Source organism: Rhizobium sp. CFBP 8762 (assembly GCF_014841565.1).
Lineage (GTDB): Bacteria > Pseudomonadota > Alphaproteobacteria > Rhizobiales > Rhizobiaceae > CFBP-8762.
The window spans coordinates 1-56427 of record NZ_JACYUD010000011.1 but is presented as its reverse complement, the minus strand read 5'-3'; the positions used below and the strand labels follow the sequence as shown (position 1 = coordinate 56427).

Sequence of the window (56427 nt, the reverse complement as noted above, 5' to 3'; positions counted from 1 at the left end):
TAGGCCGGTTCGACAGTGCTTTGAGCGAAGCGGCGAAAAGCTATGTACTTGAGCGGACATTTGCCGACAGCAAATTTTATGATCGTATCAAAGACCAGCGGATCAGCTTCGAGGAGTTCCACACCGTACTCAAGGAATACGTGGCGTGGGAGGCGGAGACCGGGATGTTCGAAATTCTTCTGGAGAAAATCCGCAATTATGAGCATCCCGACGACAGCGAAGACGACGAGGAAGAGGCAACGGGAGCCATGTGGCATCCGCTCTATGCTGAAAGCAGGCGCTTGTTCCGCAAATACGGATTGATCCTGCCTGCAAGCGTCTTTTTCGTGGCTAGCGCGTTGCGCCTCGCTGGCCAAAGTCCGGACGATATTCCGGCGGTAATGGAGGCGGCAAAATTAAAGAGAAGTACTGTTTTCATTAAGGGCATCACGCCATGAGCGAAAATTTATTGATCATAGATACGGCTGCAATCATCAATCTGTACGCACAGCGCGGGCAGGCTGGCTGGGATGCTCTTTTCAAGACCAACAAGCGCGTCATGGTTCTCGACCCTCATAACATGCTTTGCCAGGCGAAAGCATTTGCCGTGGAGACGGCAGCGCCCTCGTCTTAAACGCCTTAACATGAGCCTATCATCACTGTGTGCGGTGACGCGTAGGCGCACTCTTTTCCGCATTTGTGAGCCATTGCCAAACTGTGGTAGGAAGCCGCATGTCATCTGCGCCACTCAACAACCCTGTCTATAACCCGCCGCTGGAGCCGTATATCTCCATCATCCATCAGGATGCGGATATTTTGGTTCTGGATAAGCCCAGCGGGCTTTTGTCCGTGCCGGGACGGGATCCCGCTTTGTCGGACAGTCTGGCAAGCAGGGTACAACGGCGGTTTCCGACAGCCTTGATGATCCACAGGTTGGATAAGGATACATCCGGGGTTGTTGTCATGTCTCTCAACCGGAAGGCCCATGCGACCGTTGCATCGCAGTTCGAGCAACGGCTTACTGAGAAATCCTATGTAGCTGTCGTGTCCGGGCAACTTGTCGGGGATAGCGGACAAATCGATCTGCCGCTGGCCATTGATACCAATAACAAACCGCGCCACCGCGTCGATCACGACAATGGCCGCCCGGCGCAAACGGAATGGCGCGTGTTGGCGCGCGAAGAGGACCGGACGCGGGTGAAATTATCACCCTTGACGGGCCGCACCCATCAGCTTCGCGTGCATATGAAGGCCATCGGCCACCCCATTTTGGGTGATGCGTTCTATGCGGATGAGGCTGCGCTCGCGGCTGCGGACCGGCTTTTGCTGCATGCTGAAACACTGCGGTTTCGTCATCCCGATGGGCGGGATGTGACCTTTACCGTTCCATGCCCGTTTTGAGAATGACATGAGCGTGAGCGACACACAGCATTTGGTGGATTTTGTCGGCGGTGCCGTGGGCCATCGCCTTCGCGCCGGTGAAGGGCGAGGGCAGGCGCTGCCCAAGGCAGCAGGGTTTGCGCGCGGCTTCACACCCAAAATTGTGGACTCCACAGCAGGGTTGGGGCGAGACGCTTTTCTATTGGCTTCGTTGGGAGCAGAGGTGACGCTGATTGAGCGGTCCCCGGACATGTTTGAGGCGTTGCGGGCAGGGCTGGAGCGCGCAAAGACCGAAGGCGGGCGCTACGCGGAGATCGTTAGCCGGATGACACTTCTTCATGGCGATTCCATTGCGCTGTTGCCGGAGCTGTCGCCGGAGGTTGTTGTGGTCGACCCCATGCATCCGCCACGCCATAACAGCGCATTGGTGAAGAAGGAAATGCGCGTTCTGCGCGAACTTGTCGGGGCCGATCCCGACTCTCGCGAGTTGATGACGATAGCGTTGCGTTGCGCGCAAAAGCGTGTGGTATTGAAATGGCCGCTCCGGGCCGCGCCCATGGACGGAATCGTTAAGCCCTCGCACCAGATACTGGGCAAGAGCACCCGTTACGATGTGTTCGTTATTCCCCATCCTGCAGGCTAAGAAGCGCCCGTGCGGCGGCCTCGTCCGTTACCAGCGTATGGCACCCGGTGCGCAGAATTGTTGCCCGGATAGCAGGAGCCCGTACCTTTCCGCCGGACGCAAGAACGATATGGCGAGCGTTTGATACTGCTTCCAGCCCCACGGACATGACCCGGTCGTGAATGGGATGGTGCACTGTCCGGCCCTCAGCATCGAGAAAATGAAACAGCGTATCGCAAATCGCCCCCGCTGCCAGAAGGGCGGCATGATCATCGGGATTGAGAAAGCCACGCGAGAGCGAGGTTCCCTGCGGGCTCATATCCCCACAGCTGATGACGGCAATATCAAGGTTGGCAGCCTTGTTGAACAGTTTTTCCAACCCGCAGCGCTCGATCAGGCGGGTCTTGGTTTCCGCAGAATCGACGACAAGTGGGGCGAGCAGCAGCAGACAATCGGCGCCCAGATGGCTTGCAACCCGCCAGGAATATTCCACCGGATTGATCGTGCTGGCCTCCAGCAGACCGCCCAGAAGAGAAACAACCTTAACCGCTTCCCGCCGCGGCGGGCGAAAGGTCTGGAGTGACGCATTCAGCGTTCGGCCCCAACCAACGCCAAGCGTCATATGATCGGTGATGACCTCGCTCAGGAATGTGCCAAGGGCCGCGCCTACATCACGCGCAGTACTCTCTGGCGTGCCTTCGCCGGGAACCACGATGGCTTCTTCCAGACCAAATGCCTGCTCCAGTTCCAGCGCCAGAGCCGTACATTCGGCAGGGGCCTGGTTGATCCAGATTTGCACCTCCGCTCGTTTACGGGCTTCGTCCAGCATGCGAATGACCGTTGAGCGGCTGACGCCCAGATTCTCGGCGATGTCTTTTTGCGTCAGGCCTCGGTTGTAATACAGCCATGCTGCCCGCAGACGCAGGGACTCCGTCTCAAGAAGGGCCGTTTGACCATTGCGTGTCAGCTTTGCCACGTTTTACTCCACAGTAAGATGGTCACTATCACCAAAATCTTTGAGGATAGCAATACATTTGACGATACCAATTGACAAAAGCGCCACGCGCTCCTATTTTTCGTCTGCGCACTAGGGCGGGTCTTAAGGACTTTACGTGAGGAACTGATATGACATCCAAGCTTGACCAACTTCGCGAAATGACCACGGTTGTTGCCGACACCGGCGATATCGAGGCTGTTGCGCGCCTTAAGCCTGTTGATTGCACCACCAACCCGACAATCGTCTACAAAGCGCTTGGCGAGCCCATGTTTGCCGATGCGATCAAAGAAGCGGTAGCCTGGGGTTCCAAGCAGGGCGGTATCGCAGAAACCGTTGTTCAAACCGTCGCTGACCGCCTGTCTATTTCCGTTGGTGCGGAACTGGTTAAGCTGGTGCCCGGCCGCGTTTCAACCGAAGTCGATGCTGACCTGTCATTCGACACGGAAGGTTCGATTGACAAAGGCCGTAAGATTATCGCTGCATACGAAGAGCGCGGCGTTACCCGTGACCGTATTCTGGTCAAGCTCGCGTCCACATGGGAAGGTATCCGCGCTGCCGAAGTCTTGCAGAAAGAAGGCATCGATTGCAACCTGACCCTGCTGTTCAGCAAGGCGCAGGCCATTGCATGTGCCGACGCTGGCGCATTCCTGATTTCGCCCTTCGTCGGCCGTATCCTCGACTGGCACAAAAAGGCTTCCGGCAAGGACTTCACGGCGGAAGAAGATCCAGGTGTTCTGTCGGTTCGCGAAATCTACAATTACTACAAAGCGCACGATATCAAGACCATCGTCATGGGCGCATCGTTCCGCAATGCCGGTGAAATTGAAGCGCTAGCCGGTTGCGATCGCCTGACCATCAGCCCGGCCCTTCTGGATGAGCTGTCCAAGGACGACGGGAAGCTGGAACGCAAGCTTTCGCCCGATACGGTCACCAACGTCGAAAAGCTGACGGTGGACGAGAAGACATTCCGCTGGATGATGAACGAAGATGCGATGGCGACAGAAAAGCTTGCAGAAGGCATCCGCTCTTTTGCCAAGGATCTGATTTCGCTGCGAACCATGGTTCGCAAGGAACTGGAACAGGCAGCGTAAGCTGATCGAAGTTAGAGCGCCGATCTGATTGAATCAGATCGGCGCTCTGATTCCTTTGACTGAAAGCATAATCTTGTCGATCCTCGTTTCACTCCGGTCGGATTATGCTCTAAAAAGGCCCGGAGTGATCCGGGCCTTTTCTGTGTTCGTCGTTTATTCGAGTTCGTCTTCCGGGCCCGCCGAAAACGACTCGATGCCGTCCGCTTCGAGCGTTGCGAGGAACTCGTCGTAGGCCTCCTGTTCGCTGGCGAATGGCTCATCCCAAACGGTCATGACGTCATCCTGATCGATAACCTGCAATGTCCAGCCACCTGTGCTGCCCGCCGGGCGAAAGATATCCACCAGCACGGTCACGCCATCGCGCGTAAATTCCTCAGATAAGTCAGAATGCTCGAGATTAGGTTCGTTGTCGTTCATACCGGGTCCTCGGACGTGTGTGTTTAGTTGTTCTTAGCGTATTGTTGATAGGTGCAAAACGTTGTTTCAATTTCTTTAACGTTAATCACGGCCGAGGCTGGAGTTCATTAGATAGATTCGTTTCGTCAGGCTGTTTTTAAGATTGTGCTAAAGTTACTCAAAAGTAAACGCGATTTTCTGCGCACGTTGACACGATCGTCACCGGTATATCGCGGGTAGTGGTTTGGAACTGTTTTTTATGCTCGCGGTGTTTTGCTGGCGAAGTTGGACGGCAGGAGGTCGTCAATTTTGACGTCGGTAGCGCGTTGCGGCAACTCATGGAGCACGTGACGCAGCCAGGCGAGCGGGTCGACGCCACAAGCGCGGCAAGTCAACATGAGACTGTAGATCACGGCGCTGGCCTTGGCACCCTCGACGCTGTCGCTGAACAGCCACGATTTTCTTCCGGTCGCAAATACTCTGATATCGCGTTCAAGAATGTTGTTGTCGATCGGCATTGTGCCGTCACTGGTATAGCGCGTCAGATACTCCCACTGGTTTAGAGTGTAGGACACGGCGTCACCCAGCTTGGTGTCCGGCAAGACCTTTGGCGCAATGGTGTCGAGCCAAATCTTTAGGGCGTTTAGGACGGGCAAGCTGTGCTGTTGGCGGAAACCGCGTATGCAGTCGACCTTCGTCTCCCCGGCATCCGGGATATTGTCTCTTGCCTGCTTTTCGATCCGGTAGAGCTGCTCGAAGAACCGGAGTGCCTGTTCCGGCGGTCCGCCTCCATTCTTGCGGGTCTTGAGGGCCTCGACAAAGCGCCGCCTGGAATGAGCCATGCATCCGACATGGGTTGCGCCATTGATGGTGCGCCACGCGGTGTAGCCGTCGGTCACCAATATGCCGCGATAATCACCGAGGAAGGTCTGCGGGTAGATCTGACCCCGGCCGGGCTGGTAGTCGAGAAGTACGATTGGCTCGTCACTGTCCTCACCGCTGCGGTATGCCCACATGTACGACGTGCTGGTGGCTTCCTTGTTCTTTTCCTTCAGGACCTGAACGGTCGTTTCGTCACCATGGATGAGAGGATGCGAGCCAAGCCGCAGCTTCAGGGCCTCATAGATGCGATGCAGATGCTTCTCGCTCGAGGCGATCACCCAGTGAGCAAGTGCTCCACGGCTGATCGGTACGCCGGCCCGCTCGAAGGTCTGGGCAACGCGGTAGAGCGGTGTGCCATCGACGTATTTGTGAACAAGCGCGAAGGCCAGCGTTGAAGCCGTAGCAATGCTGCCCGGCAAGGGTTGTGTCGGCATAGGCGCGATTACGACGGGCGTGTTGATCCCGGTGCGGTCGCAATGGCGGCAAGCGTACTTGAACCGAACATTCTGCAGGACCTTTGCTTTGACTTCGATATGGAGCTGCTCGGTAACGGCCTCGCCCATACGATGCATTTGACTTTTGCAGCATGGACAAGCCTTCTGATCATCGGCAAGGTCGTATTCAACACGCTCGCGCGGCAGATCTTCCGGCAGAGGTCTGCGACCCCGCTTTTTCCCCGCGGTCCTGTCGACCGCTGGCAGGCCTGTATCAGGGAGATCGATGGCAGCATCGCCGTCGTCACTGCCATCTTCGTCCGCAGCAATTTCGGCTTCGTTGAACAGGCGATCAATGTGCTTTTCGCTGCGTGGTGCAAAACGATGCAGCTTTGCGAGTGCCAGTTCCTCTTCGAGCTTGACGACGCGGCGCGAGAGCGCTTCCTTCTCGGCTTTCAGCGCAGCAATTTCGGCGGCATTTGCCGCCAACTGCGCCATCAGCACTGCAACATCAGGTTCACTGGCTCTGTTCATCACAGTTTTGAATCTGAACCGCCCGGCCGCGTCAACTGCTTAGATCGTCCCTTCAGCCGACAATCTCATATTGCCGCAAGGGATGGCGGACCATCGCGTCGATATCGATGCCGTCGAGAACCCAATGAAGCTGTTCTGTCGTCAGCGTCACCACCGGCACCTCGCGGCGCGGCCATCGGAACTTATCTTCGGTCAACCGTTTCAAAACCAGCACAAAACCGGATCGATCAAAAAACAGGAGCTTCATCCGGTCACGCCGGCGATTGCAAAATGCAAAGACAGCAGGAGCGAACGGATCGAGCGCCATTGTCTCCTGAACCAGCACCGCAAGGCTATTGATCCCCGCCCTGAAGTCGATCGGTTCACGATGCAGGTAAACCTGGATATCAGCGTTTAGCTTGAACATGAGCCAGCGTTCCGATGATCGTTGTCAAAGCGTCCACGTCATCGCATTCAAGCGACAGCATCACGCCATTTGGCAATGACGCACTCACCTTCGACGGGGAGCAGGTCCCGTGCGCTCTGCGTGCCGGCTCTTCGTTCCCTGCATTTGGCATCTCAATATCGAACTTGCCGATTGCCGCCGTGATCTGAACCGGTACGAACGCAGATGTCGACGACACAGATACGTGCCGGGCATTCTGGATCCATTTTCTCACAAGGTTTGCGTTGACCCCGTGCTGAAGCGCTAGCCGTGATACTGAAACCCCCGGCTCTGAACACGCCTCGACCAGCCGCTGCTTCCATGCGGGATCATAGCGGCGCCGGCGGTCGCGATCTTGTTTTGAAGAGGGGAATTTAAGAGTGTCTTTGTCCATCAAGGTGTCCACCTATGTTAAGTGGAAATCTCCATGCCTGACAGCATTTAAGACAGGAAGGCGTATAGAAACTCGCGCTTACACTCAAAACACTACTAATAAGTGGAGTAATAGTTAAGAAAAGCAGATGAAGCGCTAGGCTCAGGACCTATTAAATAACTTGCGCGGCTTTCTCCTTTTTGATTCCTTTGGATCGAAACGGAGGCCTTACGATGAGTGATTTGATGCTGCTATCGGAAGCGCAGATGCGCCGGATCGAGCCGTATTTTCCGCTGTCGCACGGCGTTCCGCGCGTTGATGATCGGCTGATTTTGAGTGGAATCATCTTCGTTCTGCGCAATGGGTTGCGATGGCGCGACGCACCGAAGGAATATGGGCCGCATAAGACGATCTACAACCGCTTCATCCGCTGGAGCAGGCTCGGCGTGTTCAATCGCATCCTGGCAGAACTGACTGCAAAGCGTGGTAGTCCCGAGCAATTGATGATCGATGCGACCCATTTGAAAGCCCACCGCACCGCAGCCAGTCTGCTAAAAAAGGGGATGTTCCCCGACGTATCGGACGCACCAAAGGCGGGCTGAACTCCAAGCTGCATGCTGTCTGCGATGGCCATGGTCGGCCGCTGATCCTGCTTTTGAGCGAAGGGCAGATGAGCGACTACAAAGGGGCCGCGCAGATGTTGCACGCCTTCCCAAAGGCAAAGACGCTGCTGGCTGACAAGGGCTATGACGCTGATTGGTTTCGAAATGCTCTGGCCGAGCGCAAGATAACCGCCTGCATTCCATCGCGGGCAAACCGCAAGGTGCATATCCCGCACGACCAGACGCTCTACAAAAAGCGACACAAGATCGAAAACAGGTTTGGCAGGCTAAAGGACTGGAGGCGAATTCACACCAGATACGATCGCTACGCCCACACCTTCTTCTCAAGCATATGCATCGCAGCAGCCGTAATTTTCTGGCTGTAATTTAACGAGTCCTGAGCCTAAGGCTCAACGCCCCTGTAACAATGGCGGAGAGGGTGGGATTTGAACCCACGATACCCTTGCAGGTATGCCGCATTTCGAGTGCGGTGCATTCGACCTCTCTGCCACCTCTCCGCATCAGGTCGGCGCGATTTGCACGCGCCGTCTGATAGCAATGAACGGATGAGCTGGCAAATTGGGTTTACGGCATTGGCGGTGTGGCCGCAGCGTGCCTTAATCTCTGACAATCTGCAGGAGCGGTTCGAAGCTGTAGAGCGCTGGCCGACGCCCAGCAGCAGGTTCCAGGGTTCGGATCAGTTCCTTTTCGACCAGAATCCGCGTGAACCGGTGCGCTGTCGTCTCGGGAATACCAGATCGGCTCGTGAAAATATTGTTGCGGAACACCGGGCGTGAAAACAGGAAGTCAAGCGCTGCCGTCGCCCACTGAGAACTTAAAAGTTGCGGAAACTCCTTCTTCAGCTCTTCGTAGAGATCGCGGATCCGTTCAGCTGTTGCCAGGTCCTTCTGGGCTTGCGCTTCCAGTGCTTCCAGAAAGAACACGGTCCATTCGGTCCATTCGCCGGACTTCGAAACCTCCCGCATTCGGTCGATATATTCATCGCGGCGATCTTCGAAATAGCTGCTGATGTAAAAGTGCGGCGCTGAGATTGCACCGGATTTCCAGAGCATAAGTGTGATCAGCATTCGACCGATGCGGCCGTTTCCGTCCTTGAACGGATGCAGTGCCTCAAATTCGAGATGGGCGAGGGCCGTTTTGATGAGGATCTGCCATTCCTCTGACTGAATGAAAGCGAACAAGCGCTCCATCCCGTCATTGAGTTGTTCGGGGCGCATTGGCACAAACAGGACTTTCCGCCTCGTTCTGTCTACCAGGTAATTCTGCTCGCTTTTGAATTCACCTGGCGACAATTGGGCACCGCGGCCTAAGCCAAGAAGCACCTTATGCGCGCTTTTGATGAGAAAGCTCGATAGGGGAGCACCTTGCTCCATAGCGCGCTGGGCGGCGCTTAAGGCTCGACTATAGAGAAAGACTTCAATCGCTTCATTGCGGTAATTGCCGTTGGATATATCCTCATTGTCTTCTTGGTCCGCTTCGTAGCGCAGCACCTCGTCTAGCGTGCTGACTGTGCCTTCCATACGAGATGAACGACGGCTTCCTGAATCCGCAGAGGAGCCAGCAGAATTTCACTGTTGTGCATGCCCTTGAGCATCTGGTCATAGCGAGCTAGGGCTGCAGACGCTGAAGCAATTGGCATTATCAGTTGATTGGCGTCCATCCCGGAAGGTGGGAACTGATCGTAGTGATAGTTCACGGCTTCACTTAGATCTAGACTCGGGCGGTTCATGATGAGGGTCCGTTGCAATGGAAATGCTCAATAGCGGCGGTATCGCATGCAAGCTAATTGGCTGTCAAAATATCTATTTTTTGAAAGTCAAATTAATTTGAGTGAGATGCATGAGACTCAAGGGCATTTGAGCCCCATTTTGGACGACTCGTGACAGTCAAATCCTCTTGTCTTCCACGTGAAAGATTCAAACAGGTTTGTCTTCCGATGAGAGCGGAAAACGGAAGACAACCGAGATCAGCCACTCATCCCCCCTCATACGCTCTTCTAAACAGTGGCTGTGCCTTCTCAAATTCAGCCAAAGAATGCAGTGAGATCTCCAGATCCCCTGTTCCCTGGTGACCGATCTTTCTGACATCGCGCGAAAAGCCCTCTTCAAGCTGAACGTCGGAGGGGTCGAGCCGCACAAAGGCAAGAATGCTGCGGGCCTGAGGGAAAATCAGTAAGCTGGTGAAGTTTTTAATCCGCTTGAAGGCAGTGTATTGCTTCAGCTCCTTAACCTGAACGTCATCGCCGAGACCGATAAGAAACTGCTGCACAGCATCGTAGAGATCTCGCAGCTCAGTGGATGCCTGAGATAGGCGATAGGACTGTCGGTTCATCCAATAGGGATCTGCTTCATCTGCTGAACTTTCCTCCGGTGTGATAACCGTAGCGGCAACTTTGTGCCCCTGACGTGGTGCCATCACACTGATCGTTTTGGGAGCATGCACCAGTTCCAGCATCAAGAGGTCGCCCCCGAAACGACGGTAGCGGATCAGTTCGATGTTGCGGGCGATCTGCTTCACCGCGTGCTCGTCGTAGCGCGTGAAATCGCCAGCGATGCAGAGCAGCCTTGGTGCAGACCAATCAACGGCTTTTGCCGCGTCTGATCCCAGCTTCTCCATCACCAACCATTGGAATTCCTTGCGGTGGTCCATCAGCCAGTCGAGATAGAACAGTCCCTGATTGATGACGTTCTCGTTCACCGCACGCTTGTATTCGATGATCACAGGCGAATTGTCTTCATCCAAACCGAGCGTGTCGATGCGCCCGCCATGGACGGGACCGGTCGAGTGTTCCGTGGCTATGAACCGGATGCCAAGCAGGGCTTCAAGATTACCTTCAAATAGAATTTGTAAGGATTTTTCGACCTGAATTGCTGCGCCGGGAATTTCCACCGCTCCCCGGTCTGCAAACTGAAATAGCTTGATGTCGCTCACTCGGCCACCTTAAATGACTTGCAAATTTGAGTTGAGTTTTTATTGGCTCTTGCGCGTTTGTCCAGATAAATTGCCGCGGCGCGCTCAACTGATTAAGATGGGCGCGAAGCATGACGGGGAATGCATAACGTGACGACTTTGAGCCTTTCGCAGCTGGAAAACCATCTCTGGCGGGCGGCGGATATCCTGCGGGGATCGATCGATTCCGGCGATTACAAGCACTACATTTTCGGTCTTCTGTTTTTCAAGCGCCTCTCGGATGTCTGGGAGGAGGAGTATGAGCGGGCGCTGGCCGTCTACAAAAGCCAGGATATGGCTGCCGATCCGGAGGAGCATCGCTTCGATATACCGAAGGGGCACTCCTGGAAGGATGTGCGCAAGCACACGACCGATATCGGCACGCATCTGAACGCTGCCTTCCGCGCCATTGAAGACGCGAACATGAAGCTGCGCGGCGTTTTTCAGGATGTCGATTTCAACAACAAGGAGCGCTTTCCGGATGCCATGCTGGAAAAGCTGCTGCAGCATTTCGAGACCTACCGGCTGCGCAACGGCGATGTCGAGCCGGATGTGCTGGGTCAGGCCTATGAATATCTGATCGCCCAGTTTGCCGATGATGCCGGGAAGAAGGGCGGCGAATTCTACACGCCGAAGATGGTCGTTCGGCTGATTGTCGAGTGCCTGAAGCCGGAAGAAGGCATGTCCATCTATGACCCCACGTGCGGCTCAGGCGGCATGCTGCTGGAGGCGGTGCATCACCTGGAGAGGCAGGGCAAGAACCCGAAAAGCCTGTCGCTGTTTGGCCAGGAGCGGAACCTTAATACCTGGGCCATCTGCCAGATAAACCTGTTCCTGCATGATATCGATGATGCGCAGGTGGCGCGGGGCGATACGCTGCTGGAGCCGAAGCATCTGACCGGCGACAGCGTGAAGGCCATCCGCACCTTTGGCCGGGTGCTGGCCAATCCGCCTTTTTCGCTGAAAAGCTGGGGCCATGATGTCTGGTCGAAGGGCGATGCCTATGGCCGCGACCGTTATGGCTGCCCGCCGAAATCCTATGGCGATCTCGCCTTCGTGCAGCATATGGTGGCGAGCCTCAAGGAAGATGGCGTGTGCGGCGTGGTGCTGCCGCATGGCGTGCTGTTTCGCGGCGGCGCGGAAGGCAAGATCCGCGAGGGATTGATCCGGGATGATCTGATCGAAGCCGTTATCGGCCTTGCGCCGAACCTGTTTTATGGCGCGGGCATTCCGGCCTGTATCCTCATCATGCGCAAACAGAAGCCGCTCGCGCGCAAGGGCCAGATCCTAATCGTCAACGGTGCCGAACAGGTGGTGGATGGCAAGAACCAGAACCATCTGTCGGAGGGCAATGTCGCGACGCTGGCAAAGGCCTATGGTGATTTTGCCGATGTGGACCGGCTGGCGCGGGTAGTGCCGGCAAGTGAGATCGAGGCGAATGATTTTAACCTCAATATCAGCCGCTATGTGCATCTGGGAGAAGAGGCGGCGGAAGTGGATGTCGCAGTCGAGGTGGAAAAGCTTGTCGAGCTTCAGGCCGAGCGGGATGCAGCGGAAGCGCGGATGATGGGCTTTCTGCGGGAGCTTGGCTATGTCGCGTGAGGTGCCGAGCGGGTGGTCGGAGAGCCAGATTGATGCAGTGGCTGATATGAATCCGGAAAGTCTTCGCTCAAACACCTCGGTCGATTTCCGCCTGAAATACATTGACGTTGCCACAGTTGATGGCCCGTCAAGCATGCTGGAGCCACGGCCCATGAACTTTGGTGAGGCACCTAGCCGTGCGCGCAAGCGAGTGAAGCGCGGAGACATCCTCGTCTCCACTATCCGACCTTATCTGCGCTCTTTTTGCCAAGTGTTAGCGCGTGAGCCGGACCTCGTCGCATCCACTGCTTTTGCGGTGTTACGCCCGAAGCCGCCGGTTGATGGCGATTTCCTGTATCAGCATGTTCTTTCGGAGAAGTTCGTCGAGCACCTGACGCCTAGAATGAAGGGGTCGAATTATCCCGCTGTAACTGCCAGTGACGTGGGTGCCTATCCTTTTTTGCTTCCCCCACTCCACGAACAGCGCCGGATTGCCGAAATTCTATCCAGCGTCGATGAGGCCATTGCGACAACGCGGGCGGTGATCGAGCAGACCAGAAAGGTCAAGCAGGGCGTGCTGGAACGCCTGCTCACCAAAGGCATCGGCCACACGCGCTTTAAGCAGACGGAGATCGGGGAAATTCCGGAGGGGTGGCCGCTCACCAGCGCTGACAATGTCTGCACGCAAGTCAGTGTCGGAATCGTTATCAAGCCATCGCAATATTATGTCGAGAAAGGAGTTCGCTGCTTCCGCTCTGCCAATGTCCGTGAAGGCTTCGTGGAGGATGCGGACTGGGTTTACATCAGTGAAGAGGGCAATCGCGTAAACCAGAAATCAGTCCTTCGGACCGGAGACGTTCTTGTTGTTCGAACGGGCTATCCAGGAACCTCTTGTGTGGTGCCGCCGAGATATGATGGAGCAAACTGTATCGACATCATCTTTGCGCGACCAAAGATCGAGCTGATCGATCCCTACTTCCTTTCGACGTTCATCAATAGTGCAAGTGGAAAGACCCAAGTTTTGAAGGCAGAGGGAGGCTTGGCGCAGAAGCACTTCAATGTGGGTGCAATGAAGCAAATGCAATTCCCGCTGCCGCCGCTGAACGAACAACACGAGATCGTGGCGAATATACAAGAATTTGCAAGCACCGAGGCTGCGCTTGAGCGAACCTTGGAACAGCAGATTAGGTCTAAATCCGCCCTCATGTCCGATCTCCTCACAGGCCGCAAGCGCGTCACTGACGCTCTGCCCATGGCAGCGGAGTAAGCCGCCCATGAGCCACGGTCCCGAATGGTATTTTGCCGAGCGCCCCACCATCGAGTATCTCAAGGCCATGGGCTATGGCTTCGTGGCACCGGCGGACCATGCCAGCTTGCGCGAGGGCGAGAACCAGGTTCTGTTTCGCCCGCAGTTGATTGAGGCACTGATGCGCATCAACGGGATCGCCCGCGCGTCTGCCGAGGCCGCCTATGGCGAGCTTGCGGCGATCAGCGACAACCAGGCCTGGTTGAAGATTCTACGCGGGGACTATGCACGCAAGGTCACCGGCCAGGAAACGCGCCAGACGCTGCGGGTGATCGATTTCCTCAACCCCGGCAACAACCAGTTTTCCGTGACGCATCAGATCAGGGTGAAGGCGGAGAACACGCGCAAGCCGGATGTCGTTGTTTATGTGAACGGCATTCCGCTGGTCGTGATCGAGGCTAAGAGCCCGCTGAATGTGAAGGACAAGACTGGCGAGGCTTTCGAGCAGATCCGGCAATATGAGCGGGACATTCCGCGCCTGTTTTTCTCCAATGTCTTCAACATCGTCACCGACGGTGCGCTGGTTCTCTATGGCGCGACCGGCTCCGGCTCCAAATACTATGCTGAATGGCGCGACCCCTGGCCGAAGGTCGAGGGTGATTTTGCCGATCCGCTCGCCAAGGGTCTCTGGTGCCTGCTGGAGCCGGGCCGGCTGCTCGACCTGATCGCCCATTACGTGGTGTTCGAAAAGACTGAGACCGGCACAATCAAGAAAATCTGCCGCTACCAGCAGTTCCGCGCCGTCAACCGCATCGTCGAGCGCGTGATCGAGGGCAAGCACCGGCAGGGGCTCATCTGGCACACCCAAGGCAGCGGCAAATCGCTGACCATGGTGTTTGCTGCGCTGAAGCTGAAGACGCACCGGACGATAAAGTCCAAGGCACTGACGAACCCGAACATTCTGGTGCTGACCGACCGGGTAGACCTGCACAGCCAGATCAGCGGCACCTTTGTCGCCTGCGGTCTGCCGAACCCGACGGCGATCGAGAGCATCAAGGATTTGCACGCGCTGATCCGCAGCGGCAAGGACGGTCACACGGCGCTTTCCACCATCTTCAAGTTCCAGGGCTCCAAGGAGGCGATTGCCAATTCCGAAAACTGGATCGTGATGGTGGACGAGGCCCATCGCACCCAGGAAAAGGATCTCGGTGCCTATCTGCGCGCCACGCTACCGAACGCCCGCTTCTTCGGCTTTACCGGCACGCCGGTGAAGAAGGACGACAAGGACACCTACCTGAATTTCGGCGTTGTCGGCGAAGGCTATCTCGACAAATACGGCATCGACGACGCCGTGGCCGATGGTGCGACCGTGCCGATCTATTATACAGGCCGCAAGACCGGCTGGCACATCGACGAGGCGAAGATCGACATCCTTTTCGACACATGGTTTGCTGAACTGGACGACGACAAGCTTAACGAGATCAAGAAGCGCGGGGTGCAGATCGAGGATCTGGTCAAGCATCCGCGCCGCATCGAACTGATCGCCTATGATATTTGGACGCATTTCAAACAATATGCGCAGCCTGATGGTTTCAAGGCGCAGGTCGTCGCCATCGATCGCGAGGCGGTAATCCTTTACAAGCAGGCGCTGACGAAGGTCATTGCCGAGGATCTGAAGGCCGAGGGCATGGAGCCTGCCGAGGCGTTGGCTCGCGCCGATGCCATGTCAGCCTGCGTTTATTCCATCAACCAGGAAGACAGCAAGCCAAGCGAGGATGCCCACAGACAAGCGATCCGCACCGAGCTGAAGGCGCACTACCTAGATGCCGAAGCCGAGAAGCTGGCGAAGAAGGCCTTTGGCCGCAAGGGCGACGATCCGCAGTTCCTCATCGTATGCGACAAGCTGCTGACCGGCTTCGACTGCCCGATCGAAAGCGTGATGTATCTCGACAAGCCGCTGAAGGAGCACGGATTGTTGCAGGCGATTGCCCGCACCAACCGCGTTTCCGACGCGAAGAAGCGCAATGGGTTGATCGTTGATTACATCGGCGTGTCGGGCCATCTGGAGGAGGCACTCTCGTCCTATCGCGCCGATGACGTGAAGAACGCTATGCGTGATCTGGATGATCTGCGCAATCAGCTGCGAGCCGCACATTCTGTTGTTATCGCGCTTCTGAAGCCGCTGAAACGCAAGGCAAGCGATAAGGACGGGCTGAAAGCGGAATATGATGCCTTCGTTAAGCTGCTGGGCACAGAGGACAAGTGGTTCGACTTCAAGGCTAGGGCCCGCAGCTTCATCGCCCTCTATGAAACGCTGAGTCCGGACCCGAGCGTTCTGGAGTTCACAGCTGACTTGAAATGGGTCGCGAACTTCCTGCTCTACGGCACCCAGCATTTCGAGAAGCGCCAGGCCTTCGACCAGATGAACTACAGTGAGAAGATCCGCGAGATGCTGGAAAAGCATCTGGAAGCGACGGGTCTCAGCGTCACCGTTAAGCTGCGCCACATCACCGATCCCGACTTCTGGGAGGATTTCGATCCCGAGGGCAAGACCGAGGAAGACCTGATGACTGCGGCAATCCGCAAGACGACGGAGCTGCGCAAGACCGTGACCGAGCGGATCGACGACAGCCCGCATCAATACGGCAAATTCTCCGAGCGCCTGCGCCAGCTACTGGAGAAACTGGAGGGCAGCCAGCTTTCTTGGGCGGAGAAGTTGAAAATAGCTGAGGAGCTGGCAAAGGACATCACTGCTGAGGATGTAGCACATGTCGAAGCGGGCCTTTCTCCGGGTGCCTATGGTATCCTGCAGATCCTCAATGGCTTCACTTCGGGGCCGGAGGGCGAGGATCTGGCGATCCGGCTGGAAGGGCTCTACACTGATCCGGTGACCGCACCAGCAGGCTGGTGGCAAAAGGATGGCCTGCGCAAGAGCCTGCGCCAGCAGGTGCGCTCCATGGCGCATCTGGCGGGCCTGACGCAGCTGAAAGAGATCCCAGAAGAAGTCGAGGCCTACGCACTCAAGCATTTCGCCGGCAACTGATATGGCTATCTACCACATCGGCAGCCAGGAAATCGAATATACTCTACGGCGATCGCCCACGGCGAAAAAGGCAAGTCTTAGCGTCACGCCGAATTCGTTTGAGCTGATGGTGCCGGAGGGAGCGACAGACGAGCAGATCAGCGCGGTGCTGAACCGTCGCCGCGCCTGGATCATCGAAACAGTGCAGCATATGGCCGAACGCGCCAAGGCGCAAACGCGCGTTTACCACTTTGTGACCGGTGCTAAGATCCCCTATCGTGGCCGGATGACGAAGCTTTCCATGGAACCCTTCGAAGGCTCCCTGGTCGAGATCAGCTTCCGCAATGGTTTCCAAATCCGCAAGCCTACCAACCTGTCGCCGGAATCCTCTGACACCATCATCGAGAGCGCACTCCGGCTTTGGCTCAAACGTCGCGTGCGCGACGACGCCCGCGATTTTGTCCGCAAGCATGGCGAACGCTACGGATTGAAGCCACGCGGTGTTCAGATCAAGGACCAGAAGCACATGTGGGGCAGCTGCGGCCAGGATCGGCAGATCAATCTCAACTGGCACCTGATCTTCGCGCCGAAGCCCGTGCTGGAATACGCCGTCGTCCACGAAATGTGCCATTTGAAGCACCGCAACCACGAGCCTGAGTTCTGGGATCTTGTTGGGCGCGTGCTGCTAGATTGGCAGGAGCGCAAGGCCTGGCTCGACAAGAATGAGCATATGTTGGGTTGGGAGAAGGTGGAGCCGTCGAAGTGACGAGCAGTATCTACTGCTTGACTCGAGGATGATCGCTGGTGAGCTCCGCGCCCTCGATTGTTGTCTATGCTGCTTTGCTGGACGATACGCACCAGTGAGTCGCTATGGCATTTTTCGTTCGCTCGGCATACAGGCTGACGTTATCATTGCATTGGAGAAGTAGCTGGCTGCGAACGCGTCGATTTAACATGATCTCGCAATAGTCGAGATAGCGTCTTTGGATGCACGCCATAGGTCGCAGCAACTTTGGTAACAGGCTCACAGTCTATCTCGATTGCTATTCGTGCCGCTTCAGTCTGCTCCGACGTCATTGAACGCCGACGCCCTATACGAGATCCACGCGCCCTGGCAGCTTCCATTCCTGCTTTGGTGCGCTCGCTTATGATGGCTCTTTCAAATTCCGCCATTGCGGCCATCATGTGAAACACCAGACGTCCGCCCGATGATGACGTGTCTATGCTCTCTGTCAGCGAACGGAAGTCACCCCCGCGCTTCGAGAGCCCGTTCACGGTTTGAATCAGATCGACAAGTGATCGTCCAAGTCGGTCGAGCCTCCAAACGACGAGCATGTCATCCCGCTTGATTTGCCGTAGAGCCCTACGAAGGCCCGGGCGCTGGAAGTCGGCACCAGATAGTCCGTGATCCGTGAAGATCTCTTTGCAACCAGCCGCCTTTAACGCGGCGATCTGCATATCGAGGTTCTGATCGACCGTCGACACACGTGCATAACCGACCAGCTTCATCTACATCCTCTCGCTTTGATCGCGGCTAAGCAATTGACATAAAGGAACCTTTTTGTGCGTCACGGAATTTCTGTGCACCAGCTGATGTCTGTTCAAAGATATCAAAGGGTTGCATGACTGGCTTTCGCCCTTTGATGACAATGGGAAAACCCTTCCCTTTCGCTCTCGAGGCACATCCAGGCCCGTTTTGCAGCGAGGAGCGTATGGACTTTTCTTTGATTGTGTTCACGTCCGGCATCGTCTTCGGTGGGGCTTGTGCGATTCTGGCGAGCAACAAGCACCGCGACCCACTCGGCTGGTTCGTGCTCGGCTTTTTGTTCAGCATCATTTCATTGATAGTGATCGCGGCACTCTCGCCCGCCGAGAAGCAGTCCCAGGCGGAGCGCGGTCGATCGCAACGGCGCCACGGAGACAAGGAATTCGCGGCCAATCCAAAAGACCCGGAACGACCCTGGCTTGGGTAGGTCGTTCCGGCCTTATGCATTATTAAGCAATTGAACCGTCACCAGAACTCGTTAACACGGCGTGGACCCAACGTCCTGCGACAGGCGGCAAACGACCATCCTGACCAGCCAACATCCGGCTCAACAGCTTGGCAACGTCTCCATAGGTGCGCTGCCCCCGAAAGTAGGCCATGTGATCGTAACCACACAGCCGCTTCATTTCAGGATCAAACCGACTAGGAAACTCCTCGCCATCATTATGCAGCCTGTCGCACAGCTGCTGAAGCGTTAAGGTGGCACCATCCCGAACGTTGGTGCACCTGCTATCATGCTTGATGATTTAGTCTTCGAACCGGTTGCGGAACAGCCGGCGCGTATCAGTGATGTTCATTTAAGAAGCTCCTTTTGAGACGGGAAGGAGTGCGCCGAGCAGGCGTGCTCCAAATGTTAAGTTTGCGTGAGAAACGGCTCGCCGGAGGATTATCCTGTTTGTGTAATCACTCCCTATGTTACCTTCTCTTTCAAATACAGTTATAACATAGGGAGTGATTACATCCCCGGCGAGGGAGATTTAATGAATCTGTTCAGAAGCTCCGGAAGAGGTCTTCTTGTTGCTGCGGAAGCTCTTAGTGTTCCGGCGGATCCGTTCCCTGCTCTCCGTCAGGACGGGAGATGCTGACCCCTTCCTGCGGATGGTGATTTCGATCGCCTTGGCAGCTGCCTGCTTGCAACAAGCCGCAAGGATGCAGGTGTCGCAGGGTGAGCGGCTTTCGTCGATCGTCTCCGCGATAGCAAAACAGCTGGGGAGGAGATCGGCTTCATCGAGCTTCTCAATGGGCTGAACTTCCCATGCACGATCGTCGGCAATCGCCTTGGCGCGCTGTTCAATTTCGATACGATCCGCATCAGCAGTTGCTAATTAAAGAGCCTGGCCTAAATTGAGATGACGCTTAACAAGCACGCGGTCAGCAATCTGTTCTGCAAGCATCCGGTTCTCATGCCGCATCTCTGACAACAGCAGATTGCGGAAATGCCTTTGAGGCGGCAGATCGAGGTCGTTCTCGATCCTATAGTGGGGCGTTTCGCCCACCCGCTTCATGCGGACAGGCAACTCATCCTCTACCCGTTCGTGAAACAAGGCCCACCAAGCATCAGCGTTCTTCTCGGACGCGTGTAACTGCTGCGGGAGCATGTTCCAGAAGCGCTTGCGGCGAGATGAAAAGCTGAAGCTGAAGTCGATCAACAAATCGTAGGGAACAAAGATGGCATCCGTGCGAGCACGCGCCCGCCAGAGGCCGGTGAACCAGGCAGCACGAGCTGCCGGTAATCCGTCCTTGATGCCAGTGATTTCCCCCGCGCGCTCCGCGTCAAAGTGCTTGCGCATATGGTTCCGAAGCCCGGCGATGTAGTGCCGGCCAAAGAACAGAGTGGCATCCAGGGGTGACATGAAGCGATAGTCGAACCACCGCGTCATCATCAACTGGCTCTCATCCTGCCAATCCTTTGGATGCAGAATGGACCGCATTCGCACGACCTCATCGATGCACTTATTGAGCTTTGCCTGATCCATGGGCATGGGTTCTCCTTCGGACGACGGCTTTCGTCCGGCTTAATGATCCTTGGGGTTGGGCAAGCGCTTGCTCATCTACTGTATAGCGAGATTGCGATCGGAGCGCGTAAGATCGCGGAAGAAATGTTTTGATGCCGGCAGGAACGCCTTTGACTCAAGGATTCGCGGTGACGAGATCCGTTGAGGTGAGTGTAGACAATCAGCACCCGTCTCTTGATGCTCGCCTGTGCGCTTCCCTGTCGATTTGCGGCATGGGAGGTTCCAGACACCGGATGCTTCCGGGCACTGAACCGATCCCCATCAAGCTTCGTCGATATTTCTAAGACTTCGATGGCTCGGCGCTGAAGAACCATGTGCGCTATTACCCAACGTCCAGGTGAATGAGGAGGACAGGCGGCACCGGATGACGGCAAACGAAAGAACGGCGCTGTCGGTTCTCCTATCCTTCACTTGCACCAAGCTATCAACATTGACCGGCATCTGGTCCCTGCCGAGGTCTCCTACCGCTAATATGTATGTGTTCGCATGGTGCGTAGATCGATCAACCGTCGGATCTGGTGGGTCTGTCGCGAATATGTTTTCGGCACTGAGGATGAAGGGGTCCCGATGTGGTTGTTACGGCTCTTGTCAGTGATATGAAGCGCATCCAGTGAACTCGCCAGATACATAGAGACCATACGCTTCCGAGAAAGGAAAAGACGCAACCAATGCGCGTCCAGATACCTTCACAACTGGCGAAAAAAGCGATTTCGAGCTGATTACGTCAAGTTTTGTCAAGAAAACGCAAGATAGAAGACGATCTCCGAAATGATTTCGGATTTAATGCAAGGCGATACACAACCTAAATATGTAATTTCGAGCAATTTTGACCACCAACCTTGACAGACGCAAGGCTAGGAAAGGCTTCTGTCAAGGTTTTGCGGGTCAGATGTAAAGGTTTCGGTCTCGTTGATTTATCTACCCGAGGCGGGCGACCAGATCGTCCGCCGCAAGATGCGTGTAGCGTTTCAACATACGCATCTCTTTATGCCCGCTGATGCTGCTGACCTCGATCACGTTCAGCCCACGCTCGAATAAGCGGCTGACGCTCTCGTGGCGCAGATCATGAAACCGCAGACCCTTGATCTCGGCACGGATCAGTAAGCGGCGCCACACCTGCTCAAGGGATCCGGCGGCCATCGGGAATACTAAGTGCTGATCAACGTCAGCTCGCGCCTTCCACTCTGTAATAGCGTCGAACGCGCGTTGTGACAGAGGCACCTCTCTTCCGGAACCGTTCTTAGTCAACTTCAGCGTGACCACACGTCGATTGTGCGAGATGTCAGTCCACCGCAGCCCAAGGATCTCTCCCCGGCGCATCCCTGTCTCTATTGCGAGAATGAGAAGCGTCTTGAAGAATGGGATCTTACCACCATCGCATCCATCAAGCAGACGCTGTTCTTCGTCGCCCGTTAGACGCCGGCTGCGTTCATTCCGAATTATTGGTCGTCGAACCAGCTTTACGACATTCTTTGCCAGGGGAACACCCCAGTCACGCGTGGCAACCTCGAGCACGTGGCTCAGGATCGCCATTTCTCGCACAGTGGTAGATGGAGCTACTGACTTAAGTCGCTCATCTCTGAAAGATGCGATGTCTTGCTGGCTGAGCCCTATCAACGTCCGATGCGATAGATCGTGCCGCCGGAGCACGTCAATTCGCTGGTTCTCCTGGATCGCACCGTGCTTCAAAGGAGTGATCTCACGCTGGTATCGCTCAAGAAGCGCGCCAAGCGTCGTGCCCTCGAGGATCTTCGCGTCCGGCGCTGCACCGAAGCGGTCAACCTGGGCTTCCAGATCACGCGCCCACTTCTCGGCTTCGGTCTTGGTATCGAAGGACTTGCAACGGGGCTTCATGCCACGCCGACGCACCTGAGCCTGCCAGCGTCCTCTAAGCTTCCGGATCGTCGCCATGTGACCTCCAATCGATGTTGAAGGTCACGCGTAGGATGCCCCTGGAGGGGTGCCAAGGATTATCCCGCCACATCTCTGGCGGCTCACGGTGGCAATGCAGCACGTAGATGGTTACAAGGAAAATTTGTTGGAGATGAAAGCCCTTGCTTGAGAAGCACGATCACACAATGTTGATGTTCAGCATTAAGCCCAGGTGGGCAAGGATGATCTCAACCGGTGAAAAAACCCACGAATTGCGGAGGCGACCTCCATCGCAGGAAGCCATTGGCAAAATTGCCCTCATCTACGCCACTGCACCTTTATCAGCAGTGTTCTGCGCTTGCCGTGTAGAAGACATTGTAAGCGAAGAGAGGGAAGCACTATGGAAAGGAATTGGTCAACATACAGGATGCACAAAGCTCGAATACGATGACTATTTCAGTCGATGCGATTTCGCAAATGCAGTCCGGTTGACAGTTCTGGACGTTCCGCTTTATCGGGCTACTAGAGCCGAGCTAAAACTGCGCTTCCAATTTTATCCTCCTCAATCCTGGAGGTGGGCTGATGATCTAGAAGAGCTAATTGGTTAGAACCATGATATTTATCGGAGGCGCTTCAGGCACTGGTAAAACAACTTTCTTGGAGAGATTCGTAAACCGTCATCCAAGCTTTTCTCACGCCCGAGCCAGCACCATTCTCAAAAACCATGGTAGGCCCACATACCTGACTTCGGCCGAAGAGTTCGAAGAAAACCAAAGGGTTCTTCGTCGATTTCTTGTGGACACGAACCTGTCGGCTAAAACCTTGCTGGATGGACATATGGTAGTCCGAGCTGGACGTCAGCTCTTGAGTGTCCCAGATTCCTTCTTCGATGGATTACGAGTAACCGCATTCGTCTTTCTTTGGACGGAAGCTTGGAGAATATGTGCGCGCAAGTGCAAATCTCCGGAAATAATCGAAGAGGCCGACATTCACGAACTGCAACAAGTAGAATTTGCCCACATGCACGCGGCAGCCGCTAGAACTGGTCGACCGATTGAATGTTTCAACTCAATGCAAGTTTTTGAAATAGAACAGGCTTTATTGCAATACGGACTGGCTTAGCTTTTTGACAAGGCTGCCATTAAATACGTATTCGCAACGACCGGCTCGATAGTAACCATAAGCGCGATGACACAGCTCAAATCTGTTCCGTGCGAGCAACGGAAGAAAACTCTCCAGAGCTTCCTCTGGCACAGTTAACAACGGTGCGGCAGATCCAAGCCATTCAACCGACTCTTCTAATAAATTCTGACCGACTCCCGCACCGCGAGAGCTGGGATGAACCCAGAACGTGCAAATTTTCCTCTCGTCCTCGTCTCTTTTTAAGATGGACAAGCCGCGAATAGCACCATCGTCGTGCTTCACAATGATCCTTCGAGTTCCATTCACAATGCCGGGAATGACCACTGAACTGAACCAATGGTCAATGTCAGGATAATATCGGGCAAAGTCGGAAACTAAGCTGCCAACAGACAAAGAATCAATGTTGGGAAGCGCTTTGAACGCGCTTGAGAATTGGTTCAATTGCATGAGAGCTCCCAGGGTGAATCGGAATTATACATCGATGTGAGACGTAGGCAAGAATTCACCTGTTCCAAGGCTATATTGGCCATCTTTTAGCGACGACCGCAAGTCCAAATGCTACGGCAATCAGGAAGATAGTGGCAGCCACGACTTCGCCGCCGTTAGGCGAAAAAAACAGGTCAGCCCATAGGAGTTCGGGAGAGTCTCGCCATTTTAGCCAAAACGACAGCGAAGAGTGGAGGCCGCTACCAATGCTGCCAAGAGCAATGACCAAAAAGATATACAAGAGGACATTTCCCTTCGAACGGCGGAATTTTGCGAGCGTAACGAAATCTCCAACGTCGCCACCACCATTGCTTTTCCTCCAATGGTAAATAAGCATATTTCTAGCAGAGCCAATCGGAAAATCAGGCCCTAGATAGGCGTCCCATTCCGGTTCCATACGTCTGATTTTCCGAAAACTGGCGTGGGAGGCAATCAGATCGAAGCTGATGTCTCGGACAAGAAAATAGTGGATAGCGTTGATCTCGGGCGCAACCCAATCGTGCATCTTTGATAACCGCTGAACTGACTCTGGAATACTGCGAACCTCATTTATCCTGATTTCGGTGATTTCAGATGTCGTCGTTGAGCTTAGAATCCAGCCATCTTCATTGCTGACATCTGAGCTGAATATATGCGCCGCTTCCGCCTCCAGCTTGAACCGAAACCGAATGTAGTGCTCGCCAGGCGCATGGAATTTAGAGCAAAATTCACGTCCTAGCCTAATTACGAATCCAGCGGGCGCAGCACCCGGAAAGGTAGTTAAATATTCGACATCGCGGTCCACAGTGATGCTGTGGACGCTTAGGAAATGATTGCCGTTCTGCTTTATATAGAATGTATCGTCAGTGCCCTCGGCTGGGTGCACCTCCAAGACCTCATTAAATACCGCGCTGGCTATCTCATTTTCCCGCAACAAGTGGGCAAGATCCTCGACCACGCATTGCTTGGCAGGAAACGGCACATACAAGTTGAGAGCACCAAGATCGCGCTGCTCAAGTATCTTGATACCGACATCAAGGTAATTAAGCTCGTGCTCACGGCGCTGGCGTCCAATCCGACGCCACAGATTGACGTGGAGTTCGATGGTGGGACGCTTTTCCTTAACTGGGTGGCTCTGATTTCTCTGATACCAGAGCGCAAGCGTCGGAAGACTCAGTATGGGAAGGCTCATCGAATCACTGCTGAAGGTTGATAACGATGACACTATTTCAACTTCGCCTCGTCGGCACAAGTTGATCCGCGAGCCAGTAAGTGCCCCATCGTGGCGACAGCCTACCTAATCAGGGACATCTAACATTGATAGAAGCAGGTTGGCAAAGGGAGACGCTGATAATCCAAGGGTCACGATGGCGGAGAGGGTGGGATTTGAACCCACGATACCCTTGCAGGTATGCCGCATTTCGAGTGCGGTGCATTCGACCTCTCTGCCACCTCTCCGCATCAGGTCGGCGCTTGTTTGGCGCAAGCGTGCTCATAGCGATAGTTTCGAAAGGGCGCAAGAGGTGGTTTTCAAAAACACGCAGGCACCTCCAACTTTATCTTGACAGGTTGAAGACCTTCCCTTAACTCGCACATGAAGTCGCATAGGGTCTATGCAACTCACGACATTCACTGCAATTTTCGCGGGCGTTTCGTCCAAGGTAAATTGTTTCCTTAGGCTGATAAAAAGACGGCCATCCGGCATGCCGGGTAGAGCCGAACGAACATGAAAGGATAATAAATGTTCGCAGTCATCAAGACCGGCGGTAAGCAGTACCGCGTAGCAGCAAACGACGTGCTGACCATTGAGAAGCTCGACGTTGCAGCTGGTGAAACAGTTCAGTTCAACGAAGTTTTGATGGTTGGCGTTGGCGCAGATGCAGCCATCGGCGCACCCTTCGTTGAAGGTGCCGTTGTTACGGCAGAAGTTGTCGACCATGGTCGTGCAAAAAAGGTGATCGCATTCAAGAAGCGCCGTCGCCAGAATTCCAAGCGCACCCGTGGTCATCGTCAGCACCAGACAACTGTTCGGATCACGAACATTGCTGCCGCTGGCGGCGCATCTGCTTAATTGAAACGCGGCAAAAGGTTTTAAAGGAGAACACCAATGGCACACAAAAAAGCTGGCGGTTCATCGCGCAACGGTCGCGATTCTGAGTCCAAGCGCCTTGGCGTGAAGAAGTTTGGCGGCGAAGCCGTTATTGCAGGCAACATTATTGTGCGTCAGCGCGGCACGCAGTGGCATCCAGGCTCCAATGTGGGTCTTGGCAAGGACCACACGATTTTCGCACTGACCGAAGGTAACGTGAATTTCCGCGCGAAAGCGAACGGCCGCGTGTACGTGTCCGTCATGCCGAAAGCGGTAGCAGCGGAATAAGCCGGTGGCGCTTTAAAACAGCCGGCGTCTCATCGACCCGGCTGACCGCTATGGTACAGACCAGAAAAAAGGGGAGATGGGGCAAGACCATCTCCCCTTTTTACATTCTGGAGGACTGAACCATGCAAGGCGAATTGTTACGGGAAGACCAATTGGGGTCTTCCGAAAGCAGGCTGAGGCCTGAACGGTTACGGACCGATTGCCCGATCCTGTTGTCACCACGGCTCGTTCTGCGCGCTCCGCACGAAGACGACATTGACGCCCTTTCCCATCTCGCCAACAACGCCAACATTGCCAATATGGTGTCGCGCATGCCGCACCCCTACACGGCAGCGGACGCGGCAGATTTCGTGCGACGCACGAAAATTGGCGGTATTGGCAAGTGCGTCTACGCGATTACCAAAGCCGACAATGGAGAGTTTCTCGGCTGCGCCGGTGTGGAAAGCCATACCGACGGGGTAACGGCGGAGCTCGGTTACTGGCTCGGAGAACGACACTGGAACCAGGGCTATGCGACGGAAGCAGCGCAGGCGCTGACGGATATGGCCTTCCGGACCCGCGACATCGAGTTCATCGATGCGCGGTGCCGGGTTACCAACGTCGCATCCCGCCGCGTTATTCAAAAATGCGGTTTTCAGTTTCAGGGAACCGGCATGGTGCAATGCCTGGCGCTGAAAGCTGCTGTTGCTGCCGAATGGTACAGGCTGGATCGCAAGACGTGGATGTCGCTGCGCAGTTGGGGAGGCATGGCATGAGCGCTGTCCTTTCACAGCCCGTTCGAGATCAGGCATTGCAACTCTGCCCTTGCCCCCGGTTAGAAACTCCTCGTCTGGTTCTGCGTCCCCACACGCTGGACGATGCCGACGGGATTCTGGCTGCTTTGTCGGACTTCGAAGTTGCGCGCATGCTGTCGCGCGTTCCAAGCCCGTTTGACCGGCGCGATGCGCTGGAATGGTTGCTGCGCCAAACGGCGCGGCGCGAGCTTGGCTGGGCTTTTGCGATTGCAGATCGAGAGAATAATTACCTTGGCTGTGTCGAGCTTTCGCTCAACCACGGGCAGTGGAGGCTTATTTACTGGTTAAACCGCTCGGCTTGGGGGCAGGGTATAGCGTCGGATGCTGTGAAGGCGGCTGTAGCTGTCTTTGACGAAGTCGCGCCGGGGGTGGAGATTGTCTCCGGTTTCTTCGCCGATAATGCCGCATCCATGCGGCTGCAAACGCGGCTGGGGTTTGAGATCATTGGGTGTAGCGATGTGTTCTCGCTGGCACGCGGTGGCATGGTCGCTCATTTGCAGACGCGGAGACCGGCACGCATTAATCTTTGACCTTGCTTCGGCCTCGCTATATCCATGGCGGCAACCGATAACATCAAGCGCATATGCCTTAAACTGGATATGTGCGAATAGAACAGGTAAGAGTGACATGTGTGCGTCAGGCACGCTGCTCTCCATCCGCGACGAATGGTAGTACGATGAAATTTCTCGATCAGGCAAAAGTCTATATCCGCTCCGGCAACGGGGGCGCTGGGTCGGTTTCCTTTCGCCGTGAAAAGTTCATCGAATTCGGCGGTCCCGATGGAGGCGATGGCGGGCGTGGCGGCGACGTGTGGGTGGAGGCTGTCAATGGGCTAAATACGCTCATCGATTTCCGCTATCAGCAGCATTTCAAGGCCGCGACCGGCATACATGGAATGGGACGAAATCGCACAGGCGCAGGCGGTGATGATGTGACGCTCAAAGTGCCTGTCGGCACGCAGATTTTCGAGGAAGACGATGAGACCCTGATCGTCGATTTGACGAAGGAAGGGCAGCGTTTCCGGCTGGCAGTTGGCGGCAATGGCGGCTTTGGCAATGCGCATTTCAAATCCTCCACCAATCAGGCACCCCATTGGGCCAATCCCGGTCTGGAGGGCGAGGAAAAAACCATCTGGCTGCGGCTCAAATTGATTGCCGACGCGGGTCTTGTCGGTCTCCCCAATGCGGGAAAATCCACGTTTCTGGCCACATGTACGCGGGCACGGCCTAAGATTGCCAACTACCCTTTCACCACTCTGCACCCTAATCTCGGTGTGGCGACGATTGACGGACGTGAGTTCGTACTCGCCGATATTCCCGGCCTGATTGAAGGTGCCCATGAGGGCGTGGGCATTGGCGATCGTTTTCTGGGCCATGTGGAGCGCACGCGGGTGCTGCTGCATCTGGTTTCCGCGCAGGAAGAGGACGTCGCGAAGGCTTACACAACGGTGAAGCATGAGCTGGAAGCCTACGGTGGTGGCCTTATCGACAAGCCGGAAGTGGTGGCGTTGTCGCAGGTGGATGTGCTGGACGAGGATGAGCTGAAGGCGAAGACCAAGGCGCTGGCAAAAGCCTGCGGCTCCACGCCGCTGGTGCTTTCGGCCATTACCGGCAAGGGCATGACGGACGCGCTGCGGGCGTTGCGCCGGGAAATGATCGACATGGACCTGGCAATAAACGGGGCAGACGAAGACCAAGCTGTAACTGCGCACAGAGATGACGAGGGCTGAGATGGTCTCTGGCCATACATCGCTGGAAGCCTACCGGCGGGTCGTCATCAAGATTGGCTCGGCTTTGCTGGTGGATCGGTCGCAGGGCCTGAAAAAACAATGGCTGGATGCCATGTGCGCCGATATTGCCGCCCTGAAGCGGGCGGGCGTGGATGTGCTGGTGGTGTCCTCCGGCGCAATTGCGCTGGGGCGTTCTGTCCTTAGTGTGCCGGCGGGCGCGTTAAAGCTTGAGGAAAGCCAAGCTGCAGCAGCCGTTGGCCAGATTGCGCTGGCACGAGCATGGTCCGAGGGCTTGGCGGGCCACGCGTTTGTTGCGGGCCAAATCCTGCTGACTTTGGGCGATACGGAAGAACGACGCCGGTATCTCAACGCGCGTGCGACAATCGACCAGTTGCTGCGGTTGGGTGCCATCCCCATTATCAATGAAAACGATACGGTCGCCACGTCGGAAATTCGCTATGGCGACAATGACCGGCTGGCTGCGCGCGTCGCGACGATGGTGGGCGCGGATATGCTGATTCTGCTATCGGATATTGATGGCTTGTATACAGCTCCACCGCATCTGGATCCCAATGCTGAATTTCTGCCGCAGGTGCCAGCCATAACGCCGGAAATTGAAGCTATGGCAGGCGGTGCTGCTTCGGAATTGTCGCGTGGTGGCATGCGCACGAAGATTGATGCCGGGAAGATTGCGACCGGTGCGGGCTGTGCCATGATTATCGCCTCCGGTAAGGTGGAACATCCGCTGAGAGCCGTGGATAATGGCGCGCGGTTCTCATGGTTTGCACCATCTGCCTCGCCTGTTACGGCGCGCAAGACGTGGATCGCCGGACATCTTCAGCCAGCCGGGAAAATTTCGGTCGATCAGGGCGCGGAAGTGGCGCTTGGGTCTGGCAAAAGCCTGCTGCCAGCAGGGGTTACGGCCGTGGTCGGCGCGTTCAGCCGGGGGGATACGGTGGCCATTCTCGATGTAAACGGGCGCGAGATCGCGCGCGGGCTTGCGGCCTATGATGCCGATGAAGCCCGGCGCATTGCGGGCAAGAAATCCGGTGATATTGAAGCCATTCTGGGGTACGCGGGCCGGGCAGCGATGATTCACCGGGATGATTTGGTGATGAGCAGGGCCCGGGCGACTGCATAATTCTTCAAATCGGAATCGATTGGAAGAATTATGCAGCAAATTCAGGTTGTTACAGCGTCCTTTGCGCGTCGTATCCGACGCGCGGCGCTGTCGTCAGATACGGGAGGAAGAGACCCATGCTGGATAAGACCGAAACGGTACACGCCATGATGGCCGAAATTGGCCGCAATGCGCGGGCGGCGAGCCGGGTGTTGCTGACAGCAAAGCCGGAAGCCAAAACCGCTGCACTGCTTGCCATGGCGGATGCTGTGGATGCGCATGTGAGCGATATCCTTGCCACCAACGCACTGGATGTGACTGCCGCGACGGATGCCGGACAGACCGCATCCTTTATGGATCGGCTGACGCTGACACCGGCGCGCATTGGCGACATGGCCAATGGCATTCGTGCCATCGCGGCGCTGGCCGATCCGGTTGGCACCATCATCGCCGAGTGGGACCGCCCGAACGGGCTGCATATCGAGCGTGTGCGCACACCGTTGGGTGTCATTGGCGTCATCTACGAAAGCCGCCCGAACGTAACGGCAGATGCCGGGGCCTTGTGCCTGAAAGCGGGCAATGCCGTGATCCTGCGCGGCGGGTCCGATAGTTTGAATTCATCCCGCGCCATCCATGCGTGCCTGACACTTGGGTTAAGACAGGCAGGCCTGCCGGAACACGCGATACAGATGGTGACGGTGCCGGACCGGGCCGCTGTTGGCGAAATGCTGGCGGGTTTGCAGGGCAATATTGACGTGATCGTGCCGCGCGGTGGCAAAAGCCTGGTGGCGCGGGTGCAAAGCGATGCCCGTGTGCCGGTGTTCGCGCATCTGGAAGGACTTTGCCACATCTATGTGGATGCGTCGGCAGACCTCGCCATGGCGCGCGACATCGTGCTGAATGCGAAAATGCGGCGCACGGGCATTTGTGGCTCGGCTGAAACCCTGTTGGTGGATCGCGCCGTCGCCGAGACCCATCTTGGTCCTCTGGTCGCTGATCTTGTTGCTGCGGGCTGCGAGGTGCGCGGCAGTGCAGAGGTGATGGCGCGCGTTCCCGATGTGGTGCCAGCAAGCGACGAGGACTGGGCAACGGAATATCTGGATGCGGTTATATCGGTCACGCTGGTGGATGGGATTGACGGTGCCGTGGCCCATATCAACCGGTACTCGTCCGCCCATACGGAAGCGGTGATTGCCGATGATGCGCAGGTTGCGGAGCGGTTTTTTGCCGAGATCGATTCGGCTATTCTTCTGCACAATGCCTCCACGCAGTTTGCCGATGGCGGTGAGTTCGGCATGGGCGGCGAAATCGGCATCGCGACGGGCAAGATGCACGCGCGTGGGCCGGTGGGCGTGGAGCAGTTGACCTCGTTTAAATACAGGGTGCGCGGCACCGGTCAGGTGCGGGCATAAGTGACGGACCCGGCGGTTAAGCCTCAATCTCTGAAGATGCCCTATGTGGAAAAGGGCATGGTGGTCGGATTGTTCGGCGGGTCATTCAACCCGCCGCATGAGGGCCATGTGCTGGTGGCCGATATTGCGCTGCGGCGGCTGAAGCTTGATCAGTTGTGGTGGATGGTAACGCCCGGCAACCCGCTAAAGCCCCGCCATGATCTGGCACCCTTAAGTAGCCGCATAGACGCCTGTGAGCAGATGGCGCGTGATCCCCGGATCAAGGTCACAGCATTCGAGCAAGGGCTTGGCGTCAGCTATACCGCCCGGACGCTGGCCATCGTCAAAAAACGAAATCCCGGTATCCGGTTCGTCTGGGTCATGGGTGCCGATAATTTGCAGAATTTTCACCGCTGGCAGAACTGGCAGGCAATTGCCTCCACATTCCCGATTGCCGTCATCGACAGGCCCGGAGCAACGTTGAGTTTCCTGTCATCCAAAATGGCAAAGACATTCGATTATGCCCGTGTGGATGAAGAGGATGCAGCGGCTCTTGCATTCCGAGCGGCACCCGCCTGGACGTTTATTCACGGTCCACGGTCGCGTCTCAGCTCGTCAGCCATCCGGGCGGGCGGCTGATCAGGAGAAAAACACGCTGAATCGCATAGGGTTCAGGGCCAGACTCTTGAAAAATTGATGGATCAATGCCTACATTCGCATGTGAGCCGAGAAATATTGGTTCAACGGTGCTTGTCTGTCTTCGTGAAAGGAAAACCTCTGACAACAGTACACGCCAAGGGAAACGCTTCCAGCGCATTCCCGCACAGCGCGGAACGCGGCGACGATGCTGCCAAGCGCGCTCTTCACACAGTCTTGACCTCGCTTGAGGATTCCAAGGCTGAGGATATCGTAACCATCGACATTGCTGGCAAGTCGGCGTTGGGTGACTATATGGTCATCGTCTCCGGGCGCTCCAATCGCCATGTCATGGCAATTGCCGACCACCTGATTTCCGATATGAAAGACGCGAGCCTCGGCAATGCCCGGGTTGAAGGTTTGGAAGGCGGCGACTGGGTGCTGATCGACGCGGGCGATATCATTATCCACGTGTTCCGTCCGGAAATTCGCGAGTTCTACAACATCGAAAAGATGTGGGCGACGCCGGAAATCGACGAGGGAACGCTGCACTGATACGGTCGAGCGTATAAACCTAGCTGTCTGGGTTTCAGCAGAAGAGCGGGTTAGCACGATGCGGGTAGGTTTGTTTGCAGTGGGCCGTTTGAAAAACGGCCCCGAGAAAGACTTGGCCGCGCGCTATCTCGACCGTTTTGCGAAAGCCGGTCCGGCAATCGGGCTGGAACTTGGCCGCGTGACCGAGGCCAGTGAAAGCCGCGCCTCCAATGCTGATACGCGCAAGCGCGAAGAGGGGCAGATGCTGGAAAAGGCGCTGCCGGAGGGCTGCGTTTTGCTGTTGCTGGATGAGCGCGGCAAGGCGCTAGACAGTCAGGGGTTTGCTGATTTGATCGGCCAATACCGCGACGGTGGCAAACGGGACATTGTTCTGGCGATTGGCGGTGCCGATGGGCTGGACCCTGCGCTGCATGCCCGTGCGGATGTCAGCATTTGCTTTGGCAAAATGACATGGCCGCACCAACTGGTGCGCATTCTGGTGGCAGAGCAGCTCTACAGGGCCGTTACCATTCTTTCCGGTCATCCATATCATCGGGTGTGATGGAAGCCTCTTGATTTCACCGCATTTCTTCATGAGAAGAAGAGGAAGATGGCCTCTTAGAGGCGACAGCCGGACCAGAGGTTATTCACGGACATGAAGCAGAGCAATACAGCGCTGAGACCGGCCCGGCGTTTGCTGGTAGCGTTTGCGTGTCTGTGTCTTCTGACCCTGTCGGTGCCAGCGTCCGCGATGGAGGATGAAGGGGTGCCGGATGGGCCGCCAACCATCGCTAATCCTACCGCCGATCCCGCCGCCGATCTGGCGGTAAAGCGGGATAAAACCCGCGCCGAATTGGATGCACTGTCCAAATCCATCAGCATCAGCGAAGAGCGGGCTGCGGCTTTGGAAGCCGACATTGCCGAGCTGGAAAAAAGCAGCGCCTCTTTGCGTGCCGCAATCGTCACGTCTGCAACCACCAGACAGGAACTGGAACGCAAGATTCTCGATGGCGAGCGGCGTTTGCAGGATATGCGTGACAAGGAAGCCGATGTTCACAAGTCTTTGCAGGCGCGGCGCGGCGTGCTGGCGGAAGTGCTGGCGGCCTTGCAGCGCATGGGCCGCAACCCGCCGCCCGCTCTACTGGTAACGCCAGAGGACGCGCTGGCATCCGTGCGCAGCGCCATTTTGCTCGGTGCCGTCGTGCCGGGCATTCGCCACGAGACGGAAAAGCTGACGCTCGATCTGCAGGCTCTTGCCGATGTGCGCCGGGATATTACCACCGAGCGGGAAACGCTCACGGCCAATATGAGTGCGGCGCTGGAGGAAGAAAAGCGCATCTCCTTGCTTGTCACAGAAAAGGACAAATTGCGGACACGCAACGCTGGCGATCTGGTGGCCGAGCGGCAGAAGGCGGAGGCGCTGGCAGGGCAGGCAACCAGCCTTGCAGGGCTGATCGGCTCGCTGGAGCGTGATATTTCCTCGGTGCGCGAAGCCGCCACCGCAGCACTGGCCGAAGAGGCAGAGCGCCGCCGCATGAGCGATGAGCAGCGCGAGAAGGCGCGGGAACTCGCCCGCACCACCGTGCCCGACAAAAACCGCATTGCGCCCGCATATGTTTTTTCTGATTTGAAGAAAAAATTACCACTTCCTGCCGCTGGAACACCCGTCAGAAACTTTGGTGATGAGGATGGCACGGGCCATCCATCACAGGGAATGATGCTGGAGACCGGCGCGGATGGTCTGGTGACGGCACCTTCCGATGGGTGGGTGGTGTTTGCCGGTAGCTTCCGCAGCTATGGGCAGATGGTGATTTTGAACGCGGGCGATGGCTACCATCTTGTGCTGTCTGGCATGGAGCGGGTGAGCGTGTCGCAAGGACAGTTTGTGGTGGCGGGCGAGCCGATTGCCGTGATGGGTGCAAAAAGAGTGGCAAGCGCCACCGCTTTGCCGCTGGAAACGGACCGCCCAACGCTTTACATTGAGTTTAGAAAAGATGGAAAGCCGGTTGATTCTCGACCATGGTGGACCGCTTCAGCCACTGGAAAGGCACGTAATGATACGTAGGACTTCACTTGTTCTCGTTGGTGCACTGTTGGGTGCAACTGCGATGGGCGTTGTTTACACGACGATAGTACCCGCCGTGGCTGCCAATGCATCCACGTATCGCGAACTGTCTGTTTTTGGTGATGTGTTTGAGCGCGTGCGGGCGCAGTACGTAACGGCCCCGCAGGAGGACAAGCTGATTGAAAATGCCATCAACGGCATGTTGAGTTCGCTTGATCCGCATTCCAGCTACATGAATTCCAAGGACGCCGAGGACATGCGCACCCAGACCAAGGGTGAGTTCGGCGGTCTGGGCATCGAAGTGACCATGGAAAACGAACTCGTCAAGGTCATCACCCCTATCGATGACACGCCAGCGTCTCGCGCCGGTGTCCTGTCGGGCGATTTCATCTCGAAAATTGATGGTCAGGATGTCCGTGGACTGAAGCTCGAAGATGCTGTCGGCAAGATGCGTGGCGAGGTGGGCAGTCCCATCAAGCTGACAATCCTGCGCAAGGGTGCTGACAAGCCGATCGAGCTGACTGTCAAGCGCGATATCATCGCCGTGAAGGCCGTAAAGTTCCGCGTTGAAAATGATGTGGGCTATCTCCGGGTGATTTCCTTTACGGAAAAGACCTTTGACGACCTGAAGGCCGGTATCGACAAGATCAAGAAGGATGTTCCTGCCGATAAGCTCAAAGGCTATGTGCTTGATCTGCGTTTGAATCCGGGCGGTCTTCTGGATCAGGCTATTGACGTATCCGATGCGTTCCTGGAGCGCGGCGAGGTGGTATCCACCCGTGGCCGCAACGAAGACGAAACGCGTCGTTTCAACGCCACAGCGGGTGATCTGGTGGACGGCAAGCCGGTTGTGGTGCTGATCAACGGTGGATCGGCCTCAGCATCCGAAATTGTGGCCGGTGCGTTGCAGGATCTCAAGCGCGCAACGGTTGTGGGAACACGCTCGTTCGGCAAGGGTTCGGTTCAGACTATCATTCCGATGGGTGAGGCCGGTGCGCTGCGCCTGACGACGGCGCTGTATTACACGCCATCGGGCAAGTCCATTCAGGGTACAGGCATCACGCCTGACATCAAGGTGGACCAGCCATTGCCAGCAGAGTTGCAGGGCAAGGTGGAAGCTGCCGGCGAATCCAGCCTGCGCGGCCATATCCAGGGCCAGAGCGAAACAGACGAGGGCTCCGGCTCCATCGCTTATGTTCCGCCGGAAGCCAAGGATGACTTGCAGTTGACCTATGCACTGGAACTGCTGCGTGGGCAGAAGACCGATCCATCCTTCCCGGCGAACCCGGAAAAGGCTGAACTCGAAAAGAAGAACTAAGAATAGCGCCTGTTGAGACAGGCCGCTAAATTAGGGCTATGAAGGCCAGCGAACCTTGGATAAGGGTTTGCTGGCCTTTTTTCGTGGAAAGCACACCGTGGACAGTGATCTTTACAAGCCCCTTGAACCGAGAAAGAAGATTGGCATTACCCGCCGTATCCGCTGGTCTCGCGCACTGTTCGCGTTGGCGACAGTGTTGGTGCTTGGCTTGTCCGTGTGGGCTGCTTTACCGGAAGATGTGCTGCTAACGCAGGACAGGGTAACACCGTCCGTTTCAGTGTCACAGCCTGAGGTCATCGCTGGCCAGCCCAAGGCAAAGTCTCGCCAGACAGCGCGCTCCGGTGCTGACGTGCAGGAAACCTTGAATGACGACGGTTCCGTAGTGACGATCTATAAGCCGGGCCAACGGGAGCAATCCGGTCCGGCCTTGATTGAAACGGATGCGTCCCGCTCGCAGGACCCCCGCATCGCCGCATTGCCAAATGAGGACTTGCTGGAAGAAACGGCGCTCGGCCGCCTGCCGGTTATCGGTGCCGATGGATTGCGGTCGATGGATTATTATGCGCGGGCCTGGTCCGGTACACGCGGCACCCGCATTGCGCTGGTGGTGGGCGGGCTTGGCCTGAGCCAGACCGGCACGCAGACCGCCATCCGCGATTTGCCGGAGGAGGTGACGCTGGCATTCGCGGCCAGTGGCAACAGCCTGATGCGGTGGATGCAGGAAGCGCGCCGTAAAGGCCATGAGATTTTGCTGCAGGTGCCGATGGAGCCTTTTGATTACCCGGCAAACAATCCGGGGAATAATACGTTGCGCGCGGCTTCGGATACAAAGAAAAATCTGTTGATGCTGCAGAAATCCATGGCGCGGCTGACCAATTATACTGGCATCGTGAACTTTCTCGGTGGCGCTTTCCTCTCGGATGCAACGATGCTGGAACCAGTGATGCGGGAGATCGCAGACCGGGGACTGTTGTTTCTGGATGATGCGACCTCGGCACAGTCCTTGAGCGGTACGCTTGCCACCACGATTGATGCACCGCACGCGTTCGCCGACATGGTTTTGGATGAAAAGGTTGAGACATCTGCAGTTTTGAAAAAGCTTGACGAATTGGAGCGGGTCGCGCGCCGAAACGGGTCCGCTATCGGCATGGCCTCGGCTTTTGATGTAAGCGTGGCTGCCATTACCCAATGGGTGGAAGAGGCACAGGGGCGGGGAATTGAGATCGTTGGTGTTTCGGCCCTCGTCAACGATCCGCAAAAACGGTAGAGCCTTTCCAGAAGAAGCGGTATCGCTTTTACGTTTGGACAATGCGTCAAAATAACAGACTAGAGCATATCCGGCGACCCCGTGTTCACCGGACATGCTCTAGGACCAAGAGAAAGCGAGGGCGTGATGAGCAAAACAAACAAACCAGTCAAAGCGGAAGACCTCCCCTATCGCCCCTGCGTGGGTATCATGGTGCTGAACCGCGACGGTTTGGTATGGGCCGGGCGCCGTATTCCACTGGGCAATTCCGAGTATGACGGATCGCCGCAACTCTGGCAGATGCCGCAAGGCGGTATTGATGAGGGTGAGGATGCCTACAAGGCGGCCTTGCGTGAACTCTATGAGGAAACCGGCATGCGCTCGGTATCGCTGCTGGCGGAAGCGCCCGACTGGATTCATTACGACCTACCCCCGGAATTGATCGGCATCGGATTGCGCGGAAAGTTTCGCGGTCAAAAGCAACGCTGGTTCGCGTTCCGCTTCGAGGGTGACGAAAACGAGATTGCCATCAACCCACCCCCCGGCGGCCACACCGCGGAGTTTGATGAATGGGCGTGGAAGCCGATGAAGGACCTACCGGAGCTGATCGTAAGTTTCAAGCGCCAGGTCTATGACGAGGTCGTAGCGACATTTGCTCATCTGGATGGTGCCAGGGACTGTCGATAGTTACCCTCGTACGGTTTGAATGCGCTTTTTTCTTCCTCTACTCTTCGTGCTGTTGACCTCTGCCGGGGTCGGCAGTTTCAGTGTTACCGACACGATTTATTTTCGGGATCTCGGCCACTCGCTTGCGTTCATCGGCCTTATGGTGGGCGTGTTCAATATTTGCGTTGCGGTGTCTGAACTGCCGTTCGCAATCCTGTTTGACCGATATTCAAGCAAGCTCTCTATCCTCATTGGCGTTTGCCTACGTATTGCAGCCTTCGCTCTGTTTGCTGTGTTCTTTATGGATCAGGACATGCTGCTGCTGGGGCAGGCTCTGGCGGGAGTAGCGACGGCTGCAACGAGTGGCACAGTGGTTGCGCTTGTGATGAACGAGGTCAGGGAACGCTCCTATGAGACGATGAGTCTGCAAGGCAGCCGCATCAGTCTTGTCTCTGGCGTGGGATCCCTGATTGGCGGAACATTGGGCAGTGTCGGTTACGCCTATTATCCGCAGACAATCTGGCTTCTGGCGATTGGCTTCTTTTGCCTTGCCTTGGCGGCACTCGCGCGATTTCGGGACACGCCTGTGGCTGGTTCCAGTCTGTCGCTACAGGACATGGCGCGGTGCGTTCTGAGCCTCATAAAGCAGCGCTGCACCGTTTTGCTGGTTCTCAACAATGCCTGTGCGCTGGCGCCTATTCTGCTGTGGCAATTGAAATTCAACAGTATTTCGCCCGGTGCAGTGCTGGCTGGGTTCGCGGTGGTCAGCCTGTCAAAAATTGCCGGGTCGGTTCTCTTCCGAGTGTTCAAGGCGGATATCGCATTCGTAAAATATGCCTGCGTGATGAACGTCATGGTGATCGCTGCTTTTATCGCCAGTACGAATGTGTACCTTATGCTTGTGCTGTTTGCAGTGCATGTTCTGGTGCACATCGTGCAATCTATCTGCCTGGAAGGACTTTTTCAGTCGCAGGTGGGAAATGCTGTTCGGGCGAGCTCATTGTCTCTGGTGTCGCTGCTGGATTCGCTTATTGTCGCCCTGCTTGCGCCCGTGGTCGGGCTGCTCGCCGCCCGCTATGGCTTTATGGAAGCGGCTGCGGTGTCCGGTGTTCTGTACGCCGTGGTCGCCGGGCTGTCTGCTGGCATGAAGGAAGAAACACCCGCTTAGCGTCGTGCCAAACGGGTGTTGTAGACGCAATTACTCGGCTTCGTTGGCCGGCAGGGCATTGAGCTGGCCGTATTTTTCGGGCCCAATGGTGTCAAGAAGCTGAATCTGGGTTTCGAGGAAGTCGATGTGACCTTCTTCGTCGATCAGCAGGTTTTCGAACAGTTTCATGCTGACGTAATCGCCAGCCTCATGACAGATGTCACGGGATGCCTTGTAGGATGCACGCGCATCGTATTCACCGGCAAGATCGGCTTCCAGCACTTCACGAACGTTCTGGCCGATGCGAAGCGCACCGACGGTTTGCAAGTTGGGGTGGCCATCGAGGAAGATGATGCGCTCGATGATTTTGTCGGCGTGCTGCATCTCTTCGATGGATTCGGCACGCTCTTTCTTCGCCAAAAGCTTGTAACCCCAATCGTCCAATAGACGGTAGTGAAGCCAATACTGGTTGACTGCTCCGAGCTCGAGGAAAAGTGCTTCGTTAAGCCGCTCGATGACTCTTATGTCGCCTTTCAAGATCCGCTCTCCTGTTTTCTTCATGGAATTGTCTGAGGCGGATCATGAAATCAAATATCTCGGCTTCCGTCGAGTCTCGACGGGCGTGATAGGCTTCGGTTGTCTTGATAATCAGGTCGACAACACCGGGAAAACAGCCACAACAGCGGCCGCGTTTTTCCATCGCGTGGTAGACTTTTGCAGGCACAATCAGCTGCCAACAGTCCTCATCCAAGAGGGCTGTGATTGTATCTTCGATCTCCTTTTTGGTGATGAAATTACAACTGCAAACCAGCATTGCCGTCTACCCATACTTCGCAAGCTACTGAATTTAAATGTAAAGCAAAAGCGGATGCTGGGTGTCAAGTAAATCTTGGCCACACGATAGCAGCGCATAATTTAGAGTGATTCTAAACATGATAAATTATATCGTATTTTCATTTGCTTAGCTTTTGGTATGGCCGAGGGCTGGGACTGTACCGATGCATTAGGGGTGCGACATTTTGTCCAAATTTATTTTAGAATAATTCTAGTTTTAGGTCGTTCCGCCTGTGAATAAGTGAACCCTAAATCAGAAATATCGGATCGAGATTGCGAATCATTCTAACTTTTTGGTTTGACGCATTATCCGAACGTAAAAGCGTTTCCCGCTTTACTGGAAATGCTCTAGTGGAAGTTTCTGCCCTTCGGCATGACGGTTTCGGGCGAGATCTCCATTGGCTTTGTAGGGGCCTTCAGCCCGCGTGCCGGCATGGTTTTGCCAACCTCGTCGCCGGGGTTGAGTGTCGGGAACCGCTTGGCATGCTTTTGCAGAAGCCCGAGTTCGGCGGTGAGGTCTTCCACATGCTCGGCCACCACATGGATGACGCCGTTGGCGTGCTGGAGTTTACCGGTAACTTTCGTCAGCCGCGCACCCATGACAATGGCGCGATAGCGCTCGAATGTTTTGGGCCAGACGATGATGTTGGCGACGCCGGTTTCATCCTCCAGCGTCATGAAAATGATGCCCTTGGCAGAGCCCGGACGCTGTCGCACCAGCACGAGCCCGGCCACACTGACGGTCTGTCCGTTGCGGCGCGTTTCCAGCGTTTCATGAGTGATAATGCCGGTGCGGCGTAGCCGGTCGCGCAGAAAGGACAGGGGGTGCGCTTTCAGCGACAGTGTTGTTGCGCGGTAATCCTCAACCACATGCTCTCCCGGTAGCATGGCGGGCAGCGCCATCTCAGGTTCAGCCTGAAAATCGCCGGCGCTCTCTCCACTCGCAACGGCAAACAGCGGAAGGGTTTCTGCGGCGGCGGCAGTATCGAGCGCCTTGACAGCCCAAAGTGCGGCGCGCCGATCAAGCCCGATAGACCGGAAGGCATCCGCATCGGCCAGATGCTCCAGCGCCGTCCTCGGCAGTTTCGTTCGCAGCCAGAGATCGCGGATACTGGTATAGCCTTGGCCGCGCTTGTCGAAGAGAGCCTCCAAACCCTTTTCACTGACACCCTTCACCATCCGAAAGCCCAGCCGAACCGCGTAACGCGAGCGGATAAGGTGGCGCATGCTGGTATGACGCGGAGCAATACGGCGGGGATCGAAGCCATTCGGCTCCAGCGTGCAGTGCCAGTCGGAATAGTTCACGTCCACAGGCAGCACGATCACGCCATGCTCACGCGCATCGCGCACAAGCTGTGAAGGCGCATAAAAACCCATGGGCTGGGAGTTGAGCATCGCCGCGCAGAAAACATCCGGGTAATACATTTTCAGCCAGCAGGAGGCATAGACTAGCAGTGCGAAGGAGGCTGCATGGCTTTCCGGAAAACCGTACTCACCAAAACCCTCGATTTGACTAAAGCAATTTCGAGCAAACTCTTCCGGGTAATCTTGATCAACCATGCCTTTCACCATGCGTTCTCGAAAATCCTTCACCTGACCAGTCCGCTGGAAAGTCGCCATGGACCGGCGCAGCTTATCGGCCTCGCTGGGGCTAAAGCCCCCGGCCTCGATAGCGATCTGCATGGCCTGTTCCTGAAACAGCGGAATGCCGAGTGTCCGCTTTAAAATCTTTTCCAGTTGAGGCTTCTCGTAATTGATGGTTCGTCCGGCACGCACATCTTCGCGGCGCTTGAGGTAGGGGTGGACCATGTTGCCCTGAATGGGACCGGGGCGCACAATGGCAACCTCAATAACAAGATCGTAAAACACGCGTGGGCGCAGGCGCGGCAACATGCTCATTTGCGCACGGCTTTCAATCTGGAAGACGCCAAGCGTATCGGCGCGGCAAATCATGTCGTAAACGTCATCCGATTGCCGGTCCTTCATGGACCGTAGATCAAGCTCCAGATTGTAATGCTGCAGAAGCAGAGCAAATGATTTGGCAAGGCAGGTCAACATGCCCAGTGCCAGAATATCGATCTTCAAAAGACCGACGGCATCGAGATCGTTCTTGTCCCACTCCACCATCTGCCGGTCTTTCATGGCTGTGTTCATGATGGGTACGACCTCATCCAGCCGGTCATTGGTAATGACAAAGCCACCGCTGTGCTGGGATAAATGTCTGGGAAACCGAATGAGCTGTTTTGCGTGATCCAGCAGCATTCGGGTCGCTGGATCAGCCGTATCCAGTCCCGCTTGCTTGGCCTCGTTTTCGCTCAAACTTTCCGTCCACCACCCCCACACGGCAGAAGACAAGGCAGATTGCACATCCTCAGACATGCCAAAGGCCTTGGCGATCTCGCGCCCCGCAGAGCGCGGACGGTACGTGGTCACGGCAGCGGCCAACCCGGTACGGTGCCGCCCGTAATGCTCGTAAATATACTGGATTACCTCTTCGCGCCGCTCATGCTCGAAGTCCACGTCGATATCAGGCGGCTCCTCACGCTCGGTAGACAGAAAGCGCTCGAAAAGAAGCCCACCGGACAGTTCTGGCGCAACCTCGGTGATACCAAGACAATAGCAGATGACGGAGTTGGCGGCAGAACCGCGGCCTTGGCACAAAATACCCTTGCCGCGCGCATACTCCACAATATGATGAACGGTGAGAAAGTACGGCTCGTACTCTTTCTCCGTTATCAGCGCCATTTCCTTGGTGATGGTTTTTCTCACCTCGTCTGGCAAACCGTTTTTGTAACGGATGCGTGCGCCTTCATACGTCAGGCGTAGAAGAGTCTGGTTTGGAGTTTCGTCGGGTTTGCCCTCGTCTGGATAATTGTGCTTCAGTTCCTTCAATGAGAACGTAAGGCGGCTAAAGAACTTGACCGTATTGGTGATGGCGTCTGGATAATCTCGAAAAATCCAGGCCATGTCTTTTGGCGATTTGATGTGGCGCTCCGCATTGGCCTGTAGCAGAAAGCCAGCTTTGGCGATGGGTACATGCTCGCGAATGGATGCAATCACATCGGCCAGCGTGCGGCGTTTCCCTGCGTGGTAAAACGGGTCATTGCTGGCCAGCAGACGAATATTGGCGCGGTCTGCCAGTTCCGCCAAAGCGGCAAAGGTGTAGCTGTCGTTGCCATCGTACCGTGCCACAAGGGCCAGATAGATGTTCCGTTTGAACCTTGCCTTCAGGCGCCCCAACAGGTCCGAATCGGTAAAATCAGGCGAGGGCATGATGGCCAGCATCATCCGGTCGCCCCACTCCATCAGGTCGCTTTCAAACAGCGTACATTCGCCCTTGGTGGAGCGCAGATTGCCTACGGTCAACAACCGGCAGAGATGCCCCCAGCCTGCGCGGTCGATGGGATAGGCCAGAATATCCGGCGTTCCATCGGCAAAGACCAGTCGCGCTCCCGGCTGGTAGGGGGTGCCGGTCTCCTTGGCTTTCAGCCAGCCGCGCACCACCCCGGCAACAGTGTTGCGGTCGGCAAGGCCAATGCCTGCAAGGCCCATGGTATCGGCAGCTTCCACCATTTCTTCCGCATGGGAAGCGCCTTCCAGAAAGGAGAAATTGCTGCGGGCACCCAGTTCCACAAACGGCCCGACCGGAGGCAGTGTCATGAGAACAATCCATGCAGAAACCAGCGCGGCGCTTCGCGTTCGCGCTCGTAAAGCCCTTCCCGGTAGAGCCAGAAACGACGGCCATCTTCATCCTCGATGGCATAATAATCGCGTGTGGGCGCTGCCAGACCATCGATCCACCATTCGGCAGCGATGCGCTCCGGTCCCTCCACCCGGACCACCCGGTAGAGCGCGCGCCGCCAGCGAAACGTACGCGGTGGTCCTTCCGGCACCTCGGCCACGGCCTCAACCGGCTCCGGGTGGGCAAACAGCCGCAATGGTCGTTCAAGAGGGGGTCGTTCAAGAGGCGCGCGCTGAGGAACCGGGGTATCCTCCGGCTTTTCGCGTGTGCGGTGTCCAAGATCCTTGACTGGCACAAGGCTTGCGGCCCGCTCCGGCACATGGCTTTGCGCCAGCACCGGGGTCACAAGGCTGTCAGGCCCCAAACGGGCAATGATACGGTCCGCAAAATCGGTCAGCGAGCGGTCCTGCTCGCCACCACCGGAAAAGTCCTTTTGCGTGGCCGTTATACTTTGGGCTTCCAGCACGCTGAGACGCACGGTTTCAAAGCCGAACCCGGCATCAATGTCATCGTGCAGGCCCGCAAGCCGCTCTCGAAACAGGCTGGCAATGCGCGGCGGATCGCGCAGCGGTGCCGAGGCGCGGGCATGGATGCGGACGACCTTGCCATCCACACGAAACAGATGCAGCTCGAATATCCGCCCACCCTGCGCACGCTCCAGCAGACCATCGCGCAGGCGCTCGCTCAACTGGGCCGTCAGGCCGATAATGTCGTCTTCGGATTGAATGGGTTCGATCAGCCGTCGCTCCGCCGACAGCATCGGCACAGTCAGGCGCGGTGAAATCGGCTCTTCCTCTTCCCCTAATGCCTGATCCAGCCGCAAAAGCGGTTGCGGGCCGAATCGTCGTGTCAGCGGTCCGCGTGGCGCGTCCAGAATATCGCCGACCCGTTTGAGGCCAACCCGGTGCAGGGCTTCTACAACCGGTCTCTCCAGCCGCAGGGCCGCCAAGGGCAAGGGAGCCAATATCTCGGCCGGGTCCTGCCCATGAATGGTATGGCCCGTATCAAACCGCGCCAGGGCCCAGGCAAGCCCCGCAGACCCGGCAACAGCACCCCGCGCTTCCAGCCCGAGGCTTGAAAGCCGGGCCAGAAGGTCGGTCAGCAAGGATTCCTCTCTGCCGAACAAATGCGCGCAGCCGGTGACATCAAGGTAAAGGCCATTCGCGCCCTCGGTTGCGACAAGAGGTGTGTAGCGATCGCACCAATCGGCAATATGCTCCAGAAAACGACGGTCGGCATCCGGATCATCGATCAGGATATCGAGATGCGGGCACATGGCACGGGCGTCGGCTATCCCCAGGCCAAGCTTCAACCCCTGCGATTCCGCCAGTTCGTCCAGATGGGCAATGCGCATGGCATTGCCAAAACGGCCGGAGACGATAACGGGCGGATGCTCAGGACGCCCTTTCGAACGCCACGACGGACCCCACCGCAGCCGTGCCAACCGGTCTGTTGCCAAGCGCGGCAGCACCAGTGAGAGAATGCGGCTCTGTCCGGAACGGTTGAGAAGAGAGCGAGGGATTGGTGGACACGGTTTTGAAGCGGCGTTCATGAGCGTTCCATTCCATGGTAAGGCTGGCAGGCAAGGGGAAGGCCGGCAGGAATTGCCGACTTTTTTCAATGGTCAGATGAAAAACCGGATTGCCGAGACTGCCTTTCAGCGTGGCTCCACTCGGCAGACGTCGTAAGCTGGCAGGAGCTGGCTTCAAAAGCAGACGCAGGATGGCGCTGCTGGCCTCTTCCTCGCCTGCCTGACGCAGCAATACAAACGGCGTGTTATAGGCGCGGGCCCGCAGGTGCAAGCGGCGGCTTTCGCTCAATCCCAGCCCTTCCGGGTTGCCCCGCACTTCCAGGAGGACACAGGAAAAGATCCGGGCTGAAACGGCCGATTCTGCCACCCACAGTGCTTCGGTCAAACTGCGGGCCGTCACGAGGAAAAGATGCGCAGGTGAAAGACCAAAACTTTTCAGGCCCACACCATAGGGAACGCCGCCTTCATGCAGCGACATTTTATGGCCGATCCACAGCACCGGCTTGCCACTTGCCTTTTCGTAAAGAATGCTGGAACCCAGCGCAAAGCCGGTTGCCGCACCCGCATCACGGGTTTGATCGGTTCGGATTTCCATCAGGCCGGACAAAGGCAGGCCCGTAAGAGGGCCGTCAAATGCTTCTATTCCCAAAGGAATTGACGTCTGATCTTCGCCATCCTGTGTTGGGTGGCCGGGTGCAAAGCCGGAATCCTGAACGCGCTTGGTCTGGTTTGCCGCACTCTCGCCTTCAAGGCCGGCAATGGTTTCACGCAGGGCATTCAGTGTTTCCCGCGTCACGGCGGTTGTGGCCATGACGAGCACTCCTCTTTTAAGTTCACTCTATGTTCTTATAGATTCCCAACCTTGGGGCAAGAGTCAACAGGAGTCTTTGTATGGATTTATTCCTACGGGTTAAGCCATTGAATTTTATATCTCGAAAATTGTGGAAAGCCCCTATATGTGAAGGAACGGAATTTTAAGATTGCAACGCGGGCTTGTGGCGGCATACGCATTTGCGTTGCAAGGAGTGGTAATGGCCCGCAGTGACAACACCAATGATTGGCGCGAACGCTATGCGCCAACGATTGAAGTTTTTGAATCTCTCGCGATTGAAGCCTACGGTAACCTGCCGGATGAATTCCGCTCGTTGACAGGCAATCTCATCATAGAAATCAGTGATTTTCCAACGGATGACGTGTTTGAAGACATGGCGCTGGAAACCCCGTTCGACCTTCTGGGCCTGTTTGAAGGCCGGGGCCTGACGGAGCGCTTTACCGTGGAAACCGGCGAAATGCCGAACCGAATCACCCTCTACCGCCGCCCCATTCTGGATTACTGGGCGGAAAACGAGGAAACACTCGGCGATATCGTCTCTCATGTCCTGATCCACGAGATCGGCCACCACTTCGGCCTGAGCGACGATGATATCGAGCGGGTGGAAGCCAGTGCGGAAGAGGCAAGCCGGTAAGCCTACCATACCCCTTGTCTGCAAGGTGAAATGTGCTATTTATGTAGCACATATGGAGAGTCCGAATGGCCAACACAGCAAAAATTCGTCGTCAAGGCGGAGCAACCGTCTTCAGCATTCCCCCAGCATTGCTAAAAATGCTGGGTGCTGATGTTGGAACAGAGCTGAATCTGGTTATAGACAATGGGTCATTGATCGCAACGCCTTCTGCTGCCAAAAAAAGATACACATTGGCAGAGCTTTTGGAGGGGGCAGAGGAAATGGCTACTTTGAACAATCAAGCCAAGGATTGGCAAGGTGGACCGCGCGTTGGTAACGAATCCTTTTGATGGTTCGCAGCAACATTCCTGATCGTGGCGATGTCTTTATCGTTGATTTGAATCCGGTTGTCGGAAGCGAGATGAAAGACGAGCATCGTTGTGTCGTCATTACACCTCGTGCAATCAATGCTATAGGGGTGTGTCTTGTCGTGCCGATTACGACGGGAGGCGCATTTGTTCGTAAAGCCGGACTGGCTGTGAACATTTCCGGCCATAAAACAACGGGTGTTGCGCTGTGCAATCAGGTGAGAGGGTTAGACCTGGTCGAGCGCATGAAAAACAAGACGGCGCGATTCGTCGAGACGCTGGACAGCTACACCACGGATGACATTGCTGCACGGGTTGTCAGCATGATTGATCCTGCCTAGAGCATTTCCAGTGAAAACGGAGTCGTTTTCACGTGCGGATAATGCGACAAACAAGGAGTTAGAGCAATTCCGGTGAACACGTGTTCGCCGGAATTGCTCTAGATGTTCCGCGTCACCCTCAACCGCCGAGTTGTGGTGACGCAGATGCCTATATGATCAGTGCTCAGACAGCCGTGTTTCCGGCGTGTATTCCTTGCCTTCAACGGTTTTGATGACCGCTTGGCCGCATTGCATCTGCCGGGTTTCGGCATTCCAGGCATAAGTGGGTGAGCCGTAGAGATCCCAGCCAGCATTCAGGGCTGCGGTAACCTTGTGGCAAAACGTTGCGTCGTCGGGGGCAGTCAGCAAGCGGTAGAGTTTCATAAAATCGGCTTCCTCTCGGGTTTGACCATGGTTTTGCCTGTATCGAATGTTTTAAGCAACAGCATGCAGACTGATCTCTTGCGGCGTGCGGGGCGTAACCCCACATATCAGCCAACGAAAGGTGACGACCCATGCAACACTTCCGCTCTCTTGTCCTGACGCTTGTTGGTGCCGCACTGGCGCTAAGTGCATTCCTGTTTGCGGCCTCACTGGGGCTGGTTCTCGCGACCGTGCTGTCAGTTGTCATGATCACATCCGCCTTAGCTGCACGGTTTGCGCCAAAGCCTGTGCGCGCGACTGTCCGCAACAATCGGCGCCCGCAAAATGGCACCAAGCGCGTCTGGAATGACGGTCGCGGCACGATCATCGATATGTAGTTTCTTTCCTGATCGGTTTCCTTTAAATACGAGGAACCAGTCAGTATAAGGGTTCGATCCATGGATAAGTTTGTCAGGCTTACGGGCGTTGCCGCGCCTTTGCCCGTTGTCAACATTGATACAGACATGATTATCCCCAAGGATTACCTCAAGACCATCAAGCGCACCGGGCTTGGTCAGGGGCTTTTTGCCGAAGCCCGCTATCTGGACGATGGTTCGCTCAATCCTGATTTTGTCCTGAACAAGCCAGCCTATCAGAACGCGCAGATTCTGGTGGCAGGGGATAATTTCGGCTGTGGTTCGTCGCGCGAGCACGCCCCATGGGCACTGCTGGATTTTGGTATCCGCTGCGTGATCTCCACGAGTTTTGCCGATATCTTCTACAACAACTGTTTCAAGAACGGTATCTTGCCGATCAAGGTCAGCCCCGAAGATCTGGAAAAACTTCTGGACGATGCGGGCAAAGGCTCGAATTCGACCCTGACCGTGGACCTCGAAGCACTAAAAATACAGCGTCCTGATGGGGAAACCATTGCGTTCGACCTGGATGCGTTCAAACGTCATTGCCTGCTGAACGGGCTTGATGACATCGGCCTGACGATGGAAAAAGGTGCTGGCATCGATACATATGAGCAGAAGATCAGCCAGTCCCAGCCTTGGGCGTAAGGTATTGGGCTAAGCGTTTAACACTTAGCCTGCCAGCGCGATTTGAAATGGGCAGTGTCCCCTAGACTGAGCACTGTCCTGCTTTTCCAAAACGGGTCTTCCTGCAAATGGGTGATGCTTCCAGGCTTCACCCGCAAATCCATGTAGCCGACAGCATCGAGCGGCACCTTGACCCATGCCGCGACAAGAAACGTTACCGCAAATCCATGTGTCACAATGATCTGTGTTTCCCACGGGCGGGCGATGATCTCCTCCAGCACCCCATATAATCGCGTTGCAAACTGGCGGCGCGTTTCAGCACCTTCTATACATACGTGGTCCATCCGGTTTTCATCCGGTGCCGGAATTATCCGGCTGTCCAGCCATGCTTGCGGCTTGCCCTCGGCAATGCCGTAACTGATTTCGCGAAGCGCTTCCATCTCAACCTCCTTCTGATCGAAGGCACCCCCTATCGGCGCTGCGGTCTCGACAGCGCGTATCAGATCGGATGCGAAAATTTCGACATCGCGATGGTGGATCATCGTTTTCAATCGTGCGACGACCCGCAAGGCATCGTCCCAGCCTTTTCCCGATAATTCCGTATCGTGCCATCCGCCCACCTCATTGCGGACGTGATGCTCTGATTGCGTATGTGTGACGATAAATAGATTTTTCATCTGCGCAGCTTCAGCTTCATTGGAACGATTTGCTTACTTTATTACCCTTGCGCCAAGGGATCGTCATTATTAGGTTGCGCTTTCACTTCTTTGGGAAAGCCCGATCATGCCGATAAAAATTCCAGATCAGTTGCCTGCGTTTGAAACCCTCGTCAACGAGGGCGTACGCGTTATGACCGAAACCATGGCGGTACGTCAGGACATCCGCCCGTTGCAGATCGGTCTGCTCAATCTTATGCCGAACAAGATCAAGACTGAAGTGCAGATGGCGCGCCTTGTGGGCGCGACGCCGCTTCAGGTGGAACTGTCGCTGGTGCGGCTGGGTGGCCACAGGGCCAAAAACACGCCGGAAGAGCATCTCCTCTCCTTCTACAACACGTGGGAGGAGGTGAAGGAGCGCAAATTCGACGGTTTCATCATCACCGGTGCTCCGGTTGAAACGCTGGATTTCGAGCAGGTGACCTATTGGGACGAAATGCGCCAGATTCTCGACTGGACGGAAACCAATGTGCATTCCACGCTGAATGTGTGCTGGGGAGCCATGGCCGCTATCTATCATTTTCACGGCGTGCCCAAGCATACATTGAAGGAAAAGGCCTTCGGCGTGTACCGCCACCGCAATCTGGACCCGGCCTCACCCTATCTCAACGGCTTTTCGGATGACTTCCAGATTCCCGTATCACGGTGGACCGAGGTCCGCAGCGATGACATTGCCGCCCGCCCGGCGCTGCAAATGCTGATGGAATCGGACGAAACCGGGGTGTGTCTGGTGCATGAGGAGCGGGGAAACCGGCTCTACATCTTCAACCACATCGAATATGATTCGACGTCGTTGTCGGATGAGTATTTTCGCGATGTGAACGCCGGTGTGACCGTGAAGTTGCCGCACAACTATTTTCCGCAGGACGACGCGACCAAAAAGCCTTTGAATCACTGGCGCAGCCATGCACATCTGCTGTTTGGCAACTGGATCAACACGATCTACCAGACGACGTCCTATGAACTGGCCGATATCGGCATCAAAAAAGGATAATGGACATGAATGGCGGCGCAGCGGAAGTTTTCGGCAAACACACGGATGGATCACCCGTCTATCGCGTTCGTCTCCATGGCGGCGGGCTTACGGCCAGCATTATCACGTGGGGTGCCGTGTTGCAGGATTTGCGGCTGGAAGGCCACGTCGCACCGCTGGTTCTGGGGTTCGATCATTTCGAGGATTATCCCGTCCATTCCTCGTATTTTGGCGCGACGCCGGGTCGTGTGGCCAATCGCATTGGCGGCGGTGCCTTCACGCTGGATGGAAAACCGCATCAGCTGGAGTTGAATGAAAAAGGCATCAGCCATCTGCACGGTGGCAGTACCGGTCTTGCCAAGCAGAACTGGGCACTGGTGAGCTACGATGATGTCAGCGCGGTGTTGCAGATAACCGATCCCGATGGACGCGCGGGCTATAGCGGCAATTGCCACGTAACCTGCACGTACCGCCTGTCTGGTGACGGGGTTCTAACGGTCACTTACGAATCGGAAGCCGACCAGCCAACCCCGTGCAACATTTGTAACCACAGCTATTTTAATCTGGATGACCAGCCAACCGCAGTCGGCCATGAGATCAGCATTGCCGCAGACCATTATCTGCCAACGGACGAGCGCCAGATTCCAACCGGTGAAATCCGGCTGGTCGATGGAACACCGTTCGATCTGCGCAAGATGAGACCTATGCTGGTGACGGATGACAACGGCGAACCTGTACTGTTCGACCATAATTTCTGCGTGTCGGACGGTCGCGTCGAAAAGCGCAGCGTTATCCGGGTGAAAAGCCCTCATTCCGGCGTCGGCCTTGAGGTGCGCACCACCGAACCGGGCGTGCAATTTTATAGTGGCTACAAGCTGAACGTCACGGTGCCGGGTCTCGAAGGCCGGCGTTATGGCGCGCAAGCCGGTTTTTGCCTTGAAACACAAGTATGGCCGGATGCCATCAACCACCCGAACTTCCCCAATTCGGTTCTGCGCCCCGGTGAACGGCTGGTGCAGGAGACGGATTATATCTTCACAAAAGACTGACTCACGTAATTTCACTCATGGGATAGAAACCGGCATGTTGATCGGCATTGATTGGGGCGGCACGAAAATGGAAGTCGTGGCGCTGGGCGCTGACGGCGATATTCGCGCCCGCCACCGGGTTGCCACGCCTACCAGCGGTTACGATGCCTGCATTCAGGCCGTGCTGGATCTGGTAGGGCAAGCCGAGCAGACGGCAGGTGAGCGCGGAACGGTCGGTATCGGCATTCCCGGTAGCCCCAACCCACGCACGGGCCTCGTACGCAACTCCAATGCCGTTTTGCTAAACGGCAAACCATTGGCAGCAGACCTCAAAGCAGCGTTGGGGCGGGAGGTGCGTCTGGCCAACGACGCCAACTGTCTGGCCGTATCGGAGGCTGTGGACGGGGCTGGGCGTGATGCGCACACCGTGTTCGGCGTCATCATCGGCACGGGTCATGGTGGCGGGTTGGCTATCGGCAAAACGCTTCATGCGGGCTATCAGGGTGTTGCGGCGGAAATCGGCCATTACCCGCTGCCATGGATGACGCCGGAGGAATATCCCGGCCCTAAATGCTGGTGTGGTAAGCATGGCTGTCTGGATATGTATGCCTGCGGCACGGGGCTGGAGCTGGACTACCGTAAGACCACGGGCAACTCCAAAGGTGGCAGTGACATCATGGCCGACAAGCGGCAGGGGGACCCCGCAGCGGTTGCCGTCTATGAAAGGTTTGTGGACCGGTTGGCACGAAGCCTGGCACTGCTGACCAATGTTGTGGACCCAGATATCTTCGTGCTGGGCGGCGGCATGTCCAATGTCGATGAACTTTATGAGGACCTGCCCCCGAAGATCGTGACCTATCTGTTTGGCGATAGCTTTGAAACGCCGATCGTGAAGGCGGTTCATGGCGATAGTTCCGGCGTGCGCGGCGCTGCGTGGTTATGGAAGGATCAGGAATCGTTATGAGCATCGAACAGGATCTGGCCCGTATTGCCGAACAGGAAGCCGATTTGCGCTTTGACACCTTTGATCTGGACGCTGCCTGGGTGCTGGGCAGCACGCTGCGGGATATGGCGGCAAACCGCCAACTGGCTGTCGCTATCGATGTGCACCTTCATTCCATGCCGGTATTTTACGCTGCCCTTGCCGGGACAACGCCGGATAATGCCGGCTGGGTTGCACGCAAGCGCAACACCGCGCTCCGGTTTTTTCGCAGCAGCTACGCCATTGGGCTGGAACTGAAAATGCAGGGACGGACGCTGCAAGACAAGTTTGCGCTGGCCGATGCCGATTACGCATCCCACGGCGGCAGCTTTCCGGTGTGGGTCAAAGGTGCAGGCTGCATCGGTGCCGTGACCGTATCAGGGTTGCCCCAGCGTGACGATCACAATCTGGTGGTGGAAGCATTGGCGCTTATGCTGTGCCGGGATGTGGCATTGCTTGCGCTGCCGTTGGGCTAGAATATGTGCTATCCTTGGTGAAAGGTACGCAAGCCTAGCGCATATTGACATAAACATATCTTTATGTGATGGATAACGTTGCTTGCAATGAGGATTGGTGCATGTCCGTTTCTGATGATCTGTTTGGCGCTGTCACTCCAAAGCCCGATGGCAGCGAGGTCATGGCTGCGCTGACAGCAGCGGCACGTGAGCGTATTCTCATCATGGATGGTGCCATGGGCACCGAAATCCAGCAACTGGGTTTCTTGGAGGAGCATTTCCGGGGCCAGCAATTTGGCGGCTGTGAGTGCCACCAGCAGGGAAACAATGACCTGCTGACGCTGAGCCAGCCTGCCGCAATCGAGGAAATTCATTACAATTACGCGCTGGCGGGCGCTGATATTCTGGAAACCAACACGTTTTCCTCCACCTCCATCGCGCAGGCCGATTACGGCATGGAGGACATGGTCTACGATCTCAACCGCGATGGCGCGCGGTTGGCCCGCAGGGCAGCCCTTCGGGCGCAGCAGGTCGATGGTCGTCGCCGTTTTGTTGCTGGCGCATTGGGACCAACCAACCGCACCGCTTCCATTTCGCCCGATGTCAACAATCCCGGCTACCGGGCGGTCAGCTTCGATAATCTGCGCATCGCCTATAGCGAGCAGTTGCGCGGTTTGATCGACGGCGGTGCCGATATCATTCTGATTGAAACCATCTTCGATACGTTGAACGCCAAGGCGGCAGTGTTCGCGACGGAAGAGGTGTTCATTGAAAAGGGCGTGCGTCTGCCCGTGATGATTTCGGGAACGATTACCGACCTGTCGGGACGCACCCTGTCCGGCCAGACGCCGACGGCCTTCTGGTATTCGCTGCGCCATGCGCGACCCTTCACCATCGGCCTGAACTGCGCGCTGGGTGCCAACGCCATGCGCTCCCATCTGGCGGAAATTTCGTCCATTGCCGATACCTTCGTGTGCGCCTACCCCAATGCGGGCCTGCCCAACGAGTTCGGCAAATATGATGAAAGCCCCGAGGAAATGGCAGCGCAGGTGGAAGGCTTCGCGCGCGATGGTCTTTTGAACGTAGTCGGCGGCTGCTGCGGCTCAACGCCTGCGCATATCCGCGCTATTGCTCAGGCTGTCGCCAAACATCCCCCCCGCGCTATCCCGGAAGCGGCTCCGCTCATGCGCCTGTCGGGACTGGAGCCGTTTACACTCACCAAGGATATTCCGTTCGTGAATGTGGGGGAGCGCACCAATGTCACCGGCTCCGCCAAATTCCGTAAGCTGATTACCGCAGGCGACTATGCCGCGGCTTTGGATGTCGCCCGCGATCAGGTCGCCAACGGCGCACAGATCATTGATATCAACATGGACGAAGGCTTGATCGATTCCAAGCGCGCCATGGTCGAGTTTCTGAACCTTGTGGCGGCCGAGCCCGATATTGCCCGCGTTCCCGTGATGATCGATTCCTCCAAATGGGAGGTGATCGAAGCCGGGTTGAAGTGTGTTCAGGGCAAGCCTCTGGTCAATTCCATTTCCATGAAAGAGGGGGAGGAAGCATTTCTTCATCATGCCCGGCTTGTGCGCGCCTATGGTGCGGCGGTTGTCATCATGGCATTCGATGAGCAGGGGCAGGCCGATACTCATGCCCGCAAGGTGGAAATCTGCACCCGTGCCTACAAGCTGTTGACGGAACAGGCAGGATTTCCGCCCGAAGATATCATTTTCGACCCCAACGTTTTTGCGGTCGCCACCGGCATTGAAGAGCACAACAATTACGGCGTGGATTTCATTGAAGCCACGCGCGATATTATCCGGACCTTGCCACATGTGCATATTTCCGGCGGTGTCTCCAACCTTTCCTTCTCGTTCCGGGGCAACGAACCGGTGCGCGAGGCCATGCATGCCGTATTCCTGTATCATGCCATTCAGGCGGGCATGGATATGGGCATTGTCAATGCCGGGCAGCTTGCGGTGTACGATACCATCGACCCGGAATTGCGCGATGCCTGCGAAGATGTGGTGCTGAATCGGCGCGAGGATTCCACCGAGCGTCTTCTGGAGCTGGCAGAGCGGTATCGCGGTACGGCAGGCCAGCAGGCACGAGAAAAAGACCTGAAATGGCGCGATCTTCCCGTTGCAAAACGGCTTGAGCACGCGCTCGTCAACGGCATTACCGAATTTATCGATCTGGATACGGAGGAAGCGCGGCTCGGTGCCGAGCGACCCCTGCATGTCATCGAAGGTCCTCTGATGGCGGGCATGAATGTGGTCGGCGATCTCTTCGGTGCGGGCAAGATGTTTCTGCCGCAGGTCGTCAAGTCCGCCCGTGTGATGAAGCAGGCCGTTGCGCTGCTGTTGCCCCATATGGAGGCCGAGCGTTTGGCCAATGGCGGGCAGGGGGAGCGCCAGAGCGCCGGCAAGGTGTTGATGGCAACGGTTAAGGGCGATGTGCACGACATCGGCAAGAACATCGTCGGCGTTGTTCTTGCCTGCAACAACTACGATATTATCGACCTTGGTGTCATGGTGCCGTCCGCCAAAATCCTGGAAACAGCGCGCAAAGAAAAGGTCGATATCATCGGCCTATCCGGCTTGATCACGCCATCGCTCGATGAAATGGTGCATGTGGCCGCCGAAATGGAGCGCGAGGGTTTTGATATTCCCCTGCTGATTGGCGGTGCCACCACCAGCCGAGTTCATACCGCCGTCAAGATCAGCCCACGTTACGATGCCGGTCAGGCGATCTACGTGACAGATGCCAGCCGCGCCGTGGGTGTTGTGTCCAATCTTCTGTCGGTTGATTCGAAGCCTGATTATGTTTCAGCCATTCGTGCCGAATACGCCAAGGTGGCCGATGCCCATGCCCGCAATGAGGCAGACAAGCTGCGCTTGCCCCTCAGCAAGGCCCGCGCCAATCCGCAGCGGGTGGATTGGGCTGCGTATCAGCCTAAAACCCCGTCTTTCCTCGGCACTCGCGTGTTTGAAGGTTGGGATCTGGCAGAACTGGCGCAATATATCGACTGGACGCCCTTCTTCCAGACCTGGGAGATGAAAGGTGTTTATCCCAAAATTCTCGATGACGAGAAACAAGGCGAGGCTGCACGCGCTTTGTTTGCCGATGCACAGGCCATGCTGACCAAGATCATCGCCGAATCATGGTTCGTCCCCAAGGCGGTCGTCGGCTTCTGGCCTGCGCAGTCCGTGCAGGATGATATCGAACTTTATACGGATGACACGCGCGCGCAAAAACTTGCAACATTCTTCACGCTTCGTCAGCAGATGACGAAGCGTGATGGTCGCGCCAATGTGGCGCTAGCCGATTTTGTTGCACCCGAAGCCTCCGGCAAGCAGGATTACCTCGGTGGTTTCGTCGTAACTGCAGGCATTGAGGAAGTCGCAATTTCCGAACGGTTCGAACGCGCCAATGATGATTACTCGTCCATTATGGTGAAGGCGCTGGCCGACCGATTCGCCGAAGCGTTCGCCGAGCGTATGCACGAAATGGTCCGCAAGGAGCTGTGGGGCTATGCAGCAGACGAATCCTTCAAGCCGGTCGAGCTGATCGGCGAGCCCTATAACGGTATTCGTCCCGCACCCGGCTATCCAGCCCAGCCCGACCATACGGAGAAAGAAACATTGTTTTTGCTTTTGGATGCGGAAGCACAGATCGGAGTCAGCCTGACTGAAAGCTATGCCATGTGGCCCGGTTCGTCGGTTTCCGGTCTCTATATCGCACAGCCCGAATCCTATTATTTCGGTGTTGCAAAGGTGGAGCGTGATCAGATCGAAGACTACGCCAGCCGCAAGAATATGCCTGTGAACGAGGTTGAGCGCTGGCTGGGACCCATCCTTAATTATGTCCCAGCGCCTATCGCGCAGGCAGCAGAGTAATGTCGAGCAAAGGGGCCCTGTGGCCCCTTTTTGTTGCCGAAAACATGCGCAATGACAAAGATACATTATAAATCAACCACTTGCACGATTTTCATAAAAACGTTGCAATATGTGTTTGACATTTTTTGGGGTGT

At 56.2% G+C, this 56427-nt stretch carries 56 protein-coding genes, 2 tRNA genes and 1 pseudogene; 37 read left to right on the top strand and 22 right to left on the bottom strand.

Going from position 1 to position 56427, the window contains the following annotated elements:
* The 4 genes from IFT84_RS20360 to IFT84_RS20345 all read left to right on the top strand — a co-directional run.
* On the top strand, positions 1 to 437 hold a 437-nt coding region (locus IFT84_RS20360; RefSeq protein WP_206757423.1), incomplete at its 5' end, for a hypothetical protein.
* Entirely contained in the window at positions 434 to 613 is a 180-nt protein-coding gene (locus tag IFT84_RS20355; RefSeq protein WP_192122461.1) for a hypothetical protein, read from the top strand. The genes IFT84_RS20360 and IFT84_RS20355, both read left to right, overlap by 4 nt.
* Before the next feature lie 98 nt (positions 614 to 711).
* Complete coding sequence (locus IFT84_RS20350; protein ID WP_192122460.1) at positions 712 to 1380, top strand: RluA family pseudouridine synthase; 669 nt, start codon at positions 712 to 714, stop codon at positions 1378 to 1380.
* A 13-nt stretch (positions 1381 to 1393) separates the two neighbouring features.
* The gene (locus IFT84_RS20345; RefSeq protein WP_446737631.1) at positions 1394 to 2002 is read left to right on the top strand and encodes a class I SAM-dependent methyltransferase; all 609 of its coding nucleotides are present in this window, start codon (positions 1394 to 1396) and stop codon (positions 2000 to 2002) included.
* Here the strand turns inward: IFT84_RS20345 and IFT84_RS20340 are convergent.
* Positions 1980 to 2957, bottom strand: coding sequence for a sugar-binding domain-containing protein (locus IFT84_RS20340; RefSeq protein ID WP_192122458.1), 978 nt, complete (start codon positions 2955 to 2957; stop codon positions 1980 to 1982). The genes IFT84_RS20345 and IFT84_RS20340 overlap by 23 nt on opposite strands.
* 149 nt (positions 2958 to 3106) lie before the next feature.
* On the opposite strand from IFT84_RS20340, the gene tal reads away from it, so the two are divergent.
* Positions 3107 to 4069 (top strand): transaldolase, encoded by a 963-nt coding sequence (gene tal, locus IFT84_RS20335; protein WP_192122457.1) that lies wholly within the window; start codon positions 3107 to 3109, stop codon positions 4067 to 4069.
* 153 nt (positions 4070 to 4222) lie between these two features.
* Here tal and IFT84_RS20330 read toward each other — a convergent pair whose 3' ends face one another.
* The 4 genes from IFT84_RS20330 to tnpA all read right to left on the bottom strand — a co-directional run bounded on the left by IFT84_RS20330 (position 4223) and on the right by tnpA (position 7133).
* Positions 4223 to 4486, bottom strand: coding sequence for a hypothetical protein (locus tag IFT84_RS20330; RefSeq protein ID WP_192122456.1), 264 nt, complete (start codon positions 4484 to 4486; stop codon positions 4223 to 4225).
* 236 nt (positions 4487 to 4722) lie between these two features.
* Complete coding sequence (gene tnpC / locus IFT84_RS20325; protein WP_192122455.1) at positions 4723 to 6315, bottom strand: IS66 family transposase; 1593 nt, start codon at positions 6313 to 6315, stop codon at positions 4723 to 4725.
* A 52-nt stretch (positions 6316 to 6367) separates the two neighbouring features.
* The gene (gene tnpB, locus IFT84_RS20320) at positions 6368 to 6721 is read right to left on the bottom strand and encodes an IS66 family insertion sequence element accessory protein TnpB (RefSeq protein ID WP_042619874.1); all 354 of its coding nucleotides are present in this window, start codon (positions 6719 to 6721) and stop codon (positions 6368 to 6370) included.
* On the bottom strand, positions 6702 to 7133 hold the full coding sequence (gene tnpA / locus IFT84_RS20315) for an IS66-like element accessory protein TnpA (protein WP_192122454.1): 432 nt from the start codon (positions 7131 to 7133) through the stop codon (positions 6702 to 6704). Before tnpA ends, tnpB begins: the two co-directional genes overlap by 20 nt.
* 212 nt (positions 7134 to 7345) lie before the next feature.
* On the opposite strand from tnpA, the gene IFT84_RS20310 reads away from it, so the two are divergent.
* Positions 7346 to 8100 (top strand): IS5 family transposase gene (locus tag IFT84_RS20310; RefSeq protein WP_192122453.1). Its coding sequence is split into 2 segments (ribosomal slippage): positions 7346 to 7679 and positions 7679 to 8100, totalling 756 coding nucleotides; the frame shifts between segments, so codons are not numbered across the junction.
* Positions 8101 to 8142: 42 nt separating this feature from the next.
* Here IFT84_RS20310 and IFT84_RS20305 read toward each other — a convergent pair.
* From IFT84_RS20305 to IFT84_RS20295, 4 genes and pseudogenes are all read right to left on the bottom strand, one after another.
* Positions 8143 to 8232: transfer RNA gene (locus IFT84_RS20305), tRNA-Ser, on the bottom strand.
* Positions 8233 to 8331: 99 nt separating this feature from the next.
* Positions 8332 to 9108, bottom strand: coding sequence for a Fic family protein (locus tag IFT84_RS20300; RefSeq protein ID WP_244651319.1), 777 nt, complete (start codon positions 9106 to 9108; stop codon positions 8332 to 8334).
* 69 nt (positions 9109 to 9177) lie between these two features.
* Positions 9178 to 9317 (bottom strand): annotated as a pseudogene (locus IFT84_RS21550) (Fic/DOC family N-terminal domain-containing protein); the annotation flags it as partial.
* 392 nt (positions 9318 to 9709) lie between these two features.
* Positions 9710 to 10666, bottom strand: coding sequence for a DUF5655 domain-containing protein (locus IFT84_RS20295; protein WP_192122452.1), 957 nt, complete (start codon positions 10664 to 10666; stop codon positions 9710 to 9712).
* 129 nt (positions 10667 to 10795) lie between these two features.
* On the opposite strand from IFT84_RS20295, the gene IFT84_RS20290 reads away from it, so the two are divergent.
* Genes IFT84_RS20290 through IFT84_RS20275 form a run of 4 tightly spaced genes read left to right on the top strand, consistent with a single transcriptional unit; the run spans position 10796 to position 17299 of the window.
* The gene (locus IFT84_RS20290) at positions 10796 to 12286 is read left to right on the top strand and encodes an N-6 DNA methylase (RefSeq protein ID WP_192122451.1); all 1491 of its coding nucleotides are present in this window, start codon (positions 10796 to 10798) and stop codon (positions 12284 to 12286) included.
* Positions 12276 to 13532, top strand: a complete 1257-nt coding sequence (locus tag IFT84_RS20285) for a restriction endonuclease subunit S (RefSeq protein ID WP_192122450.1) — start codon at positions 12276 to 12278, stop codon at positions 13530 to 13532. Before IFT84_RS20290 ends, IFT84_RS20285 begins: the two co-directional genes overlap by 11 nt.
* Before the next feature lie 7 nt (positions 13533 to 13539).
* Positions 13540 to 16554 (top strand): type I restriction endonuclease subunit R, encoded by a 3015-nt coding sequence (locus IFT84_RS20280; RefSeq protein WP_192122449.1) that lies wholly within the window; start codon positions 13540 to 13542, stop codon positions 16552 to 16554.
* Between the two features lies 1 nt (position 16555).
* The gene (locus IFT84_RS20275; RefSeq protein ID WP_192122448.1) at positions 16556 to 17299 is read left to right on the top strand and encodes a M48 family metallopeptidase; all 744 of its coding nucleotides are present in this window, start codon (positions 16556 to 16558) and stop codon (positions 17297 to 17299) included.
* Positions 17300 to 17442: 143 nt separating this feature from the next.
* Here IFT84_RS20275 and IFT84_RS20270 read toward each other — a convergent pair whose 3' ends face one another.
* Positions 17443 to 18042, bottom strand: a complete 600-nt coding sequence (locus tag IFT84_RS20270) for a recombinase family protein (protein WP_192122447.1) — start codon at positions 18040 to 18042, stop codon at positions 17443 to 17445.
* A gap of 203 nt (positions 18043 to 18245) precedes the next feature.
* Here IFT84_RS20270 and IFT84_RS20265 point away from each other — a divergent pair, with 203 nt between their 5' ends.
* The gene (locus IFT84_RS20265) at positions 18246 to 18506 is read left to right on the top strand and encodes a hypothetical protein (RefSeq protein WP_192122446.1); all 261 of its coding nucleotides are present in this window, start codon (positions 18246 to 18248) and stop codon (positions 18504 to 18506) included.
* Between the two features lie 898 nt (positions 18507 to 19404).
* On the opposite strand, the gene IFT84_RS20260 is transcribed toward IFT84_RS20265, so the two are convergent.
* Both IFT84_RS20260 and IFT84_RS20255 read right to left on the bottom strand, forming a co-directional pair.
* The gene (locus IFT84_RS20260; protein ID WP_192122445.1) at positions 19405 to 20061 is read right to left on the bottom strand and encodes a hypothetical protein; all 657 of its coding nucleotides are present in this window, start codon (positions 20059 to 20061) and stop codon (positions 19405 to 19407) included.
* A 951-nt stretch (positions 20062 to 21012) separates the two neighbouring features.
* A complete protein-coding gene (locus IFT84_RS20255) occupies positions 21013 to 22005 on the bottom strand; it encodes a site-specific integrase (RefSeq protein ID WP_192122444.1) in 993 nt (330 codons plus the stop codon).
* A gap of 573 nt (positions 22006 to 22578) precedes the next feature.
* On the opposite strand from IFT84_RS20255, the gene IFT84_RS20245 reads away from it, so the two are divergent.
* The gene (locus IFT84_RS20245; protein ID WP_192122442.1) at positions 22579 to 23088 is read left to right on the top strand and encodes an AAA family ATPase; all 510 of its coding nucleotides are present in this window, start codon (positions 22579 to 22581) and stop codon (positions 23086 to 23088) included.
* Here IFT84_RS20245 and IFT84_RS20240 read toward each other — a convergent pair.
* From IFT84_RS20240 to IFT84_RS20230, 3 genes are all read right to left on the bottom strand, one after another.
* Entirely contained in the window at positions 23065 to 23556 is a 492-nt protein-coding gene (locus IFT84_RS20240) for a GNAT family N-acetyltransferase (protein ID WP_192122441.1), read from the bottom strand. The two genes, IFT84_RS20245 and IFT84_RS20240, sit on opposite strands and share 24 nt — an antisense overlap.
* Before the next feature lie 70 nt (positions 23557 to 23626).
* Positions 23627 to 24766, bottom strand: coding sequence for a hypothetical protein (locus IFT84_RS20235; RefSeq protein WP_192122440.1), 1140 nt, complete (start codon positions 24764 to 24766; stop codon positions 23627 to 23629).
* Between the two features lie 176 nt (positions 24767 to 24942).
* Positions 24943 to 25032, bottom strand: a tRNA-Ser gene (locus tag IFT84_RS20230).
* Between the two features lie 283 nt (positions 25033 to 25315).
* On the opposite strand from IFT84_RS20230, the gene rplU reads away from it, so the two are divergent.
* The 15 genes from rplU to IFT84_RS20155 all read left to right on the top strand — a co-directional run bounded on the left by rplU (position 25316) and on the right by IFT84_RS20155 (position 38618).
* Positions 25316 to 25645: a 50S ribosomal protein L21 gene (rplU, locus tag IFT84_RS20225; RefSeq protein WP_192122439.1), complete on the top strand. Its 330-nt coding sequence runs from the start codon at positions 25316 to 25318 to the stop codon at positions 25643 to 25645.
* 36 nt (positions 25646 to 25681) lie between these two features.
* Positions 25682 to 25951: a 50S ribosomal protein L27 gene (rpmA, locus tag IFT84_RS20220; protein WP_192122438.1), complete on the top strand. Its 270-nt coding sequence runs from the start codon at positions 25682 to 25684 to the stop codon at positions 25949 to 25951.
* Positions 25952 to 26073: 122 nt separating this feature from the next.
* Positions 26074 to 26706, top strand: a complete 633-nt coding sequence (locus IFT84_RS20215; RefSeq protein WP_192122437.1) for a GNAT family N-acetyltransferase — start codon at positions 26074 to 26076, stop codon at positions 26704 to 26706.
* Positions 26703 to 27275: a GNAT family N-acetyltransferase gene (locus tag IFT84_RS20210; RefSeq protein WP_192122436.1), complete on the top strand. Its 573-nt coding sequence runs from the start codon at positions 26703 to 26705 to the stop codon at positions 27273 to 27275. The genes IFT84_RS20215 and IFT84_RS20210 overlap by 4 nt, the downstream gene beginning before the upstream one ends.
* A gap of 146 nt (positions 27276 to 27421) precedes the next feature.
* Positions 27422 to 28474 carry a GTPase ObgE gene (gene obgE / locus IFT84_RS20205; RefSeq protein ID WP_192122435.1) on the top strand — a complete coding sequence of 351 codons (1053 nt, stop codon included), beginning with the start codon at positions 27422 to 27424 and terminating at the stop codon, positions 28472 to 28474.
* Position 28475: 1 nt separating this feature from the next.
* Positions 28476 to 29615, top strand: coding sequence for a glutamate 5-kinase (proB, locus tag IFT84_RS20200; protein ID WP_192122434.1), 1140 nt, complete (start codon positions 28476 to 28478; stop codon positions 29613 to 29615).
* A 116-nt stretch (positions 29616 to 29731) separates the two neighbouring features.
* Positions 29732 to 31006 (top strand): glutamate-5-semialdehyde dehydrogenase, encoded by a 1275-nt coding sequence (locus tag IFT84_RS20195; protein WP_192122433.1) that lies wholly within the window; start codon positions 29732 to 29734, stop codon positions 31004 to 31006.
* A gap of 36 nt (positions 31007 to 31042) precedes the next feature.
* The gene (locus IFT84_RS20190) at positions 31043 to 31624 is read left to right on the top strand and encodes a nicotinate-nucleotide adenylyltransferase (protein WP_192122463.1); all 582 of its coding nucleotides are present in this window, start codon (positions 31043 to 31045) and stop codon (positions 31622 to 31624) included.
* A 123-nt stretch (positions 31625 to 31747) separates the two neighbouring features.
* A complete protein-coding gene (gene rsfS, locus IFT84_RS20185; RefSeq protein ID WP_446737630.1) occupies positions 31748 to 32176 on the top strand; it encodes a ribosome silencing factor in 429 nt (142 codons plus the stop codon).
* A 58-nt stretch (positions 32177 to 32234) separates the two neighbouring features.
* Positions 32235 to 32717, top strand: coding sequence for a 23S rRNA (pseudouridine(1915)-N(3))-methyltransferase RlmH (rlmH, locus tag IFT84_RS20180; protein ID WP_192122431.1), 483 nt, complete (start codon positions 32235 to 32237; stop codon positions 32715 to 32717).
* 93 nt (positions 32718 to 32810) lie between these two features.
* Positions 32811 to 34220 carry a murein hydrolase activator EnvC family protein gene (locus tag IFT84_RS20175; protein ID WP_192122430.1) on the top strand — a complete coding sequence of 470 codons (1410 nt, stop codon included), beginning with the start codon at positions 32811 to 32813 and terminating at the stop codon, positions 34218 to 34220.
* Positions 34210 to 35538 (top strand): S41 family peptidase, encoded by a 1329-nt coding sequence (locus IFT84_RS20170; RefSeq protein WP_192122429.1) that lies wholly within the window; start codon positions 34210 to 34212, stop codon positions 35536 to 35538. Before IFT84_RS20175 ends, IFT84_RS20170 begins: the two co-directional genes overlap by 11 nt.
* Before the next feature lie 97 nt (positions 35539 to 35635).
* Positions 35636 to 36805: a divergent polysaccharide deacetylase family protein gene (locus tag IFT84_RS20165; protein ID WP_192122428.1), complete on the top strand. Its 1170-nt coding sequence runs from the start codon at positions 35636 to 35638 to the stop codon at positions 36803 to 36805.
* Positions 36806 to 36931: 126 nt separating this feature from the next.
* Positions 36932 to 37471, top strand: a complete 540-nt coding sequence (locus tag IFT84_RS20160) for an RNA pyrophosphohydrolase (RefSeq protein ID WP_192122427.1) — start codon at positions 36932 to 36934, stop codon at positions 37469 to 37471.
* Between the two features lie 19 nt (positions 37472 to 37490).
* Entirely contained in the window at positions 37491 to 38618 is a 1128-nt protein-coding gene (locus IFT84_RS20155; protein ID WP_192122426.1) for an MFS transporter, read from the top strand.
* A 30-nt stretch (positions 38619 to 38648) separates the two neighbouring features.
* Here the strand turns inward: IFT84_RS20155 and bfr are convergent, their stop codons facing one another.
* The 5 genes from bfr to IFT84_RS21545 all read right to left on the bottom strand — a co-directional run bounded on the left by bfr (position 38649) and on the right by IFT84_RS21545 (position 45515).
* Positions 38649 to 39134 carry a bacterioferritin gene (gene bfr, locus IFT84_RS20150; protein WP_192122425.1) on the bottom strand — a complete coding sequence of 162 codons (486 nt, stop codon included), beginning with the start codon at positions 39132 to 39134 and terminating at the stop codon, positions 38649 to 38651.
* Positions 39100 to 39411, bottom strand: coding sequence for a (2Fe-2S)-binding protein (locus IFT84_RS20145; RefSeq protein ID WP_192122424.1), 312 nt, complete (start codon positions 39409 to 39411; stop codon positions 39100 to 39102). The genes bfr and IFT84_RS20145 overlap by 35 nt, the downstream gene beginning before the upstream one ends.
* A 368-nt stretch (positions 39412 to 39779) precedes the next feature.
* Entirely contained in the window at positions 39780 to 43091 is a 3312-nt protein-coding gene (locus tag IFT84_RS20140; RefSeq protein ID WP_192122423.1) for an error-prone DNA polymerase, read from the bottom strand.
* The gene (locus IFT84_RS20135; RefSeq protein WP_244651316.1) at positions 43088 to 44632 is read right to left on the bottom strand and encodes a DNA polymerase Y family protein; all 1545 of its coding nucleotides are present in this window, start codon (positions 44630 to 44632) and stop codon (positions 43088 to 43090) included. The genes IFT84_RS20140 and IFT84_RS20135 overlap by 4 nt, the downstream gene beginning before the upstream one ends.
* The gene (locus IFT84_RS21545; protein WP_244651315.1) at positions 44568 to 45515 is read right to left on the bottom strand and encodes an ImuA family protein; all 948 of its coding nucleotides are present in this window, start codon (positions 45513 to 45515) and stop codon (positions 44568 to 44570) included. Before IFT84_RS21545 ends, IFT84_RS20135 begins: the two co-directional genes overlap by 65 nt.
* A 220-nt stretch (positions 45516 to 45735) precedes the next feature.
* Between IFT84_RS21545 and IFT84_RS20130 the strand changes: the two genes are divergently transcribed.
* The 3 genes from IFT84_RS20130 to IFT84_RS20120 all read left to right on the top strand — a co-directional run bounded on the left by IFT84_RS20130 (position 45736) and on the right by IFT84_RS20120 (position 46858).
* Entirely contained in the window at positions 45736 to 46170 is a 435-nt protein-coding gene (locus tag IFT84_RS20130; protein WP_192122421.1) for a metallopeptidase family protein, read from the top strand.
* A 65-nt stretch (positions 46171 to 46235) separates the two neighbouring features.
* Positions 46236 to 46499: an AbrB/MazE/SpoVT family DNA-binding domain-containing protein gene (locus IFT84_RS20125; RefSeq protein ID WP_192122420.1), complete on the top strand. Its 264-nt coding sequence runs from the start codon at positions 46236 to 46238 to the stop codon at positions 46497 to 46499.
* The gene (locus tag IFT84_RS20120; RefSeq protein WP_192122419.1) at positions 46499 to 46858 is read left to right on the top strand and encodes a type II toxin-antitoxin system PemK/MazF family toxin; all 360 of its coding nucleotides are present in this window, start codon (positions 46499 to 46501) and stop codon (positions 46856 to 46858) included. The genes IFT84_RS20125 and IFT84_RS20120 overlap by 1 nt, the downstream gene beginning before the upstream one ends.
* Before the next feature lie 156 nt (positions 46859 to 47014).
* Here the strand turns inward: IFT84_RS20120 and IFT84_RS20115 are convergent, their stop codons facing one another.
* Positions 47015 to 47221 carry a DUF1737 domain-containing protein gene (locus IFT84_RS20115; protein WP_192122418.1) on the bottom strand — a complete coding sequence of 69 codons (207 nt, stop codon included), beginning with the start codon at positions 47219 to 47221 and terminating at the stop codon, positions 47015 to 47017.
* A 131-nt stretch (positions 47222 to 47352) separates the two neighbouring features.
* Here IFT84_RS20115 and IFT84_RS20110 point away from each other — a divergent pair, with 131 nt between their 5' ends.
* Positions 47353 to 47598, top strand: a complete 246-nt coding sequence (locus IFT84_RS20110) for a hypothetical protein (RefSeq protein WP_192122417.1) — start codon at positions 47353 to 47355, stop codon at positions 47596 to 47598.
* Between the two features lie 60 nt (positions 47599 to 47658).
* Entirely contained in the window at positions 47659 to 48264 is a 606-nt protein-coding gene (leuD, locus tag IFT84_RS20105; RefSeq protein ID WP_192122416.1) for a 3-isopropylmalate dehydratase small subunit, read from the top strand.
* A gap of 17 nt (positions 48265 to 48281) precedes the next feature.
* Here the strand turns inward: leuD and IFT84_RS20100 are convergent, their stop codons facing one another.
* Positions 48282 to 48920, bottom strand: a complete 639-nt coding sequence (locus IFT84_RS20100; RefSeq protein WP_192122415.1) for a histidine phosphatase family protein — start codon at positions 48918 to 48920, stop codon at positions 48282 to 48284.
* A 106-nt stretch (positions 48921 to 49026) separates the two neighbouring features.
* Here IFT84_RS20100 and metA point away from each other — a divergent pair, with 106 nt between their 5' ends.
* The 5 genes from metA to metH all read left to right on the top strand — a co-directional run bounded on the left by metA (position 49027) and on the right by metH (position 56293).
* A complete protein-coding gene (gene metA / locus IFT84_RS20095; RefSeq protein ID WP_192122414.1) occupies positions 49027 to 49953 on the top strand; it encodes a homoserine O-acetyltransferase MetA in 927 nt (308 codons plus the stop codon).
* Positions 49954 to 49958: 5 nt separating this feature from the next.
* Positions 49959 to 50981, top strand: a complete 1023-nt coding sequence (locus tag IFT84_RS20090; RefSeq protein WP_192122413.1) for an aldose epimerase family protein — start codon at positions 49959 to 49961, stop codon at positions 50979 to 50981.
* Between the two features lie 34 nt (positions 50982 to 51015).
* Positions 51016 to 51924: an ROK family protein gene (locus IFT84_RS20085; protein WP_192122412.1), complete on the top strand. Its 909-nt coding sequence runs from the start codon at positions 51016 to 51018 to the stop codon at positions 51922 to 51924.
* Positions 51921 to 52418, top strand: coding sequence for a heme-degrading domain-containing protein (locus IFT84_RS20080; RefSeq protein WP_192122411.1), 498 nt, complete (start codon positions 51921 to 51923; stop codon positions 52416 to 52418). The genes IFT84_RS20085 and IFT84_RS20080 overlap by 4 nt, the downstream gene beginning before the upstream one ends.
* Before the next feature lie 101 nt (positions 52419 to 52519).
* Positions 52520 to 56293, top strand: coding sequence for a methionine synthase (gene metH / locus IFT84_RS20075; RefSeq protein ID WP_192122410.1), 3774 nt, complete (start codon positions 52520 to 52522; stop codon positions 56291 to 56293).
* Positions 56294 to 56427 lie beyond the last annotated feature (134 nt).

Excerpts from the sequence above, each read along its gene's own strand:
- IFT84_RS20355 (WP_192122461.1), top strand. The coding sequence starts at position 434 with ATGAGCGAAAATTTATTGATCATAGATACGGCTGCAATCATCAATCTG.
- IFT84_RS20115 (WP_192122418.1), bottom strand. The coding sequence starts at position 47,221 with ATGAAACTCTACCGCTTGCTGACTGCCCCCGACGACGCAACGTTTTGC.
- leuD (WP_192122416.1), top strand. The coding sequence starts at position 47,659 with ATGGATAAGTTTGTCAGGCTTACGGGCGTTGCCGCGCCTTTGCCCGTT.
- IFT84_RS20145 (WP_192122424.1), bottom strand. The coding sequence starts at position 39,411 with ATGCTGGTTTGCAGTTGTAATTTCATCACCAAAAAGGAGATCGAAGAT.
- tnpA (WP_192122454.1), bottom strand. The coding sequence starts at position 7,133 with ATGGACAAAGACACTCTTAAATTCCCCTCTTCAAAACAAGATCGCGAC.
- IFT84_RS20275 (WP_192122448.1), top strand. The coding sequence starts at position 16,556 with ATGGCTATCTACCACATCGGCAGCCAGGAAATCGAATATACTCTACGG.
- IFT84_RS20350 (WP_192122460.1), top strand. The coding sequence starts at position 712 with ATGTCATCTGCGCCACTCAACAACCCTGTCTATAACCCGCCGCTGGAG.
- metA (WP_192122414.1), top strand. The coding sequence starts at position 49,027 with ATGCCGATAAAAATTCCAGATCAGTTGCCTGCGTTTGAAACCCTCGTC.
- IFT84_RS20215 (WP_192122437.1), top strand. The coding sequence starts at position 26,074 with ATGCAAGGCGAATTGTTACGGGAAGACCAATTGGGGTCTTCCGAAAGC.
- IFT84_RS20080 (WP_192122411.1), top strand. The coding sequence starts at position 51,921 with ATGAGCATCGAACAGGATCTGGCCCGTATTGCCGAACAGGAAGCCGAT.
- tnpB (WP_042619874.1), bottom strand. The coding sequence starts at position 6,721 with ATGTTCAAGCTAAACGCTGATATCCAGGTTTACCTGCATCGTGAACCG.
- IFT84_RS20280 (WP_192122449.1), top strand. The coding sequence starts at position 13,540 with ATGAGCCACGGTCCCGAATGGTATTTTGCCGAGCGCCCCACCATCGAG.
- rpmA (WP_192122438.1), top strand. The coding sequence starts at position 25,682 with ATGGCACACAAAAAAGCTGGCGGTTCATCGCGCAACGGTCGCGATTCT.
- IFT84_RS20190 (WP_192122463.1), top strand. The coding sequence starts at position 31,043 with ATGCCCTATGTGGAAAAGGGCATGGTGGTCGGATTGTTCGGCGGGTCA.
- rlmH (WP_192122431.1), top strand. The coding sequence starts at position 32,235 with ATGCGGGTAGGTTTGTTTGCAGTGGGCCGTTTGAAAAACGGCCCCGAG.
- IFT84_RS20120 (WP_192122419.1), top strand. The coding sequence starts at position 46,499 with ATGGTTCGCAGCAACATTCCTGATCGTGGCGATGTCTTTATCGTTGAT.
- tal (WP_192122457.1), top strand. The coding sequence starts at position 3,107 with ATGACATCCAAGCTTGACCAACTTCGCGAAATGACCACGGTTGTTGCC.
- IFT84_RS20175 (WP_192122430.1), top strand. The coding sequence starts at position 32,811 with ATGAAGCAGAGCAATACAGCGCTGAGACCGGCCCGGCGTTTGCTGGTA.
- IFT84_RS20300 (WP_244651319.1), bottom strand. The coding sequence starts at position 9,108 with ATGGAGCAAGGTGCTCCCCTATCGAGCTTTCTCATCAAAAGCGCGCAT.
- IFT84_RS20140 (WP_192122423.1), bottom strand. The coding sequence starts at position 43,091 with ATGACACTGCCTCCGGTCGGGCCGTTTGTGGAACTGGGTGCCCGCAGC.
- IFT84_RS20125 (WP_192122420.1), top strand. The coding sequence starts at position 46,236 with ATGGCCAACACAGCAAAAATTCGTCGTCAAGGCGGAGCAACCGTCTTC.
- IFT84_RS20155 (WP_192122426.1), top strand. The coding sequence starts at position 37,491 with ATGCGCTTTTTTCTTCCTCTACTCTTCGTGCTGTTGACCTCTGCCGGG.
- IFT84_RS20255 (WP_192122444.1), bottom strand. The coding sequence starts at position 22,005 with ATGGCGACGATCCGGAAGCTTAGAGGACGCTGGCAGGCTCAGGTGCGT.
- rplU (WP_192122439.1), top strand. The coding sequence starts at position 25,316 with ATGTTCGCAGTCATCAAGACCGGCGGTAAGCAGTACCGCGTAGCAGCA.
- IFT84_RS20285 (WP_192122450.1), top strand. The coding sequence starts at position 12,276 with ATGTCGCGTGAGGTGCCGAGCGGGTGGTCGGAGAGCCAGATTGATGCA.
- IFT84_RS20210 (WP_192122436.1), top strand. The coding sequence starts at position 26,703 with ATGAGCGCTGTCCTTTCACAGCCCGTTCGAGATCAGGCATTGCAACTC.
- IFT84_RS20085 (WP_192122412.1), top strand. The coding sequence starts at position 51,016 with ATGTTGATCGGCATTGATTGGGGCGGCACGAAAATGGAAGTCGTGGCG.
- tnpC (WP_192122455.1), bottom strand. The coding sequence starts at position 6,315 with ATGAACAGAGCCAGTGAACCTGATGTTGCAGTGCTGATGGCGCAGTTG.
- IFT84_RS20130 (WP_192122421.1), top strand. The coding sequence starts at position 45,736 with ATGGCCCGCAGTGACAACACCAATGATTGGCGCGAACGCTATGCGCCA.
- IFT84_RS20240 (WP_192122441.1), bottom strand. The coding sequence starts at position 23,556 with ATGCAATTGAACCAATTCTCAAGCGCGTTCAAAGCGCTTCCCAACATT.
- IFT84_RS20160 (WP_192122427.1), top strand. The coding sequence starts at position 36,932 with ATGAGCAAAACAAACAAACCAGTCAAAGCGGAAGACCTCCCCTATCGC.
- IFT84_RS20100 (WP_192122415.1), bottom strand. The coding sequence starts at position 48,920 with ATGAAAAATCTATTTATCGTCACACATACGCAATCAGAGCATCACGTC.
- IFT84_RS20235 (WP_192122440.1), bottom strand. The coding sequence starts at position 24,766 with ATGAGCCTTCCCATACTGAGTCTTCCGACGCTTGCGCTCTGGTATCAG.
- IFT84_RS21545 (WP_244651315.1), bottom strand. The coding sequence starts at position 45,515 with ATGGCCACAACCGCCGTGACGCGGGAAACACTGAATGCCCTGCGTGAA.
- proB (WP_192122434.1), top strand. The coding sequence starts at position 28,476 with ATGGTCTCTGGCCATACATCGCTGGAAGCCTACCGGCGGGTCGTCATC.
- IFT84_RS20265 (WP_192122446.1), top strand. The coding sequence starts at position 18,246 with ATGGACTTTTCTTTGATTGTGTTCACGTCCGGCATCGTCTTCGGTGGG.
- IFT84_RS20110 (WP_192122417.1), top strand. The coding sequence starts at position 47,353 with ATGCAACACTTCCGCTCTCTTGTCCTGACGCTTGTTGGTGCCGCACTG.
- metH (WP_192122410.1), top strand. The coding sequence starts at position 52,520 with ATGTCCGTTTCTGATGATCTGTTTGGCGCTGTCACTCCAAAGCCCGAT.
- obgE (WP_192122435.1), top strand. The coding sequence starts at position 27,422 with ATGAAATTTCTCGATCAGGCAAAAGTCTATATCCGCTCCGGCAACGGG.
- IFT84_RS20090 (WP_192122413.1), top strand. The coding sequence starts at position 49,959 with ATGAATGGCGGCGCAGCGGAAGTTTTCGGCAAACACACGGATGGATCA.
- IFT84_RS20170 (WP_192122429.1), top strand. The coding sequence starts at position 34,210 with ATGATACGTAGGACTTCACTTGTTCTCGTTGGTGCACTGTTGGGTGCA.
- IFT84_RS20330 (WP_192122456.1), bottom strand. The coding sequence starts at position 4,486 with ATGAACGACAACGAACCTAATCTCGAGCATTCTGACTTATCTGAGGAA.
- IFT84_RS20195 (WP_192122433.1), top strand. The coding sequence starts at position 29,732 with ATGCTGGATAAGACCGAAACGGTACACGCCATGATGGCCGAAATTGGC.
- IFT84_RS20245 (WP_192122442.1), top strand. The coding sequence starts at position 22,579 with ATGATATTTATCGGAGGCGCTTCAGGCACTGGTAAAACAACTTTCTTG.
- IFT84_RS20260 (WP_192122445.1), bottom strand. The coding sequence starts at position 20,061 with ATGCCCATGGATCAGGCAAAGCTCAATAAGTGCATCGATGAGGTCGTG.
- IFT84_RS20270 (WP_192122447.1), bottom strand. The coding sequence starts at position 18,042 with ATGAAGCTGGTCGGTTATGCACGTGTGTCGACGGTCGATCAGAACCTC.